At 71.8% G+C, this 55534-nt stretch carries 52 protein-coding genes (2 of these 52 running past the window's edge); 29 read left to right on the top strand and 23 right to left on the bottom strand.

Going from position 1 to position 55534, the window contains the following annotated elements; genetic code table 11:
* The 3 genes from ACFYOY_RS12955 to ACFYOY_RS12945 all read right to left on the bottom strand — a co-directional run.
* Positions 1 to 110, bottom strand: partial view of a hypothetical protein gene (locus ACFYOY_RS12955; RefSeq protein ID WP_351884146.1) — the 5' end (the start) only. The gene continues 505 nt to the left of window position 1, outside the view; only the first 110 of its 615 coding nucleotides appear in the window; it begins with the start codon at positions 108 to 110; its stop codon lies off the left edge, out of view.
* A 163-nt stretch (positions 111 to 273) separates the two neighbouring features.
* A complete protein-coding gene (locus ACFYOY_RS12950) occupies positions 274 to 513 on the bottom strand; it encodes a DUF397 domain-containing protein (protein ID WP_014056733.1) in 240 nt (79 codons plus the stop codon).
* A gap of 1 nt (position 514) precedes the next feature.
* Entirely contained in the window at positions 515 to 1381 is an 867-nt protein-coding gene (locus tag ACFYOY_RS12945) for a helix-turn-helix transcriptional regulator (protein WP_351884148.1), read from the bottom strand.
* Positions 1382 to 1659: 278 nt separating this feature from the next.
* Here ACFYOY_RS12945 and ACFYOY_RS12940 point away from each other — a divergent pair, with 278 nt between their 5' ends.
* Entirely contained in the window at positions 1660 to 3063 is a 1404-nt protein-coding gene (locus ACFYOY_RS12940) for a hypothetical protein (RefSeq protein ID WP_388586549.1), read from the top strand.
* Between the two features lie 115 nt (positions 3064 to 3178).
* Here ACFYOY_RS12940 and ACFYOY_RS12935 read toward each other — a convergent pair whose 3' ends face one another.
* Positions 3179 to 3994 (bottom strand): SDR family NAD(P)-dependent oxidoreductase, encoded by an 816-nt coding sequence (locus ACFYOY_RS12935; RefSeq protein ID WP_388587216.1) that lies wholly within the window; start codon positions 3992 to 3994, stop codon positions 3179 to 3181.
* A 562-nt stretch (positions 3995 to 4556) separates the two neighbouring features.
* Between ACFYOY_RS12935 and ACFYOY_RS12930 the strand changes: the two genes are divergently transcribed.
* The gene (locus tag ACFYOY_RS12930) at positions 4557 to 4982 is read left to right on the top strand and encodes an ATP-binding protein (protein WP_351884153.1); all 426 of its coding nucleotides are present in this window, start codon (positions 4557 to 4559) and stop codon (positions 4980 to 4982) included.
* On the top strand, positions 4979 to 5491 hold the full coding sequence (locus ACFYOY_RS12925) for a hypothetical protein (protein ID WP_388586546.1): 513 nt from the start codon (positions 4979 to 4981) through the stop codon (positions 5489 to 5491). Before ACFYOY_RS12930 ends, ACFYOY_RS12925 begins: the two co-directional genes overlap by 4 nt.
* Positions 5492 to 5788: 297 nt before the next feature.
* On the opposite strand, the gene ACFYOY_RS12920 is transcribed toward ACFYOY_RS12925, so the two are convergent.
* Positions 5789 to 6661, bottom strand: coding sequence for an NAD(P)H-binding protein (locus ACFYOY_RS12920; RefSeq protein WP_351884157.1), 873 nt, complete (start codon positions 6659 to 6661; stop codon positions 5789 to 5791).
* Entirely contained in the window at positions 6654 to 7076 is a 423-nt protein-coding gene (locus ACFYOY_RS12915; protein WP_351884159.1) for a nuclear transport factor 2 family protein, read from the bottom strand. The genes ACFYOY_RS12920 and ACFYOY_RS12915 overlap by 8 nt, the downstream gene beginning before the upstream one ends.
* Positions 7077 to 7191: 115 nt before the next feature.
* On the opposite strand from ACFYOY_RS12915, the gene ACFYOY_RS12910 reads away from it, so the two are divergent.
* From ACFYOY_RS12910 to ACFYOY_RS12895, 4 genes are all read left to right on the top strand, one after another.
* Complete coding sequence (locus tag ACFYOY_RS12910; protein WP_351884161.1) at positions 7192 to 7803, top strand: TetR/AcrR family transcriptional regulator; 612 nt, start codon at positions 7192 to 7194, stop codon at positions 7801 to 7803.
* A gap of 224 nt (positions 7804 to 8027) precedes the next feature.
* Positions 8028 to 8882: a caspase family protein gene (locus ACFYOY_RS12905; RefSeq protein ID WP_351884163.1), complete on the top strand. Its 855-nt coding sequence runs from the start codon at positions 8028 to 8030 to the stop codon at positions 8880 to 8882.
* Between the two features lie 98 nt (positions 8883 to 8980).
* The gene (locus ACFYOY_RS12900) at positions 8981 to 11089 is read left to right on the top strand and encodes a SpoIIE family protein phosphatase (protein ID WP_351884165.1); all 2109 of its coding nucleotides are present in this window, start codon (positions 8981 to 8983) and stop codon (positions 11087 to 11089) included.
* 47 nt (positions 11090 to 11136) lie between these two features.
* On the top strand, positions 11137 to 12261 hold the full coding sequence (locus ACFYOY_RS12895) for an asparaginase (protein ID WP_351884167.1): 1125 nt from the start codon (positions 11137 to 11139) through the stop codon (positions 12259 to 12261).
* Here ACFYOY_RS12895 and ACFYOY_RS12890 read toward each other — a convergent pair.
* The gene (locus tag ACFYOY_RS12890) at positions 12258 to 13253 is read right to left on the bottom strand and encodes a helix-turn-helix domain-containing protein (RefSeq protein WP_351884169.1); all 996 of its coding nucleotides are present in this window, start codon (positions 13251 to 13253) and stop codon (positions 12258 to 12260) included. The genes ACFYOY_RS12895 and ACFYOY_RS12890 overlap by 4 nt on opposite strands.
* 34 nt (positions 13254 to 13287) lie before the next feature.
* On the bottom strand, positions 13288 to 14292 hold the full coding sequence (ligD, locus tag ACFYOY_RS12885; RefSeq protein WP_351884171.1) for a non-homologous end-joining DNA ligase: 1005 nt from the start codon (positions 14290 to 14292) through the stop codon (positions 13288 to 13290).
* 78 nt (positions 14293 to 14370) lie between these two features.
* Here ligD and ACFYOY_RS12880 point away from each other — a divergent pair, with 78 nt between their 5' ends.
* Entirely contained in the window at positions 14371 to 15447 is a 1077-nt protein-coding gene (locus ACFYOY_RS12880; protein WP_351884173.1) for an ATP-dependent DNA ligase, read from the top strand.
* A gap of 28 nt (positions 15448 to 15475) precedes the next feature.
* On the opposite strand, the gene ACFYOY_RS12875 is transcribed toward ACFYOY_RS12880, so the two are convergent.
* Together ACFYOY_RS12875 and ACFYOY_RS12870 are read right to left on the bottom strand one after the other, a co-directional pair.
* Entirely contained in the window at positions 15476 to 16144 is a 669-nt protein-coding gene (locus tag ACFYOY_RS12875) for a dienelactone hydrolase family protein (RefSeq protein WP_351884175.1), read from the bottom strand.
* A gap of 40 nt (positions 16145 to 16184) precedes the next feature.
* Positions 16185 to 16970, bottom strand: coding sequence for a SigB/SigF/SigG family RNA polymerase sigma factor (locus tag ACFYOY_RS12870; protein WP_351884177.1), 786 nt, complete (start codon positions 16968 to 16970; stop codon positions 16185 to 16187).
* A 162-nt stretch (positions 16971 to 17132) separates the two neighbouring features.
* On the opposite strand from ACFYOY_RS12870, the gene ACFYOY_RS12865 reads away from it, so the two are divergent.
* On the top strand, positions 17133 to 17729 hold the full coding sequence (locus ACFYOY_RS12865) for an HhH-GPD-type base excision DNA repair protein (RefSeq protein ID WP_351884179.1): 597 nt from the start codon (positions 17133 to 17135) through the stop codon (positions 17727 to 17729).
* Positions 17730 to 17757: 28 nt separating this feature from the next.
* On the opposite strand, the gene ACFYOY_RS12860 is transcribed toward ACFYOY_RS12865, so the two are convergent.
* Positions 17758 to 18726 (bottom strand): alpha/beta hydrolase, encoded by a 969-nt coding sequence (locus ACFYOY_RS12860; RefSeq protein ID WP_351884181.1) that lies wholly within the window; start codon positions 18724 to 18726, stop codon positions 17758 to 17760.
* A 572-nt stretch (positions 18727 to 19298) separates the two neighbouring features.
* Between ACFYOY_RS12860 and ACFYOY_RS12855 the strand changes: the two genes are divergently transcribed.
* Positions 19299 to 19688, top strand: coding sequence for a hypothetical protein (locus tag ACFYOY_RS12855; RefSeq protein ID WP_351884184.1), 390 nt, complete (start codon positions 19299 to 19301; stop codon positions 19686 to 19688).
* Between the two features lie 138 nt (positions 19689 to 19826).
* On the opposite strand, the gene ACFYOY_RS12850 is transcribed toward ACFYOY_RS12855, so the two are convergent.
* The 3 genes from ACFYOY_RS12850 to ACFYOY_RS12840 form a co-directional block, all read right to left on the bottom strand.
* Positions 19827 to 20603, bottom strand: coding sequence for a DeoR/GlpR family DNA-binding transcription regulator (locus tag ACFYOY_RS12850; RefSeq protein ID WP_351884187.1), 777 nt, complete (start codon positions 20601 to 20603; stop codon positions 19827 to 19829).
* Between the two features lie 66 nt (positions 20604 to 20669).
* Entirely contained in the window at positions 20670 to 21725 is a 1056-nt protein-coding gene (gene pdxA / locus ACFYOY_RS12845; protein ID WP_351884189.1) for a 4-hydroxythreonine-4-phosphate dehydrogenase PdxA, read from the bottom strand.
* The gene (locus ACFYOY_RS12840) at positions 21722 to 23677 is read right to left on the bottom strand and encodes a four-carbon acid sugar kinase family protein (RefSeq protein ID WP_388586534.1); all 1956 of its coding nucleotides are present in this window, start codon (positions 23675 to 23677) and stop codon (positions 21722 to 21724) included. The genes pdxA and ACFYOY_RS12840 overlap by 4 nt, the downstream gene beginning before the upstream one ends.
* 236 nt (positions 23678 to 23913) lie before the next feature.
* On the opposite strand from ACFYOY_RS12840, the gene ACFYOY_RS12835 reads away from it, so the two are divergent.
* The 8 genes from ACFYOY_RS12835 (at position 23914) to ACFYOY_RS12800 (ending at position 32167) form a co-directional block, all read left to right on the top strand.
* Complete coding sequence (locus ACFYOY_RS12835) at positions 23914 to 25488, top strand: ABC transporter substrate-binding protein (protein ID WP_351884195.1); 1575 nt, start codon at positions 23914 to 23916, stop codon at positions 25486 to 25488.
* A gap of 3 nt (positions 25489 to 25491) precedes the next feature.
* A complete protein-coding gene (locus ACFYOY_RS12830) occupies positions 25492 to 26421 on the top strand; it encodes an ABC transporter permease (protein WP_161559093.1) in 930 nt (309 codons plus the stop codon).
* A 1-nt stretch (position 26422) separates the two neighbouring features.
* The gene (locus tag ACFYOY_RS12825) at positions 26423 to 27364 is read left to right on the top strand and encodes an ABC transporter permease (RefSeq protein ID WP_351884199.1); all 942 of its coding nucleotides are present in this window, start codon (positions 26423 to 26425) and stop codon (positions 27362 to 27364) included.
* Positions 27361 to 28287: an ABC transporter ATP-binding protein gene (locus tag ACFYOY_RS12820; RefSeq protein ID WP_388586529.1), complete on the top strand. Its 927-nt coding sequence runs from the start codon at positions 27361 to 27363 to the stop codon at positions 28285 to 28287. The genes ACFYOY_RS12825 and ACFYOY_RS12820 overlap by 4 nt, the downstream gene beginning before the upstream one ends.
* A complete protein-coding gene (locus tag ACFYOY_RS12815) occupies positions 28284 to 29126 on the top strand; it encodes a dipeptide/oligopeptide/nickel ABC transporter ATP-binding protein (protein ID WP_351884205.1) in 843 nt (280 codons plus the stop codon). Before ACFYOY_RS12820 ends, ACFYOY_RS12815 begins: the two co-directional genes overlap by 4 nt.
* Complete coding sequence (locus ACFYOY_RS12810; protein WP_388586526.1) at positions 29123 to 30142, top strand: aldo/keto reductase; 1020 nt, start codon at positions 29123 to 29125, stop codon at positions 30140 to 30142. Before ACFYOY_RS12815 ends, ACFYOY_RS12810 begins: the two co-directional genes overlap by 4 nt.
* Before the next feature lie 143 nt (positions 30143 to 30285).
* Positions 30286 to 31491, top strand: a complete 1206-nt coding sequence (locus tag ACFYOY_RS12805) for an exo-alpha-sialidase (protein WP_388586523.1) — start codon at positions 30286 to 30288, stop codon at positions 31489 to 31491.
* Entirely contained in the window at positions 31484 to 32167 is a 684-nt protein-coding gene (locus ACFYOY_RS12800) for an SDR family oxidoreductase (RefSeq protein WP_351884214.1), read from the top strand. The genes ACFYOY_RS12805 and ACFYOY_RS12800 overlap by 8 nt, the downstream gene beginning before the upstream one ends.
* Here the strand turns inward: ACFYOY_RS12800 and ACFYOY_RS12795 are convergent.
* Positions 32159 to 32800 carry a ScbR family autoregulator-binding transcription factor gene (locus ACFYOY_RS12795; protein ID WP_078639228.1) on the bottom strand — a complete coding sequence of 214 codons (642 nt, stop codon included), beginning with the start codon at positions 32798 to 32800 and terminating at the stop codon, positions 32159 to 32161. The two genes, ACFYOY_RS12800 and ACFYOY_RS12795, sit on opposite strands and share 9 nt — an antisense overlap.
* Positions 32801 to 32910: 110 nt before the next feature.
* Between ACFYOY_RS12795 and ACFYOY_RS12790 the strand changes: the two genes are divergently transcribed.
* Together ACFYOY_RS12790 and ACFYOY_RS12785 are read left to right on the top strand one after the other, a co-directional pair.
* Entirely contained in the window at positions 32911 to 33843 is a 933-nt protein-coding gene (locus ACFYOY_RS12790; RefSeq protein WP_351884217.1) for a ScbA/BarX family gamma-butyrolactone biosynthesis protein, read from the top strand.
* Positions 33844 to 34117: 274 nt separating this feature from the next.
* Positions 34118 to 34795, top strand: coding sequence for an HAD family phosphatase (locus ACFYOY_RS12785; RefSeq protein ID WP_351884220.1), 678 nt, complete (start codon positions 34118 to 34120; stop codon positions 34793 to 34795).
* Positions 34796 to 34838: 43 nt separating this feature from the next.
* On the opposite strand, the gene ACFYOY_RS12780 is transcribed toward ACFYOY_RS12785, so the two are convergent.
* The 4 genes from ACFYOY_RS12780 to ACFYOY_RS12765 form a co-directional block, all read right to left on the bottom strand.
* Positions 34839 to 35363: a hypothetical protein gene (locus tag ACFYOY_RS12780; RefSeq protein ID WP_351884223.1), complete on the bottom strand. Its 525-nt coding sequence runs from the start codon at positions 35361 to 35363 to the stop codon at positions 34839 to 34841.
* A 91-nt stretch (positions 35364 to 35454) separates the two neighbouring features.
* Entirely contained in the window at positions 35455 to 36408 is a 954-nt protein-coding gene (locus tag ACFYOY_RS12775) for an SCO0930 family lipoprotein (protein WP_388586517.1), read from the bottom strand.
* Between the two features lie 202 nt (positions 36409 to 36610).
* Positions 36611 to 38125 (bottom strand): NADH-ubiquinone oxidoreductase-F iron-sulfur binding region domain-containing protein, encoded by a 1515-nt coding sequence (locus ACFYOY_RS12770; protein WP_351884228.1) that lies wholly within the window; start codon positions 38123 to 38125, stop codon positions 36611 to 36613.
* Positions 38122 to 38910 carry a hypothetical protein gene (locus tag ACFYOY_RS12765; protein WP_388586514.1) on the bottom strand — a complete coding sequence of 263 codons (789 nt, stop codon included), beginning with the start codon at positions 38908 to 38910 and terminating at the stop codon, positions 38122 to 38124. Before ACFYOY_RS12765 ends, ACFYOY_RS12770 begins: the two co-directional genes overlap by 4 nt.
* Before the next feature lie 454 nt (positions 38911 to 39364).
* Between ACFYOY_RS12765 and ACFYOY_RS12760 the strand changes: the two genes are divergently transcribed.
* Positions 39365 to 40543, top strand: a complete 1179-nt coding sequence (locus ACFYOY_RS12760; protein WP_388587213.1) for a PucR family transcriptional regulator — start codon at positions 39365 to 39367, stop codon at positions 40541 to 40543.
* 107 nt (positions 40544 to 40650) lie between these two features.
* Here the strand turns inward: ACFYOY_RS12760 and ACFYOY_RS12755 are convergent, their stop codons facing one another.
* From ACFYOY_RS12755 to ACFYOY_RS12740, 4 genes are all read right to left on the bottom strand, one after another.
* Entirely contained in the window at positions 40651 to 41586 is a 936-nt protein-coding gene (locus ACFYOY_RS12755; RefSeq protein WP_388586511.1) for an RNA polymerase sigma factor, read from the bottom strand.
* Positions 41586 to 43073 (bottom strand): DUF1996 domain-containing protein, encoded by a 1488-nt coding sequence (locus ACFYOY_RS12750; protein ID WP_388586508.1) that lies wholly within the window; start codon positions 43071 to 43073, stop codon positions 41586 to 41588. Before ACFYOY_RS12750 ends, ACFYOY_RS12755 begins: the two co-directional genes overlap by 1 nt.
* 20 nt (positions 43074 to 43093) lie before the next feature.
* Positions 43094 to 43735 (bottom strand): DUF4142 domain-containing protein, encoded by a 642-nt coding sequence (locus ACFYOY_RS12745; RefSeq protein WP_351884237.1) that lies wholly within the window; start codon positions 43733 to 43735, stop codon positions 43094 to 43096.
* A gap of 309 nt (positions 43736 to 44044) precedes the next feature.
* Positions 44045 to 46963: a BTAD domain-containing putative transcriptional regulator gene (locus ACFYOY_RS12740; RefSeq protein ID WP_388586505.1), complete on the bottom strand. Its 2919-nt coding sequence runs from the start codon at positions 46961 to 46963 to the stop codon at positions 44045 to 44047.
* A 63-nt stretch (positions 46964 to 47026) separates the two neighbouring features.
* Here ACFYOY_RS12740 and ACFYOY_RS12735 point away from each other — a divergent pair, with 63 nt between their 5' ends.
* The 8 genes from ACFYOY_RS12735 to ACFYOY_RS12700 form a co-directional block, all read left to right on the top strand.
* Positions 47027 to 47590: a sigma-70 family RNA polymerase sigma factor gene (locus ACFYOY_RS12735; RefSeq protein WP_351884243.1), complete on the top strand. Its 564-nt coding sequence runs from the start codon at positions 47027 to 47029 to the stop codon at positions 47588 to 47590.
* A 100-nt stretch (positions 47591 to 47690) separates the two neighbouring features.
* Positions 47691 to 48773, top strand: a complete 1083-nt coding sequence (locus ACFYOY_RS12730; RefSeq protein WP_351884246.1) for a substrate-binding domain-containing protein — start codon at positions 47691 to 47693, stop codon at positions 48771 to 48773.
* 100 nt (positions 48774 to 48873) lie between these two features.
* A complete protein-coding gene (locus ACFYOY_RS12725; protein ID WP_351884249.1) occupies positions 48874 to 50223 on the top strand; it encodes a sugar ABC transporter substrate-binding protein in 1350 nt (449 codons plus the stop codon).
* Positions 50224 to 50296: 73 nt separating this feature from the next.
* Positions 50297 to 51244, top strand: coding sequence for a sugar ABC transporter permease (locus tag ACFYOY_RS12720; RefSeq protein WP_351884738.1), 948 nt, complete (start codon positions 50297 to 50299; stop codon positions 51242 to 51244).
* A complete protein-coding gene (locus ACFYOY_RS12715; protein ID WP_161559081.1) occupies positions 51244 to 52158 on the top strand; it encodes a carbohydrate ABC transporter permease in 915 nt (304 codons plus the stop codon). Before ACFYOY_RS12720 ends, ACFYOY_RS12715 begins: the two co-directional genes overlap by 1 nt.
* Positions 52155 to 53186: a hydroxyacid dehydrogenase gene (locus ACFYOY_RS12710; protein ID WP_388586500.1), complete on the top strand. Its 1032-nt coding sequence runs from the start codon at positions 52155 to 52157 to the stop codon at positions 53184 to 53186. Before ACFYOY_RS12715 ends, ACFYOY_RS12710 begins: the two co-directional genes overlap by 4 nt.
* Positions 53187 to 53406: 220 nt before the next feature.
* Positions 53407 to 55350, top strand: coding sequence for a DUF2264 domain-containing protein (locus tag ACFYOY_RS12705; RefSeq protein ID WP_351884252.1), 1944 nt, complete (start codon positions 53407 to 53409; stop codon positions 55348 to 55350).
* Positions 55347 to 55534 carry the start of a TIM barrel protein gene (locus ACFYOY_RS12700; protein WP_351884255.1) on the top strand. 586 nt of this gene lie beyond the right edge of the window, so the window shows 188 of its 774 coding nt (coding positions 1-188); the start codon lies at positions 55347 to 55349; its stop codon lies beyond the right edge, outside the window. Before ACFYOY_RS12705 ends, ACFYOY_RS12700 begins: the two co-directional genes overlap by 4 nt.

Here is a 55534-nt window from a genome sequence, read left to right as displayed (position 1 = left end):
TGCCGGCGGGCGAGCCCGGCCAGCAGCGTGTCCCTGCCGACCCCGTCGCAGCCCTCGACGATCAGTGTGCGGTGCTGCGCCACCGCATGGTCGAGGTTCAATTCCGGCATCCTGTCGGTCCCATAGCTCTCAGCTCTGCGAGGGGGACGACGCCGCCGCCCGCCACGGCGTCTTCAGTGTGCGTGGCGGGACGGCGGGGACGGGAGTGCGGTGCGGGGTTGTGCGGTTGTGCGGGCGTAGTGGTTTTCGAGGGGTCGCCCGTGCGTGGCCCCGCTATGCGATGAGGAAGTCCGCTTCGCCGGACTTCGCCGCCTCCAGGAAGGACGCCACCTCCGAGCGGGTGTAGATCAGCGCGGGCCCGGCCGGGTCGGTGGACTGGCGCAGGGCGACCCGCCCGTCCGGCAGCCGCTTGGCCTCGATGCAGGTGCCGCCGTTGGACCCGCTCCAGGGCTTCTCCCAGCCCTCCGTGCCCAGGTCCGTGGCCGGCATTCCGCTGTAGACGGGGTCGTGCATCTCAGTGCTCCTTACGCAGTTCGGCCAGGATGGTGCTGGAGTCGCCGATCCGCTCGGCCTGGACCGCCATCCGGTCCAGGACCTCGAGATAGGCGACGACTTCGGCCGGCTTGTCCACATAGACCGCCCCGGTGAGGCTTTCCGTGTAGACGACGTCCGGCAGTTCGGAGAATCCGAAGCGGAAGTAGTGGAAGGGGCCGAAGGCCCCGGGGTGCGGCCCCGCCGCGAACCGCATGATCTGCAGCCTGACCTTGGGAATCTCCAAGGTGTCGATCAGGTGGTCGATCTGGTCGCGCATCACCTGTGAGCCGCCCACGGGGCGGCGCAGCACCGTCTCGTCGAGGATGGCCCAGATGGTCGGCGCGTCCGACTTGGTGAGCAGGTCCTGACGCTGGACGCGCAGGGCGATCCGGCGCTCCAGCTCTTCCTCGGTGTCCCGGGGGAAGCCCATGCGCAGCACCGCTCGGGCGTAGTCCTCAGTCTGGAGCAGCCCGGGGACGTAGTGGGGCTCGTACGCGCGAATGACGGTGGCCTCACTCTCCAGGCTGACGTAAGCGCTGAACCAGTCCGGAAGCACATCGCGGAACTGATGCCACCAGCCCGGCTGGTTGGCCTCCCGTGCCAGGGCGAGGAAGTCCTCCATCTCCGGGCCGCGGACGCCGTAGTTCCGCAGCAGCTCCTTGAGATACGGAATCTTGAGACCGACTTCCGCCTTCTCCATCCTGCGCACGGTCAACGGGGTGACCTCGATGGCTTTCGCGGCTTCCTCGAACGACACCTTCGCCCGCTCCCGCAGATGCCGCAGGCGCTTGCCGAGGACTCTGCGCAAGACGGTGGGGGCGGCGCCGGCCGGCCGTGCCTCGCTCACGTCCCGCCTCCCGGAGGAATGGCTGTCATATGCCTGCACAGTGTGCCACGCGATGGATGACACTGACAGAGCGAGTCGATCGGTTTGAAATTATCAGAACGAAGGTTGCGGGGTGATGGCTTCACCACGCATAGTGAGCACGTGACCCATCTCACCCTCTATGGCGAGGGCTCCCAACCACCCATGTCCACAACGTCGTTGAGGTGCCCGGCCGACTGGTCGGCGCCGAGCGATGGGGAACCCGCAGACCGCCGTGGCTCGAAACAGGGACGGTCACGGTGACGCATCACGCACAGCCGGTAAGCGGGCGCCAAGGCGCCGTGGTCAACGTCGGGTTGGCCGCGGCTCTGAAGGAATCCGGGTGCTCCTACGCCTCGTTGGCCCTGCGGGTCAATGAACTGGGCCGTAGGCAGGGGCGCGAGTCGAATTACGACAAGGCGTCCGTCACCCGCTGGCTGCAAGGCGGACAGCCGCGTGGCACCACGCCGGAGCTGATCGCCGCCGTGCTCTCCCACCGGCTCGGCAGGCCCGTGGCCCCCGCCGAGCTGGGGTTCATCTCCGACCGACAGCGCCCGGTCGTGGCCCGCGCGCTGGCCTACCGGGAGGACGTAGCAGAAACCTTGCACACGCTCGCCGAACTCGGCTCCACCGACATATCCCGCCGCAGCCTGCTGGGTGCGGTGCCCTTCGTCGCCGGCGCACTGGTGACCCCGCAGCGCGAATGGCTGCTGTGGCTGGTCGAGAACCAGGACACCGCCCGGCTCGCACCCGCGGCCGAAGGCGGCCGCGTCGAACAGGTCCACGCGGCGATCAACATGTTCGACGAGATGGACAATCGCTTCGGCGGCGGCCAGGTCCGCGCCAGCATTGTGCTCTATCTGTCGACCGAGGTCGTCCCCATGCTCCAGCAGCGCGGCGCGCCCCCTCAGGAGCGGCGCCAGCTGTTCACCGCCGCCGCCAAGCTGGCCGCGATGGCGGGCTGGAGCAGCTATGACAACGCCGAATACGGCCTGGCCCAGCGCTATATGACCCAGGCGCTGCGGCTGTGCGCCGAGGGCGGCGACCGGGTCCTGGGCGGTCAGATCCTGGCCGGCCTGTCCCATCTGGCGACCAACCTGGGCCAGCCCGAGGCGGGGGTCGAGTTGGCCCGGGTCGGTGTCGCCACGGCCAAGCACGCCGGAAGCCCGCTCGGGCTGATGCGGTTGCACGCCATGGCCGCCCGGGGCTACGCCGCCCTAAACCAGCCCCGGGAGGCGTCCAAGTCGCTGCGCGCGGCCGACGCCCAGCTCGAGGCCAGCCAGGGCCCCGAGCAGGAGTCGCCCTGGGTGCGCTTCCTCGACCACCACTATCTGGCGGCCGAGGCGGCCCTGTGCTTCCGCGACCTGGGCAACGCCACCGAGGCCGAGCACGCCGCCGCCGAATCCGTGCGCGCCAACGCCGACCGGCGCCGGCGCCAGGCCATCAGCAGATCCGTGCTGGCGACGTCCTATCTCCAGCAGAACCGGCTGGACGAGGCCGTCGGCACCGCGGGCGAGGCGCTGGACACGCTCAGCGGGGTGCACAGCGAGCGCTCGATCCAGGCGCTGCGCGACTTCCGCACCCGGTTGCGGCCACACCGCGGGGAGGCCATGGTCCGGGAGTTCGAGCAGCGCTCCCGGACGGTGCTCGGCGTGGCCGCCTGAGGTCTCGGGCCTCGGGGCTTCGCCCCGCCCGGAGCCTCGGCGAAGTCTCCGGCCGCTCCGCGTGAGCGGCCGGTGACGCGTCCGGAGCGCCTCCGCTCGGGGGAGCGCCGGGGGGTCAATACCCTCCCGGCGTGGGGGCGTTCTGGGCTCGGTCGACGGGCAGATGCGCACCGGAGACCCCGCTCGCGGCGTCCGAGAGCAGGAACGCCACGACCTGGGCGACCTCCCGCGGGGTGACCAGTTCACCCCGTGGCAGCTCGGCCGTGAACCGGGCGTATTCCTCGGGCTCTTCGGTGCGCATCCGGTCCCACCGCTTCCCGGGGATCAGCATGGACCCCGGGGAGACGGCGTTCACCCGGATCCCGTCCGGGCCCAGCTCACGGGCGAGCGAGGCCGCGAGATGGATCTGGGCGGCCTTGGCCGCCCCGTACTGCGCCTGGGGTCCCGGCTTCCAGCCGGAGATGGAGGCGATCACCACCACGGAGCCGCCGCCCGCGTGGCGCAGATGCGGCACCGCGGCCTTCACCAGCCGTGCCGTATGACCCACGTTCATCTCCCAGGTCAGCGACCAGTCCTGGGGGTCGGCGTCCTCGATGCCGCGGCCGCGGGCGCCACCGGCGCAGGCCACCACGCCGTCCAGTCCGCTGAAACGTATCCCCGCCGCATCGACGAATTCCTCCAGCAGCCCCGGCTCGGTGACGTCCAGCGCGCGGGTGAACAACTCCCCGTGGCCCTCGGCGCTCAGGGACGCCGTGAGGGACCGCAGATCCTCCGGTGTCCGCGCACACGTGGCCAATCGCGCCCCACCGGCGGCCAGTAGCCGTACGATCTGTTCACCCAGCCCCCGGGAGCCCCCGGTCACCAGGACCCGTTTGGCGTCCACACCGGACCGTTCCCCCGGGCCGAGCCGCCCCTCGCGGCCGTCGCTCACGCTTGCCACGTCCGGACCGTACAGCCCGAACCACTACGCCCGTACAACCGGACAACCCCCATGCCCTCTCGCCCACCGGCCGGTCCAACCGTTTGTCTACATGAACGGCGACCGACGGCGCTTTGCGCTGCCTTCGAAGGAGGAACCATGCCGGTAACCGGCACTCACCGCCACCGGGCCGTCTCCGTCCGTGGCAGCTGGTCCAGGCGGGTCGGGTGGGGTGTGCGGACCACCTGTCACCAGCTCAGATGCCAGGCGGTCGGTCGCCAGAATGCGCTTACCCGCTCACCGGAGCATCAATCGCTCCATGGGCCCGTATGCCCCCACAGCCCACAGACCGACGAGGAGCGTGAGGACCGACACCGTGAGCCGATCCTTTCCAGGACTGTCGCACAGGCCGGCGTCGGCCGATGAGGAGAGCGAGACGATGGGCGCGAGCCATGGCATCGCGGTCTCCGCGGACCGCCCGCGAACCGATCCGGTTACCGGGCCGCGGGCCGATCCGGCTACCGCGCCGGGAGCCGCGGCGATCCCCGTCCCCCGCTCCGGAGGGGAGAGGACGGTGATCCCGCTGGACACCCGCCGGCTCTTCCGGGCGGAGTTCCCCGCCCTTCCCGACCGCGCCGCCGCCGTACGCCGGATGGTCGCCGGGCATCTTCGCGACTGGCGGCTCGGCGCGATCGTCGACCATGTCGTCCTCGCCACCAACGAGCTGTTCGCCAACGCCGTGGAGCACGGCAGCTCCGGCCCCGCCGACACCGTCACCATCACGGTCTCGCTGGAACGCTTCGGCCGTGAGCTGCGCGTGGAGGTGGCCGACGGCTCGCCCGTGATCCCGGTCGCCCGCGAGCCGGAGCCGACCGAGGAGTCCGGACGAGGGCTGGCCATCGTCGAGGACCTCGCCCTCGACTGGGGCACCGAGCCGCCCGACCCCGGAGCCGGGGGGAAGAAGGTGTGGTTCACCCTGCCGCTGGTGGCCACCTCATGAACGCGGGGGCGCGTGGTGACCGCCGGATGCGGGTCACCGTGGAGACCGACGCGGCCGAATGGCTGCTGGCCGCGAGCGACGACCCTGGGCGGGTGCGGCTGCAGTGGGCCAGCGGCAGCGGCCTCGCCGATCTGCCGGTGGGCCCCGTCTTCGACCTGGTGCGGATGTGCGACGACATCGGCACCGCGGTGATCCAGGCGCTGCGGCGGCGCGACGCGGCGGGACCGGTGATGCTCGCCACCGCCAGCCATGTGCTCTCCTTCCTCGTGCCGCCCGGATCGGCGGCCGAGTGGAAGGGCTGGCTGGCCGGGACGGCGTACGCCCGCCGCCGCGCGGTGGCCGCGGCGGGGCCCGGCCGGGTGCTGCGCTGCCCCAGGCCCGGCTGCGTCCGGCAGGGCCATGTCTGGCTGATCCGGCCCGGCGGCCCGCTCACCGACAGCCGTACCCTGCGCGCAGCCCTGGAGGAGGCCATCGACCGGCCCGGCCTCCCGGATGTGCTGTTCCGCTAGGCCCTTGTCGGTAGGCCCCGGCCCCCGCCGCATCAGCATCGGATGCCGCGGGGCGCGCGACGTCCGATGCCGGAAGCCCCTCCCAGCGGTGGCCGGAAGCGTCCTGCCGGGCGTCGCGGGCCCGTGAAGATCCGCCCGGGCCGGGCCTCAGCAGATCGGCGGAAGTCTGCCGCGGTTCGAAAGGTGCCCAGAAGGGGCGCGGGGCTGTACCGATGTGCGGCTCCGCCGCGGGGCGCGACCAGCCACGACGGTGCCGCAGACGATCGACGGCATCTCAGTGCACTTCCAGCGGAGCGCTCAGGCGGCGGGCGCCGGGGCGAAGGCGGCACGGTGCGCCTCGGCGAAGGCGCGGAAGGAGCGGGGAGCGCGCCCCGTGACCCGCTGGACGGTGTCGGTCGTCCGGTCCTCCGCGCCGTGCCGGATGTCCTCGTCGAGCCCGGCGAGCACCGCGGCGAACTCCGGCGGTATCCCTATCCCCTTCAGCCTCTCCCGCAACTCCCCGGGCTCCACCGCGACATGGCGGGCCGGCCGCCCGGAGACCTCGGTCACGATGCGCGCCGCCTCCGCGTAGCCGAGCGCCTCGGGACCGGTGATGACGTGGTCCGTGTTGTGCGGGCGGTCGTCCAGCAGGGCCCGGGTGGCGACGGCGGCGATGTCCGTCGCGTCGACGAAGGCCACCTTGCCGTCCCCGGTGGCGGTGACGATATCGCCGTCGCCGCGGATGGCGTGGGCCACCGCATGGTCACCGGTGAAGTTCTGCATGAACCACGAGGGCCGCAGCACCGCCCACTCCGGAACGGTCTGCTTCACCAGCGTGTGCAGCGCGCCGAGGCCCGTTGGCGCGTCGGGGACCGCGGATGAGCTCAGCAGCACCACCCGCCGTACGCCCTGGGCGACAGCGGTGTTCAGGAACGGCTCGACCACGGGCCGCGGCTCGGCCACCCCCAGGGGCGAGACGAGATAGATCCGCTCTACGCCGTCCAGCGCCGCCGCATGGCCGGCCGGGTCGTGCCAGTCGAACCGGACGGTCTCGCCCGCCCCGGCCGCTGCCGCGGACTCGGGCCGCCGGGTGGCGGCCAGCGCCCGCGCGCCCTGCGCGCGCACCATCCGCAGCACCTTGGAGCCGGTGTTCCCGGTGGCGCCGAGGACCAGAACAGTGGGTTCAGCCATTGGTCCGGTCCTCCTGGGCGCCGAAGCCGACCTCGTTGAGCATCAGCGGGTTCCAGTAGTCGCGGTACGAGGCGATCTCGCCGTCCCGGACGGTGATGACGGCGATGTACGAGGGGCGGAGCGGGCGGCCGGACGAGACGGCCACGGCGTCCATCGAGAATTCCACGATCAGCACCTCGGGGTCCTCGGTGCGATGGATGACCTGATGCGCGACGGCGCGCAGATCGATGTGGTCGGCGTAGTCCCGCAGGTATGCGCGCACGGCCTCACGCCCTTCCAGCAGGCGCGGCCGACCGGCCGGGGCGAAGGGGAACTCCATGGTGCCGTCGACGGCCCACAGGTTCGCGAATCCCAGCATGTCGTGGTCGAGCAGCAGTTCCTTCGCCCGCTCGAACACCTTGATGCGGTCGTCCATGACGTACTTCCTTCTCACAGGGGAATCCCATAACCAACGGACGGAACGGCACCGTCCCGTCCACACATCATAGGACGAGACGGTGCCGTCCCGTCCATCTGTTAACCTCGAAGCCATGTCGGACACCAACCGGCGCCCCCCGAGCGGCGCCGCCACCCTGCGCGCGGACAAGACCGCCGCCATCGCCGAGGCCGTTCTGGACGAGCTCGCGGAGCACGGATACGGCCGGCTGTCGATGGAGGCCGTGGCCAAACGGGCCGGAGTGGGCAAGAGCGCCCTGTACCGGCGGTGGCCTTCCAGGCAGCGGATGGTCATCGCGGTCGTGTCGGAGCTGAGCGTCGCCCTGGTCGAGGAGCCCGACACCGGATCCCTGCGCGGCGATGTGCTGGCCGCGCTTCATTCGGTCGCCGACTGGCTGACCCATCCGCGGTTCTCGCGGATTCTGCCGGACCTGATCGCCGAGGCGCAGCGGGACGAGGAGCTGTTCCAGGCCCTGGCCCGCTGCATCGGCGAGCCGCGGCGCGCCCGCGTCATCGGCATGCTGGACCGGGCGACCGAGCGCGGTGAGTTGCCGCGGGACCTCGACCGCGAGCTGGCACTCGATCTGCTCGGCGGGCTGGTCTACTGGCGCGTCTCGGCCCGTGGGGCGGCCCTGGAGCCCGGCTACTTCGAGCGCGCCGCCGATATGGCGCTGCGGGCGCTGGGCGCCCGGCCGCGCGAGGAGTGAGAGTCGGGGCGGGGCCGAAGGGTGTGCGGGGCGCCACGTTGGCGGGGCGTCGCCTTGGCGAGACACCACCTTGACGTGGCCCCTCCTTGGCCAAGCGTCTCCTCCGGATGGGGCTCCTCCTCCGGATGGGCCGGAGAACAGGGCATGGCGGGGCGCGGCCCCGCATCATCGCTTAGTGACGAGCGGTGGTGAGCCGCCGCGCGTCCTCGACCCTAGGAGCCCCCATGTCAGCCGGCCTCTCCGTCCATATCGGACTCAATCAGGTCGACCCCGCCGCGTACGAGGGCTGGAGCGGTGAGCTGGGTGCCTGCGAGCAGGACGCCGTCGACATGGCCGGGATCGCCGACGCCGCGGGGTTCGATGTGACCGACCCGCTGCTGAGCCCGGCCGCCACCGCGGAGACGGTCACCGCCACCCTGGAGGCCGCGGCCGGGCGGCTGGCCGAGGGGGACATCCTCTTCCTCACCTACTCGGGCCACGGCGGTCAGGTGCCCGACCTCAACCACGACGAGACCGGGGACCGCCTCGACGAGACCTGGGTGCTCCACGACCGGCAGCTGGTCGACGACGAGCTGTTCGAGCTGTTCGGGAAGTTCGCCAAGGGGGTGCGGATCTGGCTGCTCTCCGACAGCTGCCACAGCGGCACCGTGGCCCGGCGCCTGCCCGAGATGCTGAGCGCCCAGGAGCTCGACCGGCGCTTCAGCACCGCCGACCCCGCGGAGGTCGGCCGCAGGATCCGGGTCATGCCACAGTCGGTGCAGTCCGCCGTCTACCGGCGCGACCGTGACGCCTACGACCGCATCCAGAACACCCGCACCGCCAAGGACCTCGCCAAAATCGACGCCAGCGTGCTGCAGATCTCCGGCTGCCAGGACAACCAGACCTCCGCCGACGGAATCGTCAACGGCCTGTTCACCGCCACCCTGTTGGAGGTCTGGCGGGGCGGTGCCTTCGCGGGCAGCTACCGCGGACTGCACCGGGAGATCGTCAAGCGGATGCCACCCGACCAGACGCCCCACCTCTTCCAGGTGGGTGCGCCGAACTCCGCATTCGCCCGGCAGCGGCCCTTCACCATCTGAACCGGGATCTGTAGCGTGCCCGCGTCATACCCGTGTGCGGCGGCCCGCCGGGCGAGGTATGACAGTAGGAGGGCACGGCGAGCCGGTGAGGTGCCGGTATGACCACGCATGACCGTGTTGACCAGGAGGACGGGGCGGGTATCGGCAGCATGGCGACCGCCCCGGGAGGAGTGCTCGATCTGCTGCGGGTCGCCGCCGTGGCGCTGGACGTCGAGGGGCGGATCGCCCTGTGGAGCCCGGAGGCCGAACAGCTGTTCGGTTACCGCGCGGCCGAGGCGCTGGGGCGCCGCGCGGACAAGCTGCTGGTCCACCCGAAGGACCGGCGGGCGGCCGTTGAGCTCTTCGCACGCGTACGGGCGGGCGACACCTGGGCCGGCGTCTTCCCGGTCCGCCGCCCGGACGGCTCCACCCTGAAGGTGGAGTTCCGCACCATGGGCCTGCGTGACGCCCACGGCGAGGGCTATGCGCTCGGGCTGGCCGCCGACGAGGGGACCGTACGGCGGCTGGAGACCGATCTGGCCGTATCCGGCTTCCTGATCAAACAGTCGCCGGTGGGGCTCGCGGTGTTCGACACCGAGTTGCGCTGGCTGCGCGCCAACCCGGCCCTGCAGCAGATGAACTCCATCACCGAGCCCCAGGTGCGCGGTCTCCGCGTCGGGGAGGCGCTGCCGGGGCTCGACAGCGAGGCCATCGAGGCCGCGATGCGGCATGTGCTGGAGTCCGGTGAACCGCTGCTGGACCAGCAGAGCATCGGCCGGACCCCCGCCGACCCCGACCATGACCACGCCTGGTCGGAGTCGTACTACCGGCTGGAGGACCCCAGCGGCCGGATCCTGGGCGTCGCCGTCTCCATCATGGACATCTCCCGGCGCCACCGGGAGACCAGCGAGATCGCCGAGGCGCGCGAGCGGCTGGCCGTGATCGCCGACGCGAGCGTCCGCATCGGCACCACGCTGGATCTGCGGCAGACCGCCCAGGAGCTGGCCGATGTGACCGTGCCCCGGCTCGCCGACCTCGCGGCCGTCGACGTCCTGGACTCCGTGGTGCACCGCGAGGCCACGCCCCGGGTGTGGACCGACGGTTCCGCCCGCTTCCGGGCGCTCGCCGTCGCCGCCGGTTACCCCACCGACGCCGTCCACGCGGCGGACCCGGTCGGCGAGATCGCCCGCTACGACCCCACCCGGCTGATCACCCAGTGTGTCCGCGAGGCCCGGCCGATCCTGGTGCCGCACGTGACCGAGCAGGACGTACGGCGAATCGCCCGGGACGACGACGCCGGCCGGGTGCTGCTGCGCGAGGGCGTGCACTCGTACATCGCCGCCCCGCTGATCGCCCGCGGCAGTGTGCTCGGCACCCTCAGCCTGCACCGCACCATCAACCCCAGGCCGTTCGACGAGGAGGACCTCACCCTCGCCTGCGAACTGGCCATCCGTGCCGCCCTGTGCATCGACAACGCCCGGCTCTACGCCCGCGAACGCGACGCCGCGCTCACCCTCCAGCGCAGCCTGCTCTCCCAGCAGCCACGCGACCTGGAGGGCCTGGAGATCGCCTCCCGGTATCTGCCCGCGGTCAGCGCCGCCGGCGGCGACTGGTTCGATGTGCTGCCGCTCCCGGACGGCAGGGTCGGGCTGGTGGTCGGCGACGTCATGGGCAAGGGCATCCACGCCGCGGCGATCATGGGCCAGCTGCGCACCGCCACCCGGGCCTTCTCCCGGCTCGATCTGCCCCCGGCCCAGGTGCTGTGCCATCTCGACGAGATCACGCCCACCCTGGGGGAGTCCATCGCCACCTGCCTCTACGCGGTCTGCGATCCGCGCACCGGGCGGTGCGAGATGTCCACCGCCGGCCATCTGCCCCCGGTGCTGGTGCAGCCCGGCGGCGACGCCGAGCTCATCGACATCCCCACCGGCGCGCCGCTGGGCGTCGGCGGCGTCCCCTTCGCCTCGGTGGAGCGGGAGCTGGCCGAGGGGGCGCTGCTGGCCCTGTTCACCGACGGCCTGGTGGAAAAGCGCCATCAGTCCCTCGACGTCGGACTGCACACCCTGGTCCAGCTGCTGCGCCGCCACCAGGGCCCGCTGGAGCGGATCTGCGACCAGGTGCTGGCCGCGCTGCACGGGGCGCCGGACGACGATGTGGCCCTGCTGCTGGCCCGGCTGCGCCGCCCTCGCCTGCCGGAGACGTCCGTGGTTACCGTGGAAAGTGGCTGAAGAAGGGCCGACACATCACCCACCCCCATCGATGAAACGACGTCCCGATGGCTCAGCTCGCCCGCCGCTTCACCGTAGTCACCGCTCTGGTGGCCGTCGCCCTGGGGACCACGGCCTCCCTCGCCGGTGCCGCGGAGCCGGACCCCGGGCCCACCCCCAAGGTCGCGGTCATCGGCACCGGAGGCACCATCGCGGGCGTCAGCAAGTCCAAGGTGTCCTTCGACGACTACGAGGCGGGGAAGCTCCGGGTGTCCCGGCTGGTGAACGACCTCAGGCCCGAGGTGAACCGGATCGCGGATGTGACCACCCAGCAGTTCGGCAACAAGGACTCCAACAACTACACGATCCCCGAGTACCGTCGGCTCACCGCCGCCGTCGACCACGCCCTGAAGTTCAACGACGGTGTGGTGGTCACCACCGGCACCGACACCATGGAGGAGTTCGCGTACTGGCTGGACCTGACCGTCCGCAGCGACAAGCCCGTGGTGCTCACCGGCTCCCTGCGGCCCTGGACGGTGATCGGCTCCGACGCCCCGGCCAACCTCTACAACGCGATCCACCTCGCCGCCAGCGGGCGCACCACCTGCTTCGGCGCCGTGGTGATGCTCAACGACCAGATCCACGCCGCCCGCGAGGTGCGCAAGTCCGACACCCTGCGGCTGAACGCGTTCAGCAGCGGCAGCAGCGGAGAACTCGGCGTCATCGACCAGAACCACATCCGCGTCAACCGCGCGCCCGCCCGGGTCGAGCAGTGCGGCAAGCCCGCCTGGAAGACCCCGTTCGACCTCGACCGGATCGCCCGGCGGCCGCTGCCCAAGGTCGATATCGCCTACAGCTACCAGGGCGCCGGACCCCAGGCCATCAAGGCGTTCGCCGACGCCGGGGCGGCCGGGATCGTCACCGCGGGCACCGGGGCGGGCGGCCTTTCCCCGGCGATGACCGAGGCCCGGGACGACGCCGTCAAGAACGGGGTGGTCATGGTCTCCGCCTCGCGCACCGGCTCCGGCTCGGTCTACGACCCCGATGTCCACGGCGTCATCGGCGCCCAGGATCTGACCCCGCAGAAGGCCCGGCTGCTGCTGCTTCTCTCGCTCGCCACCACCCACAACGAGCATCGGATCCAGACGTGGTTCCACACCCTGGGCACCGGCCAGTTCACGGCCCGTCGTTAGAGGGCGGCGGCGTTGCCCCGGAAGGTGGAGCGGTAGGCGCTCGGTGACACCCCGAGGGCGGTGTGCAGATGCTGCCGCAGCGAGGCGGCGGTGCCGAAGCCCGCGTCGGCCGCGATCCGGTCCACCGGCAGATCGGTCTCCTCCAGCAACTGCCGGGCGCGCTCGAGGCGCCGCTGGGTCAGCCACTGCACCGGGGTCATCCCCACCTCCTCGCGGAACCGCCGGGAGAAGGTCCGTACGCTCATCGACTCCCGCTCGGCCAGCTCCCGCAGGGTCGGCGGACGGTCGAGCCGGGTCAGCGCCCAGGCGCGGGCCGCGCCGGTGGAGCCGCCGCGCTGCTCTGGCACCGGCCGCCGGATGAACTGCGCCTGGCCGCCGTCGCGATGCGGGGCCACGACCGAGCCGCGGGCGACCTCGCCCGCCACCGCCGCGCCGTGGTCGCGCCGGATCATATGCAGGATCAGATCGATACCGGCGGCGTCCCCGGCCGAGGTCAGCACCTCGCCCTCGTCCGCGTACAGGACGTCCGGGTCGAGCGCGACGGCCGGGAACAGCTCCCGGAACCGGTCGACCTCCTGCCAGTGGGTCGTCGCCCGGCGGCCGTCCAACAGCCCCGCGGCCGCCAGCACGAACGCCCCCGTGCAGATCGAGGCGATCCGGGCGCCGGGACGGATCCGGGCGAAGGCGCCGGTGAGCGGGGCGCCCAGGCGGCCCTCGGTCTGTGGCTCGTCCGGTTCGTTGGCGGCCGGGACGAGCACGGTGTCGGCCTCGGCCAGCGCGCCTGGGCCATGCGCGACACACATCGTGACATCGGAGTCGGTGCGCACCTCACCGGGGACCAGCGCGCAGGTCACCACCTCGTACAGCGGCTCGCCGGCGGCCGATACGGCCCGGCCGAACAGCCGGTGCGCCATGCCCAGCTCGAACGGCAGCAGCCCGTGGCGCACCAGCACCGCCACCCGATGGCGGCCGGGATGAGCGAAGACGGACATGGCGCGATTCTCGCAGACGCCAAGGATCCGGCCATCACTTCTTGGCCCGGCTCGGCTGCACCCGCTTCGGCTCGCCCGCCATCTTCGGATGCTCCGGCGGATAGGGGAGGTCGCCGAGCCCATGCTCGTGCTCGTCCCGCGTCGCCAGCTCCAGGGCGGACTCCAGGCGGAAGGCGTGCTCGTCCATGTCCGCGTGCACATCGCCCAGCTCGCGGTAGCGCACCGGCATGGTGGCCAGGTCGAAGTCGCGCGGCCGGGCGTCGGGAACCTCCTCCCAGCGCAGCGGCGCGGAGACCGGGGCATGGGGCCGGGGACGCACCGAGTAGGCGCTGGCGATGGTGCGGTCCCGGGCGGTCTGGTTGTAGTCCACGAAGATCTTCCGGCCGCGCTCCTCCTTCCACCACTTGGTGGTCACCCGCTCCGGAGCCCGCCGTTCCAACTCCCGCGCGATCGCGATCGCGGACCGCCGCACCTGGGTGAAGGTCCACTCCGGCGCGATCGGGACGAACACATGCAGCCCCCGGCCGCCCGAGGTCTTGGGCCACCCCCGCAGCCCCAGCCCGTCCAGCACCTCGCGCAGCTCCTCCGCGGCCCGCACCGCGTCCTGGTAGTCGGTGCCCGGCTGGGGGTCGAGGTCGATCCGAAGCTCATCGGGGTGTTCGGTGTCCCCGCGCCGTACCGGCCACGGATGGAAGGTCAGGCTGCCCAGATTCGCCGCCCACACCACGGCCGCCGTCTCGGTGGGGCAGATCTCGTCCGCGTGCCGCCCGCTGGGGAAGGAGATACGGCCGGTCGGAATCCACTCCGGGAGGTTCTTCGGGGCCCGCTTCTGGAAGAACGACTCCCCGTCGACCCCGTCCGGATAGCGCTCCAGCGTCGTCGGCCGGTCCCGCAGCGCCCGCAGCGCGCCCTCGCCGACCGCCAGGTAGTAGCGGGCGAGGTCCAGCTTGGTGAACCCGCGCTCCGGGAAGTACACCTTCCCGGGGTTGGTCACCCGCACCGTGCGACCGCCGACCGTGAGCTCCACCGACTCTGCCATACGGCCACGCTAGGCCCGCCCGGCCGAGGCCGCCTCCCGGCGGGCGGGCGGTCCGTCACAGGGGCACAATCGGACATCATGGACCTTCCGGTGATGCCTCCCGTCGAGCCGATGCTGGCCAAGGCCGTGGCCACGATCCCGCCCGGGATGCGTTACGAGGGCAAATGGGACGGCTTCCGGGCCATCGTCTTCCGCGACGGGGACGAGATCGAGATCAGCAGCCGCACCACCAAGCCGCTCACCCGCTACTTCCCCGAACTGGCCGAGGCGCTGCTCGCCAACCTGCCGCCGCGCTGCGTCCTGGACGGCGAGATCGTCATCGTGCGCGGCGGACGGCTGGACTTCGATGCCCTGCTGGAGCGGATCCACCCCGCCGACTCCCGGGTGCGGCTGCTGGCGAAGAACACGCCGTCAAGCTTCGTCGCCTTCGACATCCTCGCCCTCGGCGACGCCTCGCTGATGGACACCCCGCTCGGCGAGCGCCGCGAGGCACTGACCGAGGCGCTGCGCGACGCCGCGGACCCCGTGCACCTCGCCCCCTGCACCGACGATCTCGACGTGGCCCGGCAGTGGTTCGAGAGTTACGAGGGGGCGGGGCTCGACGGCGTCGTGGCCAAAAGCCCCGACCTGCGTTACCGCCCCGGCGAGCGCGTGATGGTCAAGGTCAAGCACGAGCGCACCGCCGACTGTGTGGTGGCCGGGTACCGCGTCCACAAGTCCGGCCAGGGCGTCGGCTCGCTGCTGCTCGGCCTGTACGACGCCACCGGCCGACTCCAGCACGTGGGCGTCAGTGCCGCCTTCACCGCGCGCCGCCGCCAGGAACTGATGGCCGAGCTGGAGCCGCTGGCCATGGAGACCGTCGAAGGCCATCCCTGGGCCGACTGGGCGCGTGAGGAGGCCCATGCCGAGGGCCGGATGCCGGGCGCGCCCAGCCGCTGGACCGGGGTCAAGGATCTGTCGTGGCTGCCGCTGCGCCCGGAGCGGGTGTGCGAGGTGGCCTACGACCACATGCAGAGCGGCCGCTTCCGGCACACCGCCCGCTTCCGGCGGTGGCGGCCGGACCGGGAGCCCGGGCAGTGCACCTACGAACAGCTGGAGGAGCCGGTCTCCTACGATCTGCGCCAGGTGCTGGGCTCGTCCGCCGCGGACGCGTAGCCGTTGCTGCCGCCCTTGCCGCTGTCCGTCACCGCTTACCGCCGCGGGCCGGGTGCCTGGCCATCCGTACGAACCAGTCACGCGCGGCCTCGGCGGCCTCCTCCAGCGTTCCCGGCTCCTCGAACAGATGGCTCGCGCCGGGCACCACATGGATTTCGTGCGGGGCGACGAGCATGGCGGCCGCCTGCTGATTGAGCCGCAGCACCTCGTGGTCGTCACCGCCCACGATCAGCAGCACCGGCGCCCGCACCCGGTTCAGCGCACCGCCCGCGAGATCGGGCCGGCCGCCGCGGGAGACCACGGCCGCGACCCGCTCCGGCCGCTCCGCGGCGGCCGTCAGCGCCGCCGCCGCGCCCGTACTGGCACCGAACAGCCCCACCGGCAGCGCGGAGGTGGCCGGGTGCCCGCCGAGCCAGTTCACCGCGGCCCCCAGCCGTCGGCCCAGCAGCGGGATGTCGAAGCGCAGTTCGGCGGTGACCGCGTCCACCCGCTCCTCGGCGTCGGTGAGCAGATCGAACAGCAGAGTGGCCAGATCCGCGTCCTGCAGCACCCGGGCCACCGCGCGATTGCGCGGGCTGTGCCGGGAGCTGCCGCTGCCGTGGGCGAACGCGACGACGCCGATGGGCTGGTCGGGAAGGGCCAGATCGCCCACGAGCATGGCGTCGTCCGCGGCGATACGGGCGGTCTCGGAGCGCATCGGCCACCTCCTGGCGGGGGTTGCGGGGCTGGTGCTGCGGCTAGGCGTAGGCCATGAGCCCTTGCCGCAGCTCGCTGTAGAGCCGGGAGAGCCTGCGGGATATGTGCATCTGCGAGAAGCCCAGGATCTCACCGATCTGACTCTGCGAAAGCCCGGCGAAGAACCGCAGATAGAGGACGTAGCGGTCCTGTTCCGACAGTTCGGCGATCAGCACCCGCAGCGCCTCGCGGTTGACGACGCGTTCGATCGCGGCGTCGTCCGCGCCCACCGTCTCGGCGAGCAGCCGCTCCTCGGCGCCCTGGACCGCGGCGTTGAGGGACAGCGGGGTGCAGGAGGCGCTGGCCTCCAGACCCGCCTTCACATCCTCCTGGGGCATACCGGTGCGGAGGCAGATCTCATGGATGGTGGGGGTACGCCCGCCGAGCTCCTGCTCCAGAGCGTCGCGCGCGGAGCGGGTGCGGGAGCGGACCTCCTGGATATTGCGGGGGATGTGCAGCGTCCACAGATTGTCGCGGAAGTGGCGCTTGAGCTCACCGGTGATGACGGGGATCGCATAGGAGGGGAAGGCATGTCCGAGGTCGGGGTCGTAGCGGTCGACGGCCTTCACCAGGGCCAGCGAGGCGACCTGGGTGAGGTCCTCCATGTTCTCGCCCTTGTTGCGGAAGCGCAGCGCCAGGCGTTTGGCGACGGGCAGCCAGGCGCAGATGATCGCCTCGCGCAGCGCGTCGCGCTCAGGTCCGGACGGGAGCCGGGACAGACGCAGGAAGGCACCGCCGGTGTCGGGAGTGTCGTCATGGCGTCGTTGGCGAGTCGCGGTTGCTGACATGGTCACTCGCCTCCGTGTTCCGATGTCACGGCGGTTCGCCACCAGATTCGCATGCGCCCTAACACCTCGCAATTCGGACGAATTGGTGATGGTGTGCATGCCTTTGGGTGGTATGCGCGTTTCATCTGGTTCGTTCCGATGGTGGCGGGGTATGGCCAGGGGATGAACGCACGCCTTCGTCTCGCCCAGCAGCCCGAGGCGGACGCCCTGCTCGAGCGCGACCCACTGGCCCTGATGATCGGGATGCTGCTCGATCAGCAGGTGCCCATGGAGTGGGCGTTCTCCGGTCCGTACACCATCGCGGGGCGTCTGGGCAGGGACCGACTGGACGCCCAGGAGATCGCCGCCCACGACCCCGAGCGGTTCGCCGCGCTGCTGTCGGAGAAGCCCGCCGTGCATCGCTACCCGGGCGCGATGGCCGGGCGTATCCAGCAGCTGTGCGGGTATCTGGCCGAGCACTACGACGGTGACCCGACCGCCATGTGGCGCGATGCCTCCTCCGGTGAGGAACTGCTCCGGCGGCTGAACGAACTGCCCGGTTTCGGCAAGCAGAAGGCGCAGATCTTCCTCGCGCTGCTGGGCAAGCGGCTCGGGGTGCGGCCCAAGGGCTGGCGCGAGGCAGCCGGGTCCTACGGCGAGGAGGGCGCGTATCGCTCGGTGGCCGACATCACCGGGCCCGAGTCGCTGGACAAGGTCCGCGCCCACAAGCAGGAGCTCAAGCGGCAGGCCAAGCAGGCCAAGGGCGGCGCGGGAGGCTGAGCGGGGGCCTTTTCGGCGGTGCCGGGCTTCAGGCGGTGCCCAGCGCGTCCCGCAGGGTGTCCACGGCCAGGGTGAGTGCGGCCCGTGCGGCCCGGGTGTCGCGGAGCGCGTCGAGCATCAGGAAGTCATGGATGATCCCCTGCATCCGCAGGGCGGTGACCGGCACTCCGGCCTCCCGCAGCTTGGCCGCGTACGCCTCGCCCTCGTCGCGCAGCACATCCGCCTCGCCGGTGATGACGAGGGCGGGCGGCAGCCCGGCGAGCTGGTCGGGGGCGGCGCGCAGCGGGGAGGCGGTGATCTCGGAGCGGTGCGCCGGGTCGGTCGTGTACTGGTCCCAGAACCACTTCATCGCCTCACGGGTGAGGAAGTAGCCCTCGGCGAACTCCTCGTAGGAGCCGGTGTCGAAGGCGGCGTTGGTCACCGGGTAGAAGAGCACCTGCCGCACCAGCGACAGATCGCCGCGCTCCTTGGCGAGCAGGGTGAGGGCGATGGCCAGGTTGCCGCCCACCGAGTCCCCGGCCACCGCGATCCGGGAGGCGTCGAGCCCCGCTCCCTCGCCGTGGGCGACGATCCACTGGCCCACGGCGTAGCTCTGCTCCAGCGCCACCGGGTAGTGGGCCTCGGGGGAGAGGTCGTACTCGGGGAAGACGACCGCGGCGCCCACTCGGACCGCCAGCTCCCGGACCAGCCGGTCATGGGTGTGGGCGTTGCCGAACACCCAGCCCGCGCCGTGGATGTAGAGAATCACCGGAAGGGTGCCGACGGCCTTCGGAGGGCGGACGATCCGCGCCTTGACGCCGCCAGCCGGGATGCCGCCGACGCTGATCCATTCCTCGTCCACCTCCGGTTTGGGCACCTCGCCGGACTGCACCTCGTCGAGCGTGCGACGGCCCTCCGCGGGCGTCATCTGGTACGGATACGGCGGTTTGGCGGTGGCCTCGGCGAACGCCGCGGCGGCGGGTTCGAGGACGGGGCGGGCCGGAGCGGTGGTGGACATCTGCTTCTCCTTTTCCGGTCCGATTCCGTCCGACGATCTCACCCCGGCCGCCGCGGCACCCACCGCTGTTACGCCACCCGGGCCTCCGTCGGGCCCGGGTGGCCCATCGACGGCATCACCTGATCGGGCCCGGTGCCGGTGACGGATCGGGGACCGGGTCGGGGCCCGGCGGCTTGGGCACCGGATCGGGGGCCGGCCCCGGTGTGGGGCCGGGTGTGGGGTTCGGCGGCGGCTCGGGCGGCGGGGTGGGAATCGGGTCGGGCGGCGGCCCCGGAGGCGGTCCGGGCACGGGGCCGGGTGCGGGACCCGGTTCGGGGCCGCCCGGACCGGGCGACGGAGTCGGAGACGGCGGCCCGGGTTCTCGCTGCGTCGGGTGGATGAGGGTCGGGTCGGTCTGCCGTGCCACGGTGTCCTCCAAAGCTCGTCGGCGGGTGGCCACGTCGTTTCCGGGGCGGGTGCCCCGGTCCCCTGGGATGTACGCATGGACTCGGCGCCGAACGCGCGAGCAGCGGGGGAGGCGGGCGATAATTCCTCCGCCCGACGGAAGCGGTGTCGCCGGCATCGCCGTCGTCATGCGACGTTTTCCTGATCCGGATCCCGGAAATCCGGACCATCGCTCACCCATATCCTATCTGTTATGGCTTGCTGCTTATCAGTGCAATGCCATATTCTTCGGCGCTCTCTATGGAATTGTCCGTGCACTGACCCAGGCCCTGGTGTCCGCCGCCGTCGGCAAGGCCATCGACGCCGGGATCATCGCCCGTGACCAGCGGGCACTCCTGGGGTGGGGCGGTGCGGTGGTGGCCCTCGGGACGATTCAGGCCGCCGCCGGAATTCTGCGCGACCGCGCCGCCCTCACCACCCGGCTGGGCGCCGCCTATCGCACCGCACAACTCATCGCCCGCCAGGCCGCCCGGCTGGGGCGACCTTGCCGAAACGGGTGGCCAAAGGCGAGATCGTGAATGCCTGAGTGGCCGATATCGGCCGAATCGGGGAAGCGCTCGCCGAGCCCGCCCGGGGCAGCGGCTCCGTCGTCGCCATCGCCGTCGTGGCGGCCATCTTGCTGCGCACCTCCTGGCAGCGGCGCCGCGGGGCGGGGCTCACTCGCCCCCGGCGACCGTGACCTCGACCCCCTGGGCGCGCAGCGCCCGGATCTCGTGGGGGTCGGCGCCGTCGTCGGTCACCAGCGTCCAGCCGGGCGGCAGCCGCACCCAGGTGTGGAAGGGGCGGCGGCCGATCTTCGCCGAGTGCGCGAGTACGTACACCGCGTCCGCCCGGCGGGCCATCAGCTCCTTCAGCCGGGTCTGCCGCAGATCCGCCTCGCAGATGCCGTGTTCGGCCGTCACCCCGTCGGCGCCCAGGAACACCCGGTCGAAGGTCATGCGCTCCAGGGCCGCCTCGGCGAGCGGGCCGAGGAAGCTCTGGCTCAGCGGCCGGAGCGTACCGCCGAGGCATTCCACCCGTACGGTCTCCACATCGGCGAGCTCCTGCAGTGCGGTGAGCCCGGTCGTGGCCACCGTGAGCCCTTCGGCGGTGCGCAACTCATGGGCGAGGGCGCCGACGGTCGAACCGGCGTCGAGCAGCACCGTCTCCCCGGTGCGGATCGTCGACGCCGCCCAGCGCGCGATGGCCCGCTTGGCCTCGAACGCCTCGCCGGTGCGCTGGCGCAGCGACGCCTCCGGGTGGGCGACCAGGGCCATCGCCCCGCCGTACGTCCGCGCCAGCCGCCCGTCCGCGGTGAGCTGGGCGAGGTCGCGGCGGATGGTGGAGGCGGTGACGCCGAAGGTGCGGGACAGCTCCTCCACGCTGGTCAGGCCTGTGGTCGTGGCGAGGTGGACGATCTGGTCGCGCCGGGCCCGCGCTCCGGTCACCGGCATCTCTCTCGCGTCTCTCGCGTTCCTCAACGTGGGCTCGGCCTCGCGTTCCTTGGCAGGGGCTGGGCGTCAGCGGGCGGGGGACGGAGCCATCTCGGCGGCCTGCCGCAGCGCCTCGATCATGCTACCGGCGTCGGCCGTGCCGGTACCGGCGATGTCGAAGGCGGTGCCGTGGTCGACGGAGGTGCGGATGACGGGCAGACCGACGGTCAGATTGACCCCGGCCTCCAGGCCCAGCACCTTGACCGGGCCGTGCCCCTGGTCGTGGTACATCGCCACGATCAGGTCGTAGTCACCGCGTCCGGCCAGGAAGAAGGCGGTGTCGGCGGGGAGCGGGCCGCGGGCGTCGATGCCGTCGGCGCGCAGCACCTCCAGCGCGGGCACGATCTTCTCCTCCTCCTCGCCGTAGCCGAACAGCCCGTTCTCCCCGGCGTGCGGATTGATCCCGCACACCCCGATCACCGGTTCGGGGGTCCCGGCGCGGACCATCGCCTCATGGCCGCGGCGCACGGTGCGCTCGACCAGACCCGGCTCGATCTTCCGCACCGCGTCGATGAGGCCGATGTGGGTGGTGACGTGGATGACCTTCACCGTGGGGGTGGCCAGCATCATCGACACCTCCTCGACCCCGGTGAGCTGGGCCAGCAGTTCGGTGTGGCCGGGGAAGACATGGCCGCCCGCGTGCAGCGCCTCCTTGTTGAGCGGCGCGGTGCAGATGCCCTGCACCTCACCGTTCATGGCGAGTTCGGCGGCGGTCCGTACGTACTGGTAGGCCGCGTCCCCGGCCACCGGGGAGAGCGTGCCCCAGGGCAGCTCGGCGGGGAGCAGCCCGAGGTCGACGACGTTGATCCGGCCCGGAGTGAACGCCGCGTCCGCGGGCGTGGCCACGGTGACGATCTCGCACGCGATATCGCGCAGCCGCGCGGCCTGCCGCAGCCGCTCCGCGTCCCCGATGACCACCGGACGGCAGCGCCGCAGGGTGTCCGGGTCGAGCAGCGCGGGGACGATCACCTCGGGTCCGATGCCGGCGCCGTCGCCCATGGTGACCGCGATGAGCGGAAGCGGGGCGGGAGCGGCGTCCGCACCAGCGGCCCCGGTGGGGGCGAGGTTGGTGGAGGAGTTCATGAGGTGACCTTCCGTTCCATCGGGTGGGGGCGCAGCGCCTGGGCGATGTGGCGCAGGGAGTCGGGGTCGCCGAAGCTGCCCGGTCGGGTCACGACGGACCGCCCGTCGGGAGTGGAGAGATGAACGGCGCCATGGTGCACCTGGCCGACCGGATCGAGCTCGGTCACCGCCAGGGCATCCAGCACCCGGCGTGCCGTCTCGCCGCCGGTCAGGACGAGGTCTACGGCGCCGTGGTGCGCGGCGACGGCGTCGCCGATGGCGCGGGCGAGGCCGAGCACCAGCCGCCGGGCGGACACGGGCCGGGGCCGCGTGCCTGCCTCGTCGGCAGGGCCCGCGCTCGGGCTTTTGTCCGGGCCTGTGCGGTCCGCCCCGCCGCCGGACGGTGGCGCCGTGGCGGGCTGGGGGCCGGGTGCTGGGTTGGGTGGCGGGCCGGGGACATCGGCGGGCGTGACGGTCTCGTGTTCCGGACGGGGGGATGGGATGGGCGCCGCGCGGCCCGTTGTCGGCTCGGCGGCGTCGGCCGCCACCCCGGGCGTCGGTGTCGGGTCGAGGACCCCGGGCGTCGGTGTCGGGTCCGGGTCCCCGGGCGAGGCGGCGAGAGAGACGACCGTGACCGGGGCGGTCAGCGGGGGCAGCAGCAGCGGGGGACCGTCCGCCAGCAGTCCCGCGAGCGGGAGTCGGTGGTGGGTGGCGCCGTCCTCGACCAGACGCCGGATCTGTTCGGCGGCCGCGGGTTCGGCCGTTCCGACGACGACCAGCACCGGTCGGCCGGTATCCGTCGAGGGCGCCGCGGTGCCGGCTGCCGACGCGGCGGCCCCCGTCGGGGTCGCAGTGGCGGTGCCGGCGGCCCGAGCCGCAGTGGTGGTGGGAGCGGCTTTGGCGTTCGCCGAGGCCACCGTGGTTCCGGCCGTCGACGCGGCTGCCCCCTCCGGTGTGGTGATGGCCGGGCCGTTGGCGGCGGCCGGAGCCCCGGTGGAGCCGGGGGCGGCCGGGCTCGTGGTGGCGGGGGTAGCCGGGGTCGGGTTGGCGGTGTCGGCGGTCGGAGCCCCGGTGCGGTCGGTGACCGCCGGAGCCGTGGTGGGCTTGGCGGCGGCGGGGCCCGTGGCGGCGGGGCCGGCCGGGATTGCAGTGGTCGTGTCGGCTGTCGGAGCCGCCGACACCGCGGTGGCGTGGGCGGCAGCCGGAGCCGCGGTGGCAGGAAGAGCCGTCGTCAGGTGGCGGCCGAGGGCCACGGCCAGGCCGCCCGAGCCGACCAGCCGCATGCGGGGGCCCTCGGCGAGCGATGCCTCGACGACCGCTTCGAGATCGGCATCCGTCTCCGCGTCGCAGATCGCGACCCGTCCGGCTGCCACAGCCGCACGCAGCGCGGCCAGCAGGGCAGGCGGGGAGGCCCGTACGGTCGTCAGCGGGATCAGCGCGGTCGGCAGGCCGCCGAGTGCCTGGGCCACCGACGCGGGTGGGGGCAGGGGTTCGGCACGCCATGCGTCGCCCTCGTGGAGCGCCACCCCGCCTATGTGGACCACCCCCGAGCGCACCACGCGCCCGGCGATCGGCAGCGCGGGGGCGAGCACCACACCCGCTCCGTCCTCGGCGAGGGCGGCGATCTCGGCGGCGACATTGCCCCGCAGCAGCGAGTCGATCTTCTTCAGTACCAGGGTGTCCCTGTCGGTGTCCCCGTCGGGCGAGGACAGCCGCAGCGCGTCGCGAACCGCCTCGGCCGCATCGGCGGCCGGTCGGTAGCGGGAGTCGAGGTCCAGGACGGTCGCCTCGCCGGGATGGCGGGGGCGCAAGGCCCTCGCCACACCGCCGCTCGCCCCACCCCCGTTCACCGCGTCGGACATCCCCACAAGCACAACCCGGCTGCGTGTTGTGCGCGAGTGAAGCGCGGCTGCCACCTCCGCGGCGCCTGACAGGTCATCCGCGATGGCCAATAGCCTCCGGTTGGGCGTCATGTCCACCGGCACCTCCTCGAATGACCGTGACGGACGGAGCGATCCGATGGCGTGGGCATCGGTTCCGTTGTGCCGATGATGGCATACGTTGCGCGAAGTGCGCGAGGAGTATTGCGTAAAGCGCGCAGTCATGTCACGGTGACCGCCGCGACACTTTGACCTGTACGGCCGTCATCCGGGCGCCGCGCGGGTCGAGCGATCCGGTCGCTCGCCTCAGGAACGCCGAGAGGTCAACGATGACCCGAATCCCCTTCGGCCCGGCCCTCAGCCGCCGGTCCGTGCTGCGCCTCGGAGCAGGCGCCTCAGCAGGTATCGCCCTCGCCCCGCTGGCCGGGTGCGCGGGCCCCACCGGTGCCCCCGGGCCCGGCGCGATCAGCCTCGGGCTGAACCGCTCGCTGGTCAGCCTGGACAACAAGCTGAACCAGTTCGACGCGGCGGTCACGGTGCAGCGCGCGGTGCGCCAGGCGCTGACCCGGATCGGCACGGGGCTCCGGCCCGAGCTGGTGCTCGCCGACCGTTTCGAGATGACCGGGCCCACCGCCTGGACGGTGCGGCTGCGCCAAGGAGCCCGCTACTCCGACGGAACGCCGGTCACCGTCAAGGACGTCTCGACCGCCCTCACGATGTACGCGGGCGTCAACGGCTCGTTCATCGTCGGCCTCTTCCCCGAGATGCCCACCGTCGAGCCGGTCGACGAGCGCACCTTCCGCCTGCACACCAAGCGCCCGGTGCCCATCCTCGACCAGCTGATGGCCAACATCCTGATCAGCCCCGCCGGCGGGAACCGGCCCGAGGAGCTGTCCGGCGGTGTGGGCTCCGGCCCGTACGTGGTCACCTCGGCCAACTCCGGCACCGGTGAGTACACCCTGGACGTCAACCCCCGGTACTGGGGGCGGCGCCCCACCGTGGACCGGGTCCGGGTGCGCTTCGTCCCCGAGGAGTCCAGCCGTGTCGTCGCCGTGCGCAGCGGTGAGCTGGATGTCATCGACACCATCACGCCCGACTCCGCCGAGCAGCTCAAGGGGCTGCCGGGGGTGCGTCTGGACCGCACCTCCGGCACTCGCGTCAACCAGCTGTTCTTCAACTTCCGCAAACCGCGCGGACATCCGCTGGCCGACGCCCGGGTGCGCGAGGCGCTCAGCTACGCCATCGACGGCGAGGCCCTGGTGCGCGATGTGCTCACCGGCTCCGCCCAGCAGGCCGAGGGCGTCATCCCGCTCGCCCTCAAGGGCTCGGTGCGCACCGGCCGTTATGTCCATGACCCCGGCCGGGCCCGCAAGCGTCTCGCCGCGCTGGGCGCGAGCGATCTCAAGGTGAAGATCATCTGGGAGTCCGGCGAGTTCCCCGCGGACACCTCGGTGATGGAGGCCGTGCTGGAAATGCTGCGCGCGGTCGGCGTCCGCGCCTCCCTCCAGCAGTTCGAACCGGGCGGCGACATCCAGCAGTGGCGGCAGGGCCGCCGGGGCGACTGGGACGTCCTCGGCAACGGGTTCTCCGTCCCCACCGGCCACGCCTCCACCAGCCTCCAGGGCATGTACGGCGGCACCGCGGAGAAGGAGCGGACCCGGGACACCTACCAGGGCTATGTCTTTCCGCGGATCGCCGCCCGGCTGGCCGACGCCTCCGCCGAAACGGATGAGAAAACGCGGAACACGAAGCTCGCCGCCGTCCAGAAGCAGATCTGGGACACCCGCCCCTGCCTGTGGGCCTTCGTCCCCGATGTGGTGCTGGCCCGCCGCACCCGGGTGCGCGATGTGCGCCTGCTGCAGCTCAACTCCTACGACCTCGCCGCCGTGCGCCTGGAGGGCTGAGCCGTGACGCGCTATCTGATACGCCGTCTGGGCCAGAGCGTCCTGACCGTCTTCCTGACCCTGACCACCGTCTTCGTCCTGGTCCGCATGGCCCCCGGCGATCCCGCCGCGGCCCTGGCCGGGCCCAACCCCTCCAGCGCCGACCTCGCCCGGATCCGGGAGCAGTTCGGCCTCGACCGCGGACTGCTCAGCCAGTACGGGCTCTTTCTGCGCGATCTGTTCACCGGCGACCTCGGCACCAGCTACTCCTTCCACGCGCCCGCCCTGGACGTGGTGCTCGACCGGGTGCCCTACACCATCACCCTCTCCCTCTCCGCGATCACCCTCACCGCACTGGTGGCCGTGCCGCTGGGCGTATGGATGGCCCGCCGCGCCGACACCAAGCGCGAGCTGGGCGCCAATGTGCTGACCATCGCCGGGCAGTCCATGCCGGACTTCTGGATCGGCGTGATGCTGCTGACCCTCTTCGCCGTGGCCGTTCCGGTGCTGCCTGCCTCCGGCTTCACCACCTGGGGCGGACTGGTGCTGCCCACCGTGACCGTGGCGATCCTCCAGATGGCGCTGATCTCCCGACTGGTCCGCCGTGAGATGGTGGCGGCCCTCGCCGCGCCGTATGTCACCGTCGCCCGCTCCCGCGGGGTTTCGAACCGCGTACTGACCTGGCGCTACGCCATGGGCAACTCCGCCATCCCGGTGCTCACCGCACTCGGCACCCGCTTCGCCGCCATGCTCAACGGCGTCGTGGTGGTCGAGGTGGTCTTCGGCTGGCCCGGTGTCGGCTCGCTGGTCGTCCGCGCCCTGGAGACCCGCGACTATCCGCTGATCCAGGCGACCGTCCTGGTCACCGCCGCCCTGGCGGTCCTCGTCCAACTCCTCATCGACCTGGCGTACCCGCTGCTCGACCCGCGGGTACGCCTGGGAAAGGCGGCCTGAGATGAAAGGCGCCCTCGAAACCCCCGCCGAACCCCCAGTCCCCGCGAAGGCCGGCCCCGCGCCCCGCCCCAGCGCGGTCACAGCCAGGGACCTGGCGCGCGCCACCGCCACCCGGCGCCGCCGCAGCGCGAGCCTCAAACTGTGGGCGGGTGCGGTGTGCACCCTGCTGGTGGTGGTCCCCGTCGCTCTCGCCCAGGTGCTGCCGTTGCCCGGCGCGGGCGACCAGGACCTCTCCCGGCGTCGGCTGGCGCCGCTGACCGACGGCCATCTCTTCGGCACCGACCAGCTCGGCCGCGATGTGCTCTCGCGGGTGCTGCACGGCGGCCAGGTCTCGCTGTCGATCGGTGTGCTCGCCGTCGTCGTCTCCGGCCTCATCGGCATCGTCGCGGGCGCCGCCGCCGGGTACTACGGCCGCTGGGTGGACGCCGTCGTCTCCCGGCTGCTGGAGGCCCAGATGTCGCTGCCGCTGCTGATGATGCTGCTGCTCGTCGTGGCCCTCTTCGGCCCCTCCGTCACCGTCATCACCTGCGTCATCGCCATCGCCCAGTGGCCCGAGGTGGCCCGGCTGACCCGGTCGCTGGTGCTGGTCGAGCGGGAGAAGCCGTATGTCGCCGCCGCTCAGGTGCTGGGGCTGCCCCGGATCGCCATCCTGGCCCGCCACATCATCCCCAACATCGTCCGCCAGGCATCGCTCGTGGTCCTGCTGCTGCTCGCCCAGGCGGTGCTGCTGGAGAGCGCGCTGAGCTACCTCGGCGCGGGCCCCCAGCGGCCGTTCGCCACCTGGGGCCGGATCATCTCCGACGGCCAGGACTACATCACCACCTCCTGGTGGCTGGTGACCCTGCCCGGCCTCGTCATCGTGCTGCTGGTGGTCGGGGTCAACCTGCTGGGCGACGGGCTGCGCGACCGCACCCGCCGACGTGCGACGGAGGGCTCCCGATGAGCGACACCCGAGACACCCGCGACACCCGAGACACCCGAGACACCCGAGACACCAACGGCACCAACGGCACCCCCGACACCGGCGCCCCGGGCCCCCTGGTGGAGGTCGAGGACCTGCAGATCGAGCTGATCACCGACCGCGGTGTGGTGCGCGCGGTCGACGGGGTCGGCTTCACCATCGGCTCCGGCGAGACGGTGACGATCATCGGCGAGTCCGGCTCCGGCAAGTCCACCACCGCGATGGGCCTGCTGCGGCTGCTGCCCGACGGGCTCGCCGTCCTCTCCGGGACGGCCCGGATCTTCGGCGCCGATGTCATCGCCGACGCCAAGGCGGCCGGGCGGATCCGCGGCCGCGGGGTCTCCCTGATCCCCCAGGACCCGATGACCGCGCTCAGCCCGGTGCACACCATCGGCCGTCAGCTCGGTGAGGCACTCCGGCTGCGCCACCCGGGGATGTCCCGCGCCGACGCCCGCGCCCAGGGCGTCGAACTGCTCGGCCGGGTACGGATCCCCCACCCCGAGACCCGCTGGGGCGCCTACCCCCACCAGTTCTCCGGCGGCATGCTGCAGCGCGTCCTCATCGCCATCGCGCTGGCCGCCGAGCCCCGGCTGCTGGTGGCCGACGAGCCCACCTCCGCGCTCGACGTCACCGTCCAGGCGGGCGTCCTCGACCTGCTGATGGAGCTCCAGGAACGCACCGGCATCGGCATCCTGATGATCACCCACGACCTGGGCGTGGCCCGGCTGGTCTCCGACCGCATCCACGTCATGCGCGGCGGCCGCTTCGTGGAGTCGGGACCGGTCGAACAGATCGTGGACCACCCCCGCGAGCGGTACACCCGCGATCTCCTCGCCGCCGTGCCCACCCTGGGCCCCTGGCACGAGACCCCCGCCGCCGCCACCGTCACCGAGGAGGCGCTGTGACCACACCCCTGCTGGCCGTCGAAGACCTGGTGGTCGAATACCCGGTCGCCGGCGGTGCCTTCCGCGCGGTGGACGGCGTCAGCTTCTCCGTCCCGCCCGGCGGGGCGCTCGGCGTCGTCGGCGAATCCGGCTGCGGAAAGTCCACCATCGCCCGCTCCCTCGTCCGGCTGCTGCGCCCCACCGAGGGCCGGATCCTCCTCGACGGAACCGATATCGCGGGCCTGCCCGAGCGGCGGTTGCGCCCGCTGCGCAAGCGGGTGCAGATGGTCTTCCAGGATCCGTACGGCTCCCTGGACCCGCATCTGACGGCCGAGGAGATCGTGGCCGAGCCGCTGCGGCTGAACGGCATGCGCTCGCGCGCCGAACGCGCCCGCCGGGCCGCCGTCCTCATCGACCAGGTGGGGCTGGACTCCGGCGCGCTCCAGCGGCGCCCGGCCGAGTTCTCCGGCGGCCAGCGCCAGCGGATCGGCATCGCCCGCGCCCTGGCCAGCGGCCCCGAACTGCTGGTGTGCGACGAGGCCACCTCCGCGCTGGACGTCTCCGTACAGGCCCAGGTCCTCCAGCTGCTGCGGGAACTCCAGGCCGAACAGGGGCTCGCCTACATCGTCATCTCCCACAACCTCGGAGTGGTCCGCGAGATCAGCTCCGAGGTGGTGGTGATGCGCGCCGGGAGGATCATCGAGTCCGGGCCGACCGGCACGGTGCTCTCCGCGCCCGCCGACCCGTACACCAGGGCGCTGCGACGGGCGGCGCTCGACCCGACGACCATGCGGGGACGCAAACCGCGCGCCCTCGTGTCCGCGATCGCGGCCGACCAGGAACCAGGAGCAACGCAGTGAACGCGCATCCGCAGACCCACACCACCACCCAGGCGTCGCCCGGCGGGGTCGCCCTGCCGGGGATCCCGGTGCCGCTCTCGCGGCTGGTGCTGGGCACCATGACTTTCGGCGACACGGTGGACCGCGCGGGCGCCGCCGCGATGCTGGACACCGCGCTGGACGCCGGGGTGACCGGGGTGGACACCGCGAACGCCTATGCGGGCGGCGCCACCGAGACGATCCTGGCCGAGCTGCTCCCCGGCCGCCGCGACCGCATCGTGCTCGCCACCAAGGCCGGTATGCCGCACCCCGACGCCGGCGACCACTCACCGCTGTCCGCGCGCGGGATGCGCGCGGCCCTCGAAGGCAGCCTGCGCCGCCTGGGCACCGACCATGTCGACCTGTTCTATCTGCACCAGCCCGACCGCTCCACGCCGCTGGAGGAGACGCTGGGCACGGTCGCCGAGTTCGTCGCCGAGGGCAAGATCCGGGCGCTCGGCGTCTCCAACTACGCCGCCTGGCAGATCGCCGAGATCACCCACACCGCCGAACGGGTCGGCGCGCCGCGCCCAGTGGTGGCCCAGCAGCTCTACAACCTGCTGGCGCGGCGGATCGAGGAGGAGTACCGGGAGTACGCGGCCACCAGCGGACTGCGCACCATGGTCTACAACCCGCTCGGTGGCGGGCTGCTGACGGGGCGTCACGCCTTCGAGGAGCAGCCGGAGTCGGGCCGTTTCGGTGACTCCCGGGTGGCCGCCATGTACCGGCAGCGCTACTGGGACGCCGGGCTCTTCGAGGCCGTACGGACCCTGTCCGGGATCGCCGAGGAGGCGGGCATCCCACTGGTCGACCTCTCGCTGCGCTGGCTGCTCGGCCGGGACGGGGTGGACGCGCTGCTGCTCGGCGGCTCCCGCGTCGAACACCTCCGCGCCAATCTGGCCGCCGCGACCGATGGCCCCCTACCGGTGGATGTGACGGCGGCGTGCGACGAGGTGGGCGCCCAGCTCAGGGGCCCGATGCCCGCGTACAACCGCTAGGCCCTGTCCGGTGGATCTTCGGGGGCCCGCGAAGATCCACCGGACAGGGCCTAGGTCCGCGGTACTTCCCCTTCCCGGAGGGCCGGGGCCCGCCCGGCCGCAGACATCCCCGCACCACAGCAACCATGAGGAGCCCGGCGCCCATGACCGCCGACCATGACACCGCGATGCCGCCGACGGACGGACGGCTCCGGCCGCGCCCCGGCGACCCGGCCCGCCAGGAGGCGTTCCTGCCGGCGCCCGCCGTCCAGAACCACGCCGCAAACCTCACCGTGCTGCCCGGCGGGGATCTCGGCTGTGTGTGGTTCGGCGGCACCCAGGAGGGCGTACCGGACATCTCCGTGTGGTTCTCCCGGCTCGCCCCCGGCTCCGGCACCTGGACGGAGCCGGTCCGGCTCTCCGGCGACGACACCCGCTCGGAGCAGAACCCGCTGCTGTTCCCCACCCCGGCCGGGGAGCTGTGGCTGCTCTACACCGCCCAGCGGGCGGGCGACCAGGACACGGCGGAGGTCCGGCTGCGGGTGTCCGCCGACGCGGGCGCCACCTGGGGCGCGCCGCGCACGCTCTTCCCGGCCACCGAGGCGGGCGGGGTGTTCATCCGTCAGCCGGTGGCCGTCCTGGACTCCGGACGCTGGCTGCTGCCGGTGTTCCACTGCGTGGCCACCCCGGGGGTCAAATGGGTCGGCGACCACGACACCAGCGCGGTGATGATCAGCGACGACCAGGGGCGGACCTGGCGTGAGCGGCCCGTGCCCGGCTCGACGGGCTGTGTGCACATGAACGTCCACCAACTGCCGGACACCACCGTGCTGGCCCTCTTCCGCAGCCGCTGGGCGGACGCCGTGTACCGCGCGCACAGCACCGACGGCGGGGAGACCTGGAGCGAGCCGGTCCGCACCGAACTGCCCAACAACAACTCCTCCGTGCAGTACGTCCCGCTCGCCGACGGGCGGCTCGCGCTGGTCTACAACCACAGCAGCCGGGCGGACGCCACGGCCCGCCGCGTCTCCCTCTACGACGAGATCGACGACGAGGGACGGACCGGCGAGCCCCCCGCCCCGGCCGCCACGCCGGACGACGCGGCACCCGGTGCCTTCTGGGGCGCGCCGCGCGCCCCGATGACCCTCGCGCTGTCCTCCGACAACGGCCTGACCTGGCCCGTACGGCGCGATCTGGACACCGGTGACGGCCACTGCCTGACCAACAACTCACGCGACCGGCTCAACCGCGAGCTGTCCTACCCCACCATCCGGCAGGGCTCCGACGGCACGCTGCACATCGCGTACACCTACCACCGCCGGGCCATCAAGTACGTCCGGGTCACGCCGGATTGGGCGGCCGATGTCTGAGCCCCGGCACGCCGTGGTCACCGGTGTCAGCTCCGGTATCGGCGCCGCGATCGCCACCCGGCTGCTGGCCGAGGGGTGGCGGATCACCGGGATCAGCCGTACGGCCCCCGCGCACCCGGTCGCGGGGCTGCACTGGATCCCGGCCGATCTGTCCCGGCCGGAGGACCTCCCCGAGGTGCTCGCCCCGGTGTCCGGGGTGGACGCGATCGTGCACGCGGCGGGCGTTCAGCGCTCGGCGCGGCTGGGGGAGCTCGTGCCCGAGGACGGGTCCCTCATGTGGCGGATCCATGTGCAGGCGGCGGGCGTCCTGGTCGACACGCTGGTGGACCGGATGGCGGACGGCGGCCGGGTGGTGCTGGTGGGCAGCCGGACGATGTCGGGCGTCCCGGGCAAGAGCCAGTACGCCGCCACCAAGGCGGCGCTGCCCGCCCTGGCCCGGTCCTGGGCGGCCGAGCTGGCGCCCCGGGCGGTCACGGTGAACGTGGTGGCGCCGGGGCCCACGGACACCCCCATGCTGCGCGACCCCGGCCGCAGCGGTACCCCGCCGGTGATGCCACCGCTGGGCCGGCTGGTCCGTCCCGAGGAGGTGGCGGGGCTGACGTCGTTCCTGCTGGGCCCGGAGGGCGGCGCGGTCACCGGGCAGACGCTGGTGATGTGCGCGGGCGCCTCACTCTGACGGGGGAGGGGTGCCCGGGCGGGCGAGCGCCAGCAGCCTCGCGGTGTCCCCGGGCCGGGCCTGGAGCGAGGGCAGCAGCAGGGTCCACAGATCGGCCAGATGGTCCTCGACCAGCCGCCGCCCGTCGAGGGCCTCGGAGATGGTGTGCAGCCCGAAGAAGGCGAAGACGACGGTCCGGGCGGCGGGCAGCGGATCGACATGCGGGGCCAGATCGCCCTCGGCACGGGCCTTCTCCATCATCTGCCCCACGGCGTCCATCCACCCCACGAAGGGCGGTGGCATGGGCGCCTCGATCAGGGTGCGCTCGGTCCACAGCCGGGCCCCGGCCCGGACCAGGAGGTCATCGCGGAAGGCGCGGGCCACCGCGAAGCTGAGCCGTACGAGTTGCTCCAGGGGCGGCGCGTCGAGGGCGGTGTAGCGCTCGATCAGCGGGGGCCAGGTGGCGAAGTGCTCCTCCACCACGGCGAGGGCGAGTCTTTCCTTGCTCGTGTAATGGAAATAGATGGCGCCGCTGGTGTGACCGGACCGGGAGGTGATGTCGCTGATGCTCGTGCCGGCGTATCCCCGTTCGTTGAAAAGGAACGCGGCGGCCTCCAGAAGGGATCGGCGTGTTTGCTCGGCCCGTTCTTGCACGTGTTCGTCGTCCTTCAGCAGCCCGTCGGATGTGACGGGGAGAACTTAGCGGACTTTCGGTCGGTGATGGTGATGAGGCGAGACAGGTCAAACATTATTAGTATTTTAAGGTGATCGTTCGTGAGGCTGATGGCCTTTCGGAGCCGTCCGGTCCCACCGGGCGGCCGCTCAGCTGGTCCCGCACCGTGGCGCGGGAGGCGGTGCACCGGGTCTCGGTGGCCGAGGTGCTGCTCACCGACGTGCGTACGCACGGTGACAACCGCTTCGAGGCCGCCGCCCAGTGGCCGCGGTCCCATCCCACCTTCCCGCACGGCAAAGACGGCCGCCACCATCCGCTGATGATCGCGGAAACCCTGCGCGAGCTGGGGATCTACATCCCCACGCGGTACTACGCGGTGCCCGCGGGGGCACACTTCCTGATCCGGGACATCTTCTACCGGCTGGACCCCGAGACCGAGCCCCGGGCTCCGTACGGCGCCTCCGACATCACCTGCCGGGCCGCCGTCACCGACATCCGCACCACCCCCTGCGGGCGCTTCGTCTCCGGGATGCGGCTGGATGTCGTGCTGTCCGCGGGCGGCAAGCTCTTCGCGTGGGCTGGGGGCACCGCGCGTTTCCTCGACGGCACGGCCTACGCGGAGACCCGGTCCGCCTTCCACGGGCACACCGCGCGCCGCCGGCTGCGCGCCGCGGTGCGGCCCTCACCTGCGCAACTGGCCGTTCCCGCGGCCCGGGACGTGCTGGTGGTACGGGACGGGGGAGTGGTCTACCTCGACCCCGCCGACCCCCGGCATCCGTTCTTCTTCGACCACTGGAGCGACCATGTGCCGGGCCTGGTACTGCTGGAGGGCGCCCGTCAGGCGGCGGCGCTGGCCACCGGCGGAACGCTGACCCGGCCCGTCGCCTGCCGGATGAAGGCGATCCGCTTCACCGAGTCGTTTCCGCCGGCCGTGGTCGAGTGCACCTCCCACGGGCGAACGTGCGTCTTCCGGCTGCGCCAGGCCGATGTCTGCACGGCGGTCGGCGTGCTCCAGTACCTCTGAGCGACGGACACACTGTGCGACGAACTCACGGGCGACGAACGGACTGAACGACGAACAAATCGCCGACACTGAGTTACCTCTTGCTTACTGCGGGTCATGAAACTAACGTAGTGATCGTTATGTTTCGGGCAGGCGAATCTCACGGCCTGTACGACAGCAGCGGTCGGCGCACGGCGCCACTTCCGAGCCGCCAGAACATTTCCACTGAGCGGTTCCCCGCACGTACAGGCACTCCCTGCGCCGATTCCTCCACCTCCCATGGAACGGCAGACAGATGACAGCCGAAAAGCTTCTCGGATGGACCCCAGCCGCCATCGTCTTCGACTGCGACGGCACCCTGATGGATTCCGAACGACACTGGGTGGAGGCGCGCGAAGTGGTGCTCAGAAGCCACGGAACCGCCCCCGACGAGGAGTTCGCGCAAAGCACGAAAGGGCTCCACTACACCGAATGCGGCCGCATGCTGGCCGAATTCGCCGGCCGCCCCGAACTCGCCGACGAAATGACCGAACAACTCCTCGACGCCTTCCGCCGGCTGGTGGCCGAGGACCCGGTCACCATGCCGGGAGCGCCCCAACTGGTGGCGAAGGCGGCGACGTTCGCCCCGCTGGCCGTGGCCAGCAACTGCCCGCGCGACGTGGTCGAGGACGGGCTCGCCAAGGCCGGGCTGCTGCGGTACTTCGGCCATGTGCTGGTCCCTGAGGGGCAGGTGCGGCCCAAGCCGTATCCCGACGTCTATCTGGAGGCCGCCCGGCTGTGCGGCGCGGCCCCCGAGGACGCCCTCGCGGTGGAGGACTCCCACTGCGGGTTTCTGTCCGCCTCGCGCGCCGGGCTGAGGGTGCTCGGTGTCGGGCCGCGGAAGCCGGTGGACGAGCCTCCGCCGGTGGATGTGTGGGTCTCCACGCTGGCCGACCCGGAGCTGGTCAAGTGGGCGGACTCCCGGGCGGCCTGAGGCGCCGACGCACGCTCACCGCCTGGTCGGCGGGTTCCGCGCGTCACTTCTTCCCGTCGTGGCCCGTATGGCTCGCCGAGCCGTCCATGCCCTCCATGCCGCCCATCCCGTCCCCCTGCTTCATCCCGTCATGGGACGCGCCGTGGGACATCCCCTTCTCGAGGGATCCGCCGAGCTTCTCGCGCAGGGGCTCCAGTGAGCTCATGGACAGGCCGGTGACCGACCAGCGCTTGCCGACCAGGTACATGCCCCCGTAGTCCTTCGACGTCGTCAGCCAGTCGTGCTGGCCCTTGTCGGTGGCGAAGGTGACCATCGTGAACCGCTTCCCGCCGGACCCGCAGGCGCCCTGGCGCAGCTCGTCCGCCTCGGTGATGACCGTGGCCTTGCAGCCGATGGCGTCGGCGATCTTCGTCAGCGGTGCGGGCTTGCCGGGCTTGGCGAATTCCTTGGTGGCGGGGGACACCTTCTTCTGCTCGTGCTTGGCGCCGTGTGCCTGATCGCCTCCTCCGCAGCCGGCCAGGAACAGCAGGGCCGCGCCGACCGCGGTGGCACGGAGTACGAGTGACACATCAACCTCCCGTAGAAAATCCGGCGGGGCGGCCCGGGCCGGACGGCCTCGGGCCACCCGCCGCGGTGGACCGTAAGTGATGGAGTCTTTCTTACTGGCCCGCCTTCTTGCCCTTGTCGGTGACCGCGAACCAGGTGCCCTTCACGCCCTGGCCGTTGATGTCACCGGGCTTCTTGTCCCCGGTGAAGGTGTACAGCAGCCAGCAGTCGAACGCCGCCTGCTTGGTGCCGTCGGGGCGCTTGAAGGAGGTGACCTTCGCGGCGTCGAGCCCGGCGACCTTCGTGGTGTCCACGGCCTTGACGGGCTTCCAGGTGTCCAGGCAGGCACCGAGGCAGCCGGTCTTCATCGGCCAGGCGCTGTCCTTGTCGAACCGGTAGACGGTCATGCCCTTGCCGTCCACGATGATCTTGCCGAGCTCGGCGTTGTTGTTGACCATCAGCTGGAGGCTGTCGTCCGCGGCCGCGGTCTTGCCGGCCGGCTTTCCGTCGGGCGCCAGCGCGTTCCAGGTGCCGCCCACGCCCTGGCCCTTGGTGTCACCCGGCTTGGCGTCGCCCGCGAAGCGGTAGACCGGCCAGCCCGCCAGCGTCAGCTGCTTGGTGCCGTCGGAGCGGGTGACCGAGCCCAGCTTGCTCGATTCGATACCGGTGGTGGCCGCGGCGTCGTCCGCGGGCACCGCGGGCCACTTGGTGGCGCAGTCGTCGTTGCAGTTGGACTTGGCGGGCTTGGGGGTGTCCTCGTCGAACCGGTAGAGGGTCCAGCCCTTGCTGTCGGTGACGAACTTGCCGAGCTTGGCGTCCTCCTTGACCGCCAGCTGCTTCGCCGGACCGGTGCGCCCGGCCTCGCCGCCCGCCTCGTATCCGCCGGTCGCGCCGGCCACCGCGCCCGCGCCCGCCGACGCGGAGGCCCCCGCACCCACGGTCTGACTGCCACCCGCCGGCTGCACGTTGGCACTGCCCGCGGAGTTGTCCTTGCTGCTGCCGCAAGCCGCCGTCAGCAGAACCATCGCTACCGACACCCCGGCGAACGCGATGTGACGCTTCTCCATGACCATCCCTCTGCAATCTCGATCGGTCCGGCGATGATTGCGCCGACGTCATGTCCATACGGAGCCCATGCGGACCGGCGCTCAGCGGCTTCCGAATTTGTCACCTGACGCAAAAAAGGCCGGATCGTTGAGCACGCAGCAGTCGACGGCCGTTTCGCACGGCCGTCGTGGTGTCGGGTGGTGCGGTGGATCACCCTGTGGCCTACTCCTCGATACGCAGCGCCAGGGCGGGGCAGCGGCGGACCGCGCGGACCGCCTGGGCCCGCAGCTGCCGGGGCACATCCATCTTGGCCGAGGCCGGATAGCCGTCGATGCCGAGCGTCAGCACCTCGGGCGGCAGGATGTCCGCGCACAGCCCGTGGCCCTGGCACAGCGACCAGTCCACCAGGAGCTTTTCCATCGGCCCCCGCTGAGGGCGCTCGTCGCGCGCAGCGGGGTTCAGCGGGGCGGGCGGCAGGGCCAGCGGCAGCGCGTCCTCCGGCAGCGGCAGCACGCCCATCGTCGGCCGTCCGCAGCCGGCGCCGAGCGCATGCGCCTCGAACTCCTCGGGGAACGCGTCCAGCGCGGTGGTCACGAAGCCGGCGGTGCCGTCGGGATGGCTGCAGGCGCCGCGCCCCCGCACCGAGTTGACGTAGGCGCGCACATTGTCGATCGAGGACTGGCCGCCGCCGCGCTCCACCTGGCCGATGGCGTCCGCGAGCGCCGGCAGCCCGATGAAGCAGGGCCCGCACTGACCGGCCGTCTCGGCGGCCAGCCAGCGCGCCACCCGCGCGGTCTCGCCGAGCGGGCAGGTGTTCTCGGGGATGGGCAGCACCGCCCCGGCGCCCAGCCGGGCGCCGTACTTCTTCATGGACTCCCGGGAGATCGTGGCGGCATTGATGCTCCTGGGGTCCAGCCACTTGCCGTGGTAGCCGCCCACCAGCACCGCCTGGCCCGGGGTGAGACCGCACAGCTCCAGGACGTAGGTCAGCGGCACCCCGGTGGGCGTCTCCATCACGTACTTCCCGCCGACCGTCAGCAGCGTCGTGCCCGGTTCGGTGGGCAGCCCCACCGAGCGGTACGGCAGGGCGCCCATCCGCGCGGCCACCGCGAGTTGGGCGAAGGTCTCGGTGTTGGACAGCAGGGTGGGCAGTCCGCTGAGCCCGCTGTCGCTGGTCCGGATCTTCCGGCCATTGGGGATGGCCGGGGCGCCGCTGATGCCGTTGATGACCGCGCCGCCTTCACCGGCGACGAACCGGTCCGGGGTGCGGTTCACGCTCACCGGGACCCCGCTGGGGCCGCGTTCGGCGATGGCGGCGGCCACGGACTCCTCGACATCCGTGCGGTGCACCGCGATGGCGACCTCCTCGGCACCGAGCGCCTCGGCGGCCAGGACGGCGCCGTCGATCACCAGATGCGGGGTGTGCAGCAGCAGCGCGGTGTCCTTGAGGCAACTGGGCTCACCCTCGCTGCCATTGACCACCACGGCGCAGCGTCCCTCGCGCCGGCCGGCCGACTCCACGACGGCCTGGACCTTGGTGGCGAAGGGGAAACCGGCGCCGCCGCGCCCGCGCAGATCGATGTTCTCCGCGAGCGCCACGAGTTCATCCGCCCGGAGGGCGGGCATGGTGCCATGAACGGTCAGATGGCCGACCCGGTCGAGCCGGTACACCTCGTCGAGCCCGGCCAGCAGCCGGGGCGGATCGACACAGGCGAGCCTGGGTTTGGTCGTGATCACCGGTCCCACCCGCGAGAGGCACCGAGCGGCTGACTGTCACGCGTGCCGGGCTCGGCCGAACGGGGGCGCGGCACAGTGGGATCGGCCCGCCGGGTCCGGCCCTCCTGCATGCTGCGGGCGGGAGGGTTCCTGACCTCGATGCCGTCCGCCCGGTCGATGTCCTGGCGCCGCCGCGCGACCAGCCGCAGCCACAGCGCGATGGCCACACCGGCCAGGGCGGCGATGTAGCCGTAGGTGGCCCAGGTCTTGGCGGCACGCCCCGCCTTCAGACCGTGGATCAGCGCCGCGCACCACGCCGGATAGGCGCCCACATGCAGCGCCCGCCACCAGCGGTACCGCCAGCGGGAGTTGCCGGCCGAGGCGAACGAACTGCGCACCGCACCGGTCACCGCGGCGATCACGAAGAGATAGCCGGCGATGGTGCCGAGCCCGATCAGCACCGGCTGATTTGCGTCAGCGAACGGCAGCACGATGGATGCGGCGTTGGTGTGGCTCTCCGCGATCTTGACCCAGATGTGAACGGCCAGGAAGAGCAGACCGGCGACCGCGGCCGCCCGGTGGACGGCCTGGGCCATCAGCCGCTGCCTGGTGTGCAGGATCAGCTGGTCGGTCGCGGCGAGCCCCCACAGCACCGCCGACGTCAGACAGACCAGCGCGAGCACACCCGCGCCGAAGTCGAGGAACACGAAGGTCTTGGCGAACGCGCCGGCGTCCCAGGCCACATACAGGGACAGCGCGATGGAGCCGAGAATGGCGTAGATCCGGATGTGGCGTGGCCATCCCATCCCGGATGGATCACGCTGCTGAGTCCGGCGAGCGGCCCGTCGTCCGCCTCGAGCCCGGCGTCCCCCGTGACGCCCCTGCGAGGAGGGGAGCGGCGTTTGGGACATGGACATTGGAGCCTCCCGATCGCGCGGATTCGCGCGGGTGACGAGATACGTCAAAGTCGTCTTGGGGGCAGCAGCTTCTCGGAAGTACACGTGATCTCCATAAGATTTGTCGTAACGTGACAACTTCTAGTGGACGGACCCTGCCCACGCCGTTCCCGGCTGATCCACTGTCGTTTCAATGGCAAAGAACCGGCAAAGTGTCGGGACCGGGAGGGGGTGGGGTCCTCTATGACGTAGCGGAGGACCCTCGACTCCCTGACCGGTACTGGACGAACCGGTGACGGAGGCAACCTCCACGGACCTGGCCGACCCCCCAACGGCCAGGTCTCCCCCCGGCAAGAACGAGGTAATGATGGGCGAACTCGTGAACCGCGTCTGGTCCCGCCCCCGTGGCGAGTGGACCCGAGTGCTGCGCAATGAACTCCCGTCCGTGGCCGACGAGGTGGTTGAGAACCTTCGGCACAGAATTCCGGGATTCGCCGAACTTCTGGAGGACTCTGAGCGAGACAAGGTCCGAGGGGGAGTCGAGCAGGCTCTCCTGACGGCACTCGGCCACCGCAAGGCGGGCGAGGACGGTGCGGGCGAGCAGGCCGCCGTCCCCCCTTCCGGTGAGGAGGCGCTGGCCGAGGTGCCGCCCGAGCGGGCCCGGCGCGACCTGTTCGAGGCCCTCATCGGTGAAGTGGCGGTATCCGAGCGCACCTTGGTGGAGCTTTCCCGGGCGGCCCGGTGGCCGCTTCCCGAGACAGTGCAGGCCATCGCCCTGCCCACGCCGGGCGAGGCGCCGCAGTTGGCCGCCGTGCTGGGCGACACCCTCATCGGCGCGGTCGGCGACGAGCTGTGCCTGCTGATCCCCGACCCGGACGCGGACCCGGGCCCCACGGTGGAGACCGCCGCCACCGCCGCCACTGCGGAAGGCGACCGGGAGCCGGAGCGCGAAGCGCCCGCCGAGCCCGGCACCCGGACGGCACTGGAGACCGCGCTGCGCGGCCGCACCGCGGCCGTGGGCCATGTGGTGCCGCTCAACGACGCGTCCTCGTCGGTGCGGTGGGCACGGCGCCTGCTGACCCTGGCGCCCGCCCGCTCCGGCCCCGAGGCCCGGGTGCTCTTCGTCGACGACCATCTGTCGATGCTGCTGCTCCTGCAGGACGAGTCGCTGGTCCGGGCGCTGGCCGCCCGGTGGCTCAAGCCGCTGGTCGGGCTGACCCCCCGGCAGAGCGAGCGGCTGCAGATGACGTTACTGGCCTGGCTGGAGGGCGGTGGCGCGCCCGAGGCGGCCAAGGCCCTCAAGGTGCATCCGCAGACCGTGCGCTACCGGCTGCGCCAGATCGAGAAGCTCTTCGGGCCGGGTCTGCGGGACCCCCGAATACGCTTCGAGCTGGAGATGGCGCTGCGCGGCCGCAGGCTGATGGCGCAGATGGACCGGATACGGCGCCACGCGTCCCGGGTCGGCCGCCGGACCCGTGCCGGCGCGCCCCCCGGTGTCCGGCCGCTGGGCATCGCCAGGGAGGCACGCGTCAACGGACTCTGACTCGCAGAAGGCGAACCGCCGGCCGCGCTCACGCGGTCGGCGGTTTTCGCTGTCGCGGGCCGACCCGGACCCGCCGCTCGGACGATGCGGATCGCCGGAGGAGGGCCCTAGCCTCGCGCCCCGGCGGGCGCCGCGGTACGCGGGGCCGTACGCATCGCCGCGTTCAGGCCGAGCAGTTCGCTGTAGGCGTGGGAGCAGAAGGCGCATCCGGCCAGATGGCGTGCGAGCGCCCGGCCGCGCACCCCGCCCCGGCGCACCGAGGCGCCGATCAGGCCGCTGTAGTGCCGGCACCGGTCATCGCGCGCCGACTCCAGATGGGCCCGCAGATACGACTCCCGCAGCCCCTCCCGGGCCCGGAAGGCCAGCGAGGTCACCCCGCTGGGGGAGATGCCCAGGACCATGGCCACCCGGTGCGGGGACTCCTCCTCGACGAGGGTCAGCCACAGCACGGTCTGCCAGCGCTCGGGAAGCCCCCGGAAGCTGCGGATGAGCAACCGGCGGTCCTCCCGGGCCACCAGATGCTGCTGGGGATCGGCCGTGGACGCGTAGTGCCGCCAGGACTCGAAGTCGGCGGTCAGCAGCACCCGGCGCTCCCCGGCGCTCCACTCCGTCGCCGTATGGCGCACGACCGTGAGCAGATACGGCCGCCAGGGACCCCTGGGTCCGCCCCCGGCGCGAACGGCCTGGAAGGTGCGGAAGAACGCCTCGGAGGCCAGGTCCTCGGCGTCATGCGGGTCACGGCAGCAGGTCAGGGCGTAGCGCAGGGTCGCCGCGTGGTGGCGGCGGTAGAGCAGGTCGCCCGCCGCCGGGCTGCTGCTGCCCGACCGGTAGCCCTCCGTCAACTGCCGGGTGAGCTCGTGGTCCGAGGCGGTACGGACCGGGCGGTCGGTATGTCCCCGGCCCTGGAGCCCCTCGGTGTCCGGATGTCCCGCCGCCGGAGTGTCGGTGGCCGCGTCGTCGTCCGCGGCCTCGTGTAAGTGCGCGGTGGCAGCGCGACGCGCGCCGGCCTCACGGCCGACGCGCGTCTGGTGATCGTGTTCCATCAGCCGCACTGCTTGCCGCTGTTGATGCAGTCCACCGCCTCGTTCATCAGGTCCTCCGACATCACGTTGATGAAGTCGTCGTGGTCGGTGATGGGCTTGTGCAACTGCTCGGGGAAGCCGTCCACCGCGAACGGGGTGTTGGCCGGCACATCGTAGGTGATCGTGTTCACCAGCTGGGGGATGGCCTGGAAGCCGTTGGGGCAGGAGCCGTCCTCGCCTGCGAAGGCCACGTGGTCACGGTGGTTGGCGCTGTCGATGTTCTGGCCGTCCCAGCAGCTCTGGAAGTCGAAGGTCCGGGTGACGGAGCTGCCCTCGGGGCAGAGCGGGTACTTGTCGGTCAGCTGCCGGTCCTCGAAGCCGGTGCAGCTCCAGGAGGCGTTGGCGTTGGCGTCGCCGTTGGTGAACGCCTTGGCGTCACCGGTGATGATGCGCAGGAATTTCGGCATCGCCGTGACCTTGCTCTGCGCGTTGCCCTTGAACTCGATCTTGGAGCTGGTGGGGGTCAGGATCGTGCCGACGTTGCCCTCCTGGCCACCGCCGAGCTCATTGGCGTCCGCCTCGTCCTTGCCGTCCTGGGCGCGGACCACGGGCCAGTAGTAGGTCGACTTGTCGTCCTGGTTCTTGCAGGAAGTGCCGCCCTGCTCGAAGGTCTGGTTGTTGGCGAAGGCGTCGTTGCTGTCGTTGCCCACGTAGTCGTGGGTGTGGTGGGCGCCGTTGCCGACACCGGGCGCGACGATCACGTTGTCGCTGTTGCGCAGCTCGGGGTCGCCGACGCCGCACTCGGTGGCGAAGGTGCCGGTGGAGCCGTTCTCCTGGGCCTGCGGCGGCTGCTGGACGTTCGGCTGCACCTTGGTGATGTCGACGAAGTCGTCCTGCGAGGGGCCGTTGCCCGCCTGGCCGCCCGCGTTGCCGGGCACGTCGTTGGCGCCCTCGCCGCCCTGGTCGCCGCCACCTTGCTGGTCGTCGCCCTGCTGGTCGCCCTGCTGCTGACCACCTTGCTGGTCGCCTTGCTGGTCGCCCTGCTGCTGACCGCCTTGCTGCTGACCGCCCTGGGTGGCGACCTCCTGCCACTTGCAGTCGTTCATCCCCTGCAGCTGGGAGTTGTCGCCGCCCATGGCCGAGCCGATGTTGTCCATCGTCCGGGAGCGCTCGTCGTTGAGCTTGGAGAGCACCGCGTCGTTCGAACCCTGCTGCTGGTTCATCTGCTGGTAGGCCTTGGCCACCTGGTTGTCCAGCTCGGCCAGGTTCTTGTCGACCTCGGGCCTGGCCTTCTCCGGCACATCGCTCAGCTTCTGCCCCACATCGGGGCACTGGATCGTCCCCGCCTTCGCGGCCACGGTGTTGTTCTGGCCGGAGTCGCCCTTGTCGCCGTGGGCGGACGCGTTGGCGGCGATGATCGCGGCCCCGCCACCGCCGAGCGCCAGGGCGGCGACGATGGCGACGGTCTTATTGGTGAACCGCCCGCGTTTGTGGGTCTGTTGCCTCATAAGATCACTTCACTTAGTCGTTAGAGGGTGTCGAAGTCGACAAGCCCGGTGTCCTCGAGGACCGTGATGTGGTCGAGAACGATGGCATTGGCCCTGGTGGCCAGAGATCTGACCATGGAGTTGCGGCTCTCGGCTCGCACCTGCGCCACAAGGTTGAACACCTTGCCGTGAGCGGCGCGCAACCGGTTTGCGAACACCCGCTCGAACTGGGCGCTGCTGCCGGCGCTGGTCATCTCGTTCAGCCAGCCCTGTTGCTGCGCATTGGGCTGGTTGGGCAGCTGGATCCCGAGTGCCCGGCCGACCTCCTCGGAGCGGCGGTCGAGTTCGGTGTGTCCCTCGATGAGATGCTCACCGGCGGTCTTCACCGCGTCCCGGCCGCCCCGCTCCTGGGCGAGGCGCCCAGCGGGGAGCTCCCACGTTCCGGCGAGCCTGACTTTGCGGACAAAGTCCCGGTCAGTGGCCGTGAGCGGCCCGTACTGGGTGCTGACCGTCCCACCGCCGTCGTCCGTGACGCCGTTGCGCGGCAGGGCCGCGCTGCTCTCGCCGAACAGCGACACCGGGATGAGGATCGCCGCCAGTGTGACGGCGAGCGCCCCAATGATGAGGCCGGTGCCGATGGTTCGGCTGGAGGCGATGGGTCTGGTGAGTTTTGCTGGTGGCACAGCGCCCTCCTTGGTTCGGAGTGACACCGGACGCTAGTACCTCGTGTGGCTCGGTCGTGGAGACCTCATCACCAGTGAATAAAGCCGGGACAGAGATCACTTCCAGCTGCTACCCTGCGCGGCCGCGATCCGCGGGGCAGTTGAGAAATTTTTTCCCGCCTGGTTGAGCAACTCACCGGGCCCGTACGTACGGCAGGGAGAACCCGGTGCCCGGCCGCGCCCCAGCGGCCCGCCGCGCACCGTCCCGACGACCCGGAGGCGCCCCGCCGTGGATGCGACAGCGCGGAAGACCACGCCCACCAGGCCCCGTCATCCGCTGAGAGCCGAGGCCGGATGCGGTGACTGCCGGTACTGCCCCAGTTTGCCGTCGAGGACCCGGGCATCGGGGTGGTTCAGCTCCTGGAGAATCTCCAGGGCTCCTCGCCAGTCGATGAGCGCGGTGGCCAGGTCGCCCTGGGCCAGGCGCGTGTCCCCCTGGTGGTGCAGTGTGTCGGCCTCCAGGTACCGGTCGCTGATCTCGCGGTAGATGGCGAGCGCCCGGCCGTACGAGGTGAGGGCGTGCTCATACCGTCCGAGGTGGTGGTACGCGTACCCCACGCTGTCCAGCGCGGCGGCCTCGCCGGCCGAGTCGCCGATCCGCCGGTGCAGTTCGACGGCCTGGCGGCAGTGGGCCAGCGCGTGCTCGTACTCACCGCGGAGGATATGGGTCCAGCCGATCTCGTTGAGCACGCTCGCTTGTCCGCTGAGGTGTGCCGCGGCGCGGTAGTGGTCGAGCGCGGGCCGGTAGTGGTCCAGCGCCTCCTGGTAGCGGCTCTGACTGTTGGACAGGAAGGCCAGCGAGCGCAGGGTGCGGGCCTGTCCGCCCGCCTCGCCGAGCTCCGTGAACAGCTCCAGCGCCCGCTCCAGATGGCCACACCCCTCCTCGTACCGGCCCAGCCGTCCCTCGGCGAACCCCAGGGTGCGGTGGCTGTGCGCCTGGCCGAGCCGATCGGACAGGGCCCGGGCAGCTCCCAGCGCGGTGCGCTGGATGGCGGTCTGCTCCTGCCAGTGACCGCGCCGGTCCAGGAAGAGCTCCAGCGTCACGGCCAACCGCCAGGCGTGGGACGGGAAGCCGTGGTCGCGGGCGTGCTCGACGACCGACAGCAGAACGACCCGCTCGGCCGAGAGCCATGCCTCGGCGCGGTCCTGGCCGCCGAGGTGCTCGGGCGCGGCGTCGGGCCGGGCCGGGGACAGGGGCAGCGGTTCGGTCCGGCGCGGGGCGAGCAGCGTGGCGGCGGTGCGCGCGGTGTGCAGATAGTGGTCGAACATCCGGTGCCGGGCGTCGTGGCGGATCTCGTCCGGGTCGTGGTCCTGGACCAGTTCCATGGCGTAGGCCCGCAGCAGATCGTGGAAGGTGTAGCGGCCCGGCGCCTGCTCCACCAGCAGATGGGCGCGGGTGAGCGCGGTCAGCAGGGCACGGGTGACCCGGAGCGGGAGCCCGGCCAGGCTCGCGGCCGCGGCGGCCGAGACCTCGGGCCCCGGATGCAGGGCCAGCAGCCGGAACAGCCGGGCGGCCTCCCGGTCCAGGGCCCGGTAGGACCAGGAGAAGACGCTCCGCGCGTCGGTGCTCGGATCGGCGCCCGCGAACGCGTCGAGGTTCCCCTGGCTCTCGCGCAACTCCGCGGCGACAGAAGAAAGGGGAAAGGACGGACGGGTCGCGGCCCGGGCGGCCACCACCGCCAGCGCGAGCGGCAGCCGCCCGCACAGCCGGACGATGGTCGCCACCGCCTGCGGCTCCGCGGCGACCCGGTCCGTGCCCAGCCGCCGGACCAGCGCCTCATGGGACTCGGCCGGGGACAGCGGCCCCAGAGTAAGAGGACGGGCCCCCTCGCTCGCTATCAGACCGTGGAGCTGATTGCGGCTGGTGACAATGGTCAGACAGCCGGGGGAGCCGGGCAGCAGCGGCCGGACGTGCTGGGAGTCCACCACATTGTCGAGCAGGATCAGCATCCGCCGCCCCGCCAGCAGACTGCGGTACAGCGCGGTCTTGGCATCCAGACCCGTGGGCACCCGGTTCGGTGGAATCCCCAGCGCGTGGAGGAACGCCCGCAGCGCCTCGTTCGGCGACATCATCGAACCGGTCGGATCGAAGCCGCGCAGATTGGCGTAGAGCTGCCCGTCCGGAAAGCGATGGGCGATCCGATGGGCCCAGTGCACGGCCAGCGTGGTCTTGCCGACCCCGGCCATCCCGTCGATCGCGCTGATCACCACCGGGCCCGGTGAGCCGGCCTCGGCGCCCTCGGGGAGCAGAGTATGGACACCGGCGAGTTCGGCATGGCGTCCGCTGAACGCGGGCAGGTCGGGCGGGAGCTGAGCGGGGCGGACCGCCGGGGCGGGCGCCGCCGCCGGAGGGACCGGCTGGACCGGCTCGGCGGGGGCCGGGGTCGACCGGGGCACCACCTCGCGATGGGCGGCGCGCAGTTCGCGGCCGGGCGGGACGCCGAGCTGATCGGCCAGCCGGTTCCGCGCGGTCGAGAAGACCTCCAGCGCCTCGGCCCGCCGTCCGGTGGCGGCGAGCACCCGGATCAGCTGGGCCTGGAGGGTCTCGTCCAGCGCATGGTGGGTGGCGAACTGCTGGAGCACGGTGGGCAGCTGCTCCGGGACCTCGGAGGCCAGTGCCGTCGTGGCGGCCTCCTTGGCGATGGCCAGAAGTTCCCGGTCGACACCGGAGAAGACGGGATGGGTCTGGATGTCGGAGGGGACTCCGGTGGCGGTCGGCCCCTGCCACAGAGCGAGCGCCTGTGAGAAGAGCTCGGCCGCCCGCTCCGGCTCGCCCGCGGCGGCGGTGCGCCGCGCCGATTCGCTCAGCTCCCGGAAGCGCAGCAGATCCAGCGCGTCCGCGTCGGCGTTCAGCCGGTAGCCGCCCGAGCTGCGCACCAGCCGGCTGCCCTCCGCCCGCGCCGGCAGACCGGGTTCCAGCAGCCGGCGCACCGACCCCACATGGCGGTGCACCACATTCACCGCGGTGCTCGGCGGATCCTGCGCCCAGAGGACGTCGACGATTTCGCTGAGCGCCACGGGCTGTCCCGCCCGCACCAGCAGCAGTGCGAGCAGCGCTCGTTGTTTGGGCGGACCCAGCTCCAGTTCGACATCGTCACGCCACGCCCTGACCGGGCCTACCACCGTAAATCGCACAACTAGGGATCTTAGTCGAGCCCGTTTCGGGCACCGCGTTCTTCCGGCCGCCATGTGACGTCAGACTTTCGTCACTCAATCGGCGTCGCCCTTCTTTTACGCTCGCGCCATTGACACATGAGCCTCGGGGGGAACGAGACGATGGACAACCGCGCGGCGGCCGTCACGACCGACGCCGACACCTTCTTACGGACGCTGTACCGACGGCACGGCTTGGCACTGCACCGCCTGGCGGCCCGGATGCTGGGCGGGGACTGGCACCGGGCCCAGGACATCGTGCAGGAGGTGGCGATCCGCGCCTGGCAGCGCCCCATGGACGTCGGCCCCATGGACGAGACCGTCCGTAACCGGCTGTTCACCGTGGTCAGTGACCTGGTGACCGATGGCCACCAGGACCAGGCGGAGCGATCGGTGGAGACGGCCGGTGAGGCGGAGATGGCGCTGCTGACCGCGCCGGACGCGGTCGATCAAGCGCTCACCGCACAGCTGGTGTGGGACGCGATGGCGGACCTGGCGCCTCCGCAAAGAGAGGTGCTGCTGCATCTGCACTACCTGGACCGCAGCGTCAGCCAGGCCGCCCGTGCGCTCGGGGTGCCTCCCGGAACCATCAAATCGCGGACGTACTACGCGACTCGGGCCCTGCGCACGGCTCTGCGGGCGCGCGGCGTCACCGAGTGCTGACCCCCTCCGGACACCCGCCGACTGCTTTCTGATCGAATGATCGCTACTATGGCGGTGTTTCGAGTGCAGACGAAAGCCGATCGCGTCAGGGGTGGGGAACATGCGGGAGTCGGCGCGGAAGCGGCAGGCACGGATCGCGGCACTGGTGGAGGCCCGGGGCAGCGCGCGGATCACCGATCTCGCGGATGAGCTGGCGGTGTCCGTCGTCACCGTACGGCGGGACGTGGAGGACCTGGCCCAGCGCGGGGAGGTGCGCCGCGGCCACGGGGTGGCGCGCTCGCTGCGGCCGATGGCCCAGGAGTCCACCGCCACCGGCGACACCATCGGCATGGTGGTCCCCGAGCGCAACACCTATCTCACCGAGGCCGTCCAGGCGGCGCGCGAGGCCGCCGAGAAGTCCGGGCTGCGACTCGCGCTGCACATCGCCGCGGACGAGCGCGGCACCGAGCGCGCGGTCCGCCAGGCGCTGGACGCGGGCGCGCGGGGTCTGCTGCTCTCGCCGCGCTGGCGCACCGAGGCGGAGGAGCGGGCGGATCATGCGTGGCTCGGCGCCCTGGAGCTCCCGGTGGTGCTGGTCGAGCGCCGGCCCCACCGGGGCAGCGCCATCTACGGGCTGGACTGTGTGCGTTCGGACCACGCCCACGGGGTGCATCTGGCGCTCGAGCATCTGACCTCGCTGGGGCATCGGCGCATCGTGCTGGCGGCGCGCGACGACAGCCCCACCGCACGGGTGATCCGGTTGGAGTTCGCGGCGCAGACCGCGGCCCGTGGCATCCGTGAGGGGTGCCCGGTGATGCTCAGTTCGCGCACCGCCGGGCCCGATCCGCGTCCGCGTGACGCGGGCGCGGCCGACCTGGCGGAGGCGGTGCGCCGCGCCGGGGCCACCGCCGCGCTGATCCACGGCGACATGGACGCGCTGGTGCTGGTCCAGCGGCTGCGGGAGGCGGGTGTCGAGGTGCCGCGCGACTGCTCGGTGGTCGCGTACAACGATGTGGTCGCCGACATGGGGCAGATCGCGCTGACGGCCGTGGCGCCGCCCAAGGGCGAGGTCGGGCAGGCCGCGCTGGAGCTGCTGACCCGCCAGCTGGAGCGGACGCGGACCGGGCGGTGGGCCGGCGCCGCCCGCCATCTGGAGCTGCTGCCGGAGCTGGTGGTCCGGGATTCCACCGCCCCACTTCTCTGATTGTTTGACCGCTTTAGTTTCTTCTGTTCGATGTATTGACGGCTTTTCAGTCAAGCGCTCAAGATTCCCCTGACTCCACCGCTGACTCAGGGGAGGGCCCATGCCAGGTCATAGACGCCCAGGGCGCTCGGCAACCGGACGCCGGGCGACGGCGGGCACCACCGCACTGCTCACGCTGCTCGCCCTCGTTCTGGCGGGCTGTTCCACAAGCCGCGGATCCGACGCCGTCGGCGACGGTCCCGTACGCCTGACCTTCTGGTCGGCGCTGCGTGGAAGTCAGGAGGTCGTGGACGAGTTCAACCGCACCCACGACAGCATCAAAGTCGAGTTCCAGCAGGTCCCCTCCGGGGAGCAGGGCGGCTGGACCAAGCTCAGCAACGCCGCGCGCGCGGGCAACGCCCCCGACGTCGCCACCATCGAATACCCCCAGCTGCCCGGATTCACCATCGACGGTGTGCCCCGGGACATCACCAAGCTGATGCCCGACTCGGTACGCAAAAAGATCCTGCCGCAGGCGCTGGACCTCACCACCTTCGACGGGCGCACCTACGCCGTACCGGTGGACATCGAGCCGATGGTCTTCCTGTACCGCAAGGACATCTTCACCAAGAACCACATCCCGGTCCCCAAGACCTGGGCGGAGTTCGAGAGTTCGGCCCGCAAGCTCAAGCAGGCCCAGCCCCGGTCCCGTATCGCCAGCCTCTTCACCACCGGCGGCACCCTCTATATGGCGGGCTACGCCTGGCAGGCCGGGGCGAAGTGGTACGACACCGTCGGGGACACCTGGCAGATCTCCATGGACGACGCCCCCACCCGTAAGGTCGCCGGTTACTGGCAGCGGATGATGGACGACGACCTGGTGCGGGTCGAGCCCGGGTCCAGTCAGCAGTGGCGGGCCCATCTGCGCAGCGGGGAGACGGCCGGCTATCTGGCGGGCGCCTGGGCCGCGGGCTCGATGATGGCGTCCACTCCCGACGGCAAGGGCAAATGGGCCATCGCGCCGATGCCGCAGTGGGATCCGGCGAAACCCAAGGTGAGCACCCAGGGCGGTTCGACCTTCATGGTCACCAAGGACAGCCGGCACCCCAAGGAGGCCATGGAGTTCATCTCCTGGATGGTGACCAGCCCCGGCGCCCTGAAGGCCAAGCTCGCCAGCGGCGTCAGCAGCGCCTTCCCGTCCGTGCCCAGCCTGGTGCCGGTCGCCCGCAAGGAGATGGACACCAGCTACTACTCCGGCCAGGACATCTTCGGTCTCTTCCAGAAGGAGGCCGAGCGGATCGCGCCCACCTGGAAGTGGGGCCCGCGGATGACCTCGACCACCAGCTCCGGTGACGACGGGCTCGCGAAGGCGGGTGCCGGCAGCGGCGACATCCTCAAAGCCCTGCGCGATGCCCAGAGCCGGACGATGCCCGATCTGAAGAGCCTCGGCCTGTCGGTCACCACCCGCTGAGCCCCGTCATCTCCCGTCCCACCCCGAGCCGCACCTCTTCCCGTTGGAGCCGAGGTAATCCGTGAGCACCGCCATGTCCTCGAAAGGGGCGGCGCCGCCATCGGCGGCCGCCGCCGACCCGCCCCGCAGAACCGGACGACGCCAGCAGAGGGTCGCCGCGGCCGTTCTGCTGACCCCCTTCACGGCGCTGCTCGTCGCCGTGTTCCTGGTCCCCGTCGGCTACGCCATCTACCTCAGCCTCTTCTCCGAGGACCACGAGGGACTCGGCTTCGGCGGCGGGCGCACCGTCTTCACCGGATTGCGCAGCTATCTCTCGGTGCTGCAGGACCCCAGCTTCCTCTCCGGGTTCGGCACCATCGCCCTCTACTGCGCGATCTTCGTCCCGCTCGTGGTCATCAGCGCGCTCGCGCTCGCCCTGCTGCTCGACTCGGGCCTCGTGCGGATGCGGCGGACCGCGCAGATGCTGGTCTACTTGCCGCACGCCGTTCCCGGCATCATCGCGGCCGTCATCTGGCTGTACCTCTACACCCCGGGGCTCAGCCCGGTCATCAAGCTCTTCGCCCAGGCCGATATCACCGTCGACTTCCTCGGTCTGCACACCGTGCTCCCGTCGATCGTCAATATCGCCCTGTGGAGCGGGCTCGGCTACAACATGATCATCTTCTATGCCGCGCTCCAGGCGCTGCCGCGTGAGGTGATCGAGGCGGCGACCATCGACGGTGCCGGGGGCATCCGTACCGCGCTCCAGGTCAAGGTGCCCATCATCAGGGGCTCCGTCGTCATGGTGTGCATGTTCTCCCTGATCGGCGCGCTCCAGCTGTTCACCGAACCCATGCTGATGAACCAGGCCACCCCGATGGTCAACTCCCGCTTCACCCCGAACATGTACATCTACGACGCGGCCTTCCGCCGCAACAACTACGGACTCGCCTCCGCGGCCTCCATCATTCTTCTGATCGTCACCTGTGTCCTGTCGTACGCCGTGACGCGCTGGTCGGGCCGCCGGGAACGGAGAGCGTGATGACCACGACCACACCCACCACCCCCGTGAACGCTCCCCAGGGACCACCGGCCAGACCGCTCGGCAAGCCCTTCGGGCGCTCCAAGCTGACCAGCCGTGGCATCGCCAACGCGGTGGTTCTGATCGCCGCCCTCTACACCATGCTGCCCGCGCTGTGGCTGCTGCTGGCGTCCACCAAGAACGCCGACGCCCTCTTCGGCAGCGACATCCTCTCCTTCGGCGACTTCTCCTTCGGGCGCAACCTCTCCGACCTGTTCTCGATGGACGGCGGGCTCTACGGCGAGTGGTACGTCAACAGCCTGCTGTACGCGGTCGTCGGCGCCCTGGTGGGCTCGCTCATCAGCGTCGCCGCGGGTTACGCCTTCGACAAGTACGAGTTCCGGCACAAGGAGAAGCTGTTCGGCCTCGTGCTCACCGGCGTCATGGTGCCGCCGACCGTGCTGGCCCTGCCGCTCTATCTGGTGGCCTCCAACATCGGAATGGTCAACACCTTCTGGTCAGTCTTCATCCCGGTGCTCTTCAACCCCTTCGGCGTCTACCTCGCCCGCCTGCTCAGCAGCGGCTATGTGCCCAACGAGGTGCTGGAGGCGTCCCGGGTCGACGGCGCGGGCGAACTGCAGACCTATGTGCGGGTCAGCCTGCGGATGCTCGGGCCCGGGTTCGTGACCGTCTTCCTCTTTCAGCTCACGGCCATCTGGAACAACTTCTTCCTTCCGATGGTGATGCTCTCCGACCAGCACCTGTATCCGCTCAGCCTCGGCCTCTACACCTGGAACAGCGCCGCCACCGTCTCGCCCGAGTACTACCCTCTCGTGGTCATCGGCTCACTGCTCGCCGTCGTGCCGCTGATCGTGGCGTTCGTGATGCTGCAGCGCTACTGGAAGTCCGGACTGACCGCAGGGAGCGTGAAGTGACCGACCCGCACATCTCCGCCCGCCACCGCCCCCGAGCCGCCCTGGCCATGGCCGAGCGCTCCGCCCGGCAGGTGCTCGGATCCGGAAGTATGGACCGGCTCACCGAACTCCTCGACCTCGATCCCGGCCTCGTCCTCGAGGACTTCACCACCCCGGCCGCGCGCCGTGCCCTCGCCGATGCCGAACTGCTGGTCACCGGCTGGGGCTGCCCGCCCCTGGACCGCCGCGCGCTCGACGCCGCGCCCCGGCTGCGCGCCGTCGTCCACACCGCGGGCACCGTACGCCACCACATCACCGACGCCTGCTGGGAGCGCGGCATCTCGGTCTCCTCGGCGGCCGCGGCCAACGCCGTACCCGTCGCCGAGTACACCGTCGCCATGATCCTGCTGTCCAACAAGCGCATCCTGGACATCGCCCGGGACTACCGCGCCGAGCGGCGCACGATCGACTGGAACGAGCGCTATCCGGACGCGGGCAACTACCGCCGGACGGTGGGCATCCTCAGCGCCTCGGTCATCGGCCGCCGGGTGATCGAGCTGCTGCGCCCGTACGACCTCGACGTGCGGCTGTACGACCCGTATGTCACGGCTCAGGAGGCGCAGGAACTCGGCGCGCGCCAGGTCGGCCTGCGGGAACTCTTCGCCGGCAGCGATGTCATCAGCGTCCACACCCCCCTGCTGCCCGCCACCCAGGGGCTGGTCAGCCGGGAGCTGCTGGCCGCCATGCCGGACGGCGCCACACTCATCAACACCGCGCGCGGGGCGGTGGTGGACCAGGAGGCGCTCACCGAGGAGCTGGTGGCCGGGCGGATCCGCGCCGTCCTCGATGTCACCGTGCCGGAGGTGCTGCCCGCCACCTCACCGCTGTACGACTGCGACAACGCGCTCATCACCCCGCACATCGCCGGATCCAAGAGCGGTGAGCTGCGCCGGCTGGCCGACCTCGCCATCGGCGAGATCGAGAACTACGTCACCGGCCGCGACTTCGCCCACCCCGTACGACCGGAGATCCTCGACCGCTCGGCGTAAGCGGGCGCGCGGATGGGTGGGGCGGCGTCGCGGGGCGATGGGCGGCGCCTGGCGGCGCTGTCGTCGGTCGACGACTCCCCCAGCTACCGCTGGGAGGTGCCCCCTCCGCGTCGCCTCCCTCCTCCGCCTTGCCGTGCTTGCCCCTCGTCCCGCTCCCTCCTCCACCCCAGCTATCCGCGCGCCCTCTCACGTCCCGCGACCCCAGGAGGCCCACCCCGCCATGCCCGAGCTCCCCTTCCTCCTCCCCGCCGACGACCGCACCCTCAGCCCCCACACCGGCTACACCCGCGCCCACTGGGAGGCCGCCGCGGACGGCATGCTGCACGCTGCCCTCCGCTACGCCACTCCCGGCCAGGGCCTGTTCGACCTGCCCGGCCCCCCGTCGAGGTCCGGGGTGCGCTCCGACGGGCTCGAAGGGTTCGCCCGCACCTTCCTCCTGGCCGCCTTCCGCGCCGCCGGGGCCTCGGGCAAGGACCAGCACGGCTTCCTGGAGCGCTACACCGCGGGCATCGCCCGTGGCACCCTCACCCCCGGGCGCGACGACGCCGAGTCCTGGCCGGTGATCGGCCATCACGGCGCCCACGGCCAGCCCATGGTGGAGTCCGCGTCCGTGGCCCTGGGCCTGCGGCTGACCGCGCCGTGGACCTGGGAGGCCCTGCCGTCCGACGCCCAGGACCGCACCGAGGAGTGGCTGCGCGGTGCGCTGCGCCACCAGCCCGCCCCCAACAACTGGTATCTCTTCCCCCTCACCGTCGCCGGTTTCCTGGAGTCCGCCGGACGCGGCGACGCCGAGACGGCCCGCGCCATCGAGCGGGGGCTCGGCCTCCTGGAGGGCTGGTACGAGGGCCAGGGCTGGTACTCCGACGGCGACGGGCGGTCGTTCGACCACTACAACGGCTGGGCGCTGCACATGTACCCGCTGCTCCACGCCCATCTGGCCGGCGATCAAGCGCTGCTGGACCGGCTCGGCCCGCGGCTGCGCACCTTCCTCGAAGGCTTCTCGCTGCTCTTCGACGCCGACGGCGCCCCGATCCACCACGGCCGCTCCCTCACCTACCGCTTCGCCGCCGTCGCCTCGGTGGCCCTCGGCGCCCTCACCGGCCACACCCCCCTCGCCCCCGGAGCGACCCGCCGCATCCTCAGCGGAGCGCTGCGCCACTTCCTGGACCGCGGGGCGCTCACCGAGGACGGGGTGCTGAGCCTGGGCTGGTACGGGCCGCACGCCGCGACCCTGCAGCGCTACTCCGGGCCCGGCTCGCCCTACTGGGCCTCCAAGGGGTTCCTCGCCCTGCTGCTTCCGCCCGACCACCCGGTGTGGACCGCCACCGAGGAGGCCGCGCCCGCCGAGGGGCCGGACCGGGCGCTGGCGCTGCCCGCCGCCGGGTTCCTCGTCCAGACCACGGGCGGGGACGGGCTGGTGCGGCTGCACAACCACGGCAGCTACAAGCTCCGCCCCTGGGAGGCCGAGCACGGGCCCGCCGACCCGCTGTACGCCCGGCTCGCCTACTCCACCCGCACCGGGCCCACCAGCGCGGACAACACTCCCGACAACCACATCGCCATCGAGGTGCGCGGAGTGCGCAGCGCCCGGCTGCGCATCCACCCCCTGGCCGCGGGCCCCGACTGGCTCGCCTCCTCCCACACCCCCGCCTTCCCCGACGCCGGCCCCAAGGTGCCCTCGATCCGCGTCGACAGCCTGACCCTCGTCCGCGGCCGGCTCGAAGTGCGCGTCCACCGCGCCGTCGGGGTCCCCGCCGGGACCCGGATCCACCACAGCGGCTGGGCCATCGCGCTGCCCCCGGGCTCCCCGGCGGAGACCGAACAGGGCGCCGAGATACGGCTGGACGGGGAAGAGGTGACCGGTCAGCTCCTCGGACTGCACGGCTGGGAGAGCGCCACCGCGGTCAGGGCGCCGCAGGGCACCGCGTACGGGCCGTGGGCCCTGGTCCCCGAACTCACCGGCACCGTCGGCGAGGACCCGGCCGGCACCCTCTTCGTCGCACTCGCCTCGCTCACCGGCGAACGCGACCCGGCCCCCCTCGCCGATCTCGCCACCGCAGAGGTGAACGGGCTCGCGGTCACCGTGCGGCTGCCGGACGGCCAAGGCGTCGTGGTGGACTTCGGCGCGGGCGACGCGCCCACCGTCACGGAGGCGGGCGCATGACGCGGCTCGGCATCTGCTCGGTGACGCTGCGCCGGCTCGACCCGGACCGGGTGATCGCCGCCGTGGCCGGAGCGGGCCTGGAGTGCGTCGAATGGGGCGGTGACGTCCATGTGCCGCCGGGCGACGAGGACACTGCCCGGCGGGTCCGCGACGCCACTGTGGCCGCCGGGCTCGCCGTCGCCTC

Source organism: Streptomyces sp. NPDC007875, assembly GCF_042868035.1.
GTDB lineage: Bacteria > Actinomycetota > Actinomycetes > Streptomycetales > Streptomycetaceae > Streptomyces > Streptomyces antimycoticus.
The sequence above is the reverse complement of the archived record's forward strand: the minus strand, read 5'-3'. Positions and strand labels throughout refer to the sequence as shown.

Coding starts and splice junctions, on each gene's coding strand:
- ACFYOY_RS12950 (WP_014056733.1), bottom strand. CDS start 513: ATGCACGACCCCGTCTACAGCGGAATGCCGGCCACGGACCTGGGCACG.
- ACFYOY_RS12925 (WP_388586546.1), top strand. CDS start 4,979: ATGAACGCGGGGGCGCGTGGTGACCGCCGGATGCGGGTCACCGTGGAG.
- ACFYOY_RS12920 (WP_351884157.1), bottom strand. CDS start 6,661: ATGGCTGAACCCACTGTTCTGGTCCTCGGCGCCACCGGGAACACCGGC.
- ACFYOY_RS12915 (WP_351884159.1), bottom strand. CDS start 7,076: ATGGACGACCGCATCAAGGTGTTCGAGCGGGCGAAGGAACTGCTGCTC.
- ACFYOY_RS12910 (WP_351884161.1), top strand. CDS start 7,192: ATGTCGGACACCAACCGGCGCCCCCCGAGCGGCGCCGCCACCCTGCGC.
- ACFYOY_RS12905 (WP_351884163.1), top strand. CDS start 8,028: ATGTCAGCCGGCCTCTCCGTCCATATCGGACTCAATCAGGTCGACCCC.
- ACFYOY_RS12900 (WP_351884165.1), top strand. CDS start 8,981: ATGACCACGCATGACCGTGTTGACCAGGAGGACGGGGCGGGTATCGGC.
- ACFYOY_RS12895 (WP_351884167.1), top strand. CDS start 11,137: ATGGCTCAGCTCGCCCGCCGCTTCACCGTAGTCACCGCTCTGGTGGCC.
- ACFYOY_RS12890 (WP_351884169.1), bottom strand. CDS start 13,253: ATGTCCGTCTTCGCTCATCCCGGCCGCCATCGGGTGGCGGTGCTGGTG.
- ligD (WP_351884171.1), bottom strand. CDS start 14,292: ATGGCAGAGTCGGTGGAGCTCACGGTCGGCGGTCGCACGGTGCGGGTG.
- ACFYOY_RS12880 (WP_351884173.1), top strand. CDS start 14,371: ATGGACCTTCCGGTGATGCCTCCCGTCGAGCCGATGCTGGCCAAGGCC.
- ACFYOY_RS12875 (WP_351884175.1), bottom strand. CDS start 16,144: ATGCGCTCCGAGACCGCCCGTATCGCCGCGGACGACGCCATGCTCGTG.
- ACFYOY_RS12870 (WP_351884177.1), bottom strand. CDS start 16,970: ATGTCAGCAACCGCGACTCGCCAACGACGCCATGACGACACTCCCGAC.
- ACFYOY_RS12865 (WP_351884179.1), top strand. CDS start 17,133: ATGAACGCACGCCTTCGTCTCGCCCAGCAGCCCGAGGCGGACGCCCTG.
- ACFYOY_RS12860 (WP_351884181.1), bottom strand. CDS start 18,726: ATGTCCACCACCGCTCCGGCCCGCCCCGTCCTCGAACCCGCCGCCGCG.
- ACFYOY_RS12855 (WP_351884184.1), top strand. CDS start 19,299: ATGCGACGTTTTCCTGATCCGGATCCCGGAAATCCGGACCATCGCTCA.
- ACFYOY_RS12850 (WP_351884187.1), bottom strand. CDS start 20,603: ATGCCGGTGACCGGAGCGCGGGCCCGGCGCGACCAGATCGTCCACCTC.
- pdxA (WP_351884189.1), bottom strand. CDS start 21,725: ATGAACTCCTCCACCAACCTCGCCCCCACCGGGGCCGCTGGTGCGGAC.
- ACFYOY_RS12840 (WP_388586534.1), bottom strand. CDS start 23,677: ATGACGCCCAACCGGAGGCTATTGGCCATCGCGGATGACCTGTCAGGC.
- ACFYOY_RS12835 (WP_351884195.1), top strand. CDS start 23,914: ATGACCCGAATCCCCTTCGGCCCGGCCCTCAGCCGCCGGTCCGTGCTG.
- ACFYOY_RS12825 (WP_351884199.1), top strand. CDS start 26,423: ATGAAAGGCGCCCTCGAAACCCCCGCCGAACCCCCAGTCCCCGCGAAG.
- ACFYOY_RS12820 (WP_388586529.1), top strand. CDS start 27,361: ATGAGCGACACCCGAGACACCCGCGACACCCGAGACACCCGAGACACC.
- ACFYOY_RS12805 (WP_388586523.1), top strand. CDS start 30,286: ATGACCGCCGACCATGACACCGCGATGCCGCCGACGGACGGACGGCTC.
- ACFYOY_RS12800 (WP_351884214.1), top strand. CDS start 31,484: ATGTCTGAGCCCCGGCACGCCGTGGTCACCGGTGTCAGCTCCGGTATC.
- ACFYOY_RS12785 (WP_351884220.1), top strand. CDS start 34,118: ATGACAGCCGAAAAGCTTCTCGGATGGACCCCAGCCGCCATCGTCTTC.
- ACFYOY_RS12775 (WP_388586517.1), bottom strand. CDS start 36,408: ATGGAGAAGCGTCACATCGCGTTCGCCGGGGTGTCGGTAGCGATGGTT.
- ACFYOY_RS12765 (WP_388586514.1), bottom strand. CDS start 38,910: ATGGGATGGCCACGCCACATCCGGATCTACGCCATTCTCGGCTCCATC.
- ACFYOY_RS12760 (WP_388587213.1), top strand. CDS start 39,365: ATGATGGGCGAACTCGTGAACCGCGTCTGGTCCCGCCCCCGTGGCGAG.
- ACFYOY_RS12755 (WP_388586511.1), bottom strand. CDS start 41,586: ATGGAACACGATCACCAGACGCGCGTCGGCCGTGAGGCCGGCGCGCGT.
- ACFYOY_RS12750 (WP_388586508.1), bottom strand. CDS start 43,073: ATGAGGCAACAGACCCACAAACGCGGGCGGTTCACCAATAAGACCGTC.
- ACFYOY_RS12740 (WP_388586505.1), bottom strand. CDS start 46,963: ATGGCGGCCGGAAGAACGCGGTGCCCGAAACGGGCTCGACTAAGATCC.
- ACFYOY_RS12735 (WP_351884243.1), top strand. CDS start 47,027: ATGAGCCTCGGGGGGAACGAGACGATGGACAACCGCGCGGCGGCCGTC.
- ACFYOY_RS12730 (WP_351884246.1), top strand. CDS start 47,691: ATGCGGGAGTCGGCGCGGAAGCGGCAGGCACGGATCGCGGCACTGGTG.
- ACFYOY_RS12725 (WP_351884249.1), top strand. CDS start 48,874: ATGCCAGGTCATAGACGCCCAGGGCGCTCGGCAACCGGACGCCGGGCG.
- ACFYOY_RS12720 (WP_351884738.1), top strand. CDS start 50,297: ATGTCCTCGAAAGGGGCGGCGCCGCCATCGGCGGCCGCCGCCGACCCG.
- ACFYOY_RS12715 (WP_161559081.1), top strand. CDS start 51,244: ATGACCACGACCACACCCACCACCCCCGTGAACGCTCCCCAGGGACCA.
- ACFYOY_RS12705 (WP_351884252.1), top strand. CDS start 53,407: ATGCCCGAGCTCCCCTTCCTCCTCCCCGCCGACGACCGCACCCTCAGC.